Below are 57,671 nucleotides of genomic sequence, written 5' to 3'. Positions count from 1 at the left end.
CACCTCATGATGCACATACTCGAAGCTGGTGCCGAGAGTCACATTAACATTCTGACTTCTGTTATGAGGATAAGACCCGGTGATGTGATTTTTGAGGCTCAGAGCGCCCTGGGTCAAGGACCACGATATGTCCTGTTTTTTTTCAACGGTGAGAGACCATATATCCTCAGACTGCTCTGACATATTTATGTTACCCGCCAGGTACCACTCTTCAAGGTCATGTAAGGGAAGACTGAGCCCCACTAACTTGTCGAGTGCTATGGGGTCGTCCGCAACAAAACAACGTACAGCGATAAGATTATAGAATATTTCCTGCCCGAGATAGCCAGCTCGAGCTTTCAGCTCGGTAAGCAGCACGGTTCTGCCCGTTTGCTTGAGCACACCCCGAATGGTTTTATTCTCAACGGGGGTCCAGCTAAAAATATCAAGAGACATCGCGTCTCCTGGGAGCTTTGCTAGCATTTCAAGCTGAATTTTCCCGTTATCCTCAATTGTCAGATGGCCAGGCACAGGCTTTTCGCTCTCTTCTCCTTCCCACTCGAAGAATCCTATTTCATCAATAATCATTTGATATTCTCCTAAGCCGGTACGGTATAAACTCGTCTGTTGCTTTAACATTTAGCAGCTATCAATACGCAGTTATAACTCAGGCACTTCGGGATCGGCATCTTAGACTTTATTTCATCATCGTTACTCTTCGAGAAAAACAACAGTGCCAGATCAGGTAACGCCGACAGGGATTTATTTCTTTCTCTGCGTTACCTGCTTTTTATATACTCCGAGTGATAATGCCCGCCATTGCCCAATTCGGAGGAAAAAATATGAACTAACATCACACCCAAACCGTCACTGACGTACTGGATACATTGAAGGCGTATCGCGACGATCTACATAATTCCGAGCTACACCAGCCGCACTGGCCACTACTGGAACGGTTGATTACCCATGAAACGCAAATGAGTCCCGTGTGGGAAAATATTGCGCGTCAGGGGCTCATTCGGTGTCAGCCCCAGGGAGTGACGGAAAACATTCCGTAATGCATAACTCATTAAACTGAAGACAGATGCCCCATTACTATGAACGTCCGCAATTGGCTGACTGTCAGATCTGATTGAGCCTAGAGTACAATAGGTGTCAGTTTGAACTAATACAAAAAAACCATAAAAAGCTATTCGTTACGAATTTTACATACTATTGTGATAAGAGTTGGTTGTGCAGTAGCGCTTATACAGTCAAATAAACCTCGCTTCGGCGGGGGTTTTTTGCTCTCTACATTCGTCTGAGCATCACTGAATAACGGGTTCATATCTCAATCTATTCAGGCCATTGTCTCACCAATGGTTGGTGCCCCCTGCATGGTGGTTCCCCGAATATTGTTTTGGTCGATCCTGTTTTTTTCAGTTAAGTTATTAGCCCAATTTTCGCTGGAGAAGAGCAATGATTGTAAGGACATGGCATGGATGTGTACCGCTTGAATATGCTGAGGACTTTGCTGTACATCTTGATTTAACGGGAGTCAGGCATTCTCAGGAAATCGTAGGTAATAAAGGTGCTTTTGTAAGAAGAGTTACCCAAGGGAACTGGGAGCATTTTTTCCTCGCAACATATTGGGAGGATATTAAGGCAGTTAAAGCTTTCGCAGGTAACGACTACCATATCGCTGTCACCTACCCTGACGATGATAAATTTTGCCTGTTGTCGGACCCCTATGTTTTTCAGCATAAAGTAGAAGTTATTCATCCACTTTGAGTAAAATAATAAGCAGCCTGCATTTGGTTGCTTATTCTGTTTTTTCAATACCTCATGTCCAGCTTTCCGTATTGGAGCAGCACACTCAGTTTGAATCTTTCTTAATCTTGAAACCACGTGACTTCATCCTGCGCAGACGTATTTTTATGTTTAGATACTCTGCATTGCCGTTCAGTAGGGTTTTGAAGAAGAACGATTTAACCAAACAGTAGAAGAAATCAGATCATCACTTAATTAGCCTCAATGCATGTAGTTGAGGTTTTCTGTTTTAGCCCATCAGTCACCTAATCACTCCACACACATTACTCCGCATGAGTGGCTGCGCTGGTGGGCTAAATTCCTCAACTACGCGCCCAACCCGCAAAGCGGGAGGGGGAGATATGAAAATGAGCAATATTGCTTCTAATACTTCCTACCTGGTGTCGGGTGGTAGTTTTATTTTTTGGTTAAAAGAGCTGATCGCTGGGTTCACTCCGGATGAATGGACGGTGATTGGCGTTCTTGGTTCGTTATTTTTTATGGCTCTGACATTCCTACTTAATGCCGGTATCAAGATTTGGGACCGTCGTCACGGCTATAAACCGGATGGTGAGTGATGGCCTCGACAAAAAGTAAATTAAGCACGGCTGTCCTGGCTCTGATTATGGTCGCAGCACCAACCACAATAATTCTTGATCAGCTTTTGGATGAGAAAGAGGGTAACCGGCTTTCATCTTATTCAGATGGAAAGGGGATCTGGACTGTTTGCCGTGGTGCTACTCAAGTCGATGGCAAACCGGTAGTGAAAGGGATGAAGCTATCAGCGGAAAAGTGCGCAGCGGTGAACAAGTTGGAGGCTGACAAGGCCATAAGTTGGGTTAAGAAAAATGTACGGGTACCGCTGACTGAACCACAGATTGCCGGTATTGCTTCGTTTTGTCCCTATAACATCGGCCCGGGCAAATGCTTCACTTCCACATTTTACCGAAAACTTAACGCCGGAGACCGTAAAGGCGCGTGCGCTGAGATTAAACGCTGGATACATGACGGCGGTAAAGATTGCCGTATTCGCTCTAACAACTGTTACGGACAGATAGAACGCCGTGCACAGGAAAGCGAGTTAACGTGCTGGGGGCTTGATGAATAAAGCCATCGGAATAGTTATTACCGTGCTGGTGGTTGTTGTGTCAGCCCTGCTATTTAACAGCTACCGCCTCTCAAATAAGGTCGAAAAATCGGAAACGGAGCTGGTGGCTGAACAAGCCACTAACACGGTGCTGGGCAATATCATCGATTCATACCAAGCTAATGAAGCCGCCAACCGTATCGCTACGACCCGCCAACTCGAAAACGAAAGGAAACTACGCAATGAAAGTGACGAGCGGCTCCGGCGGTTCAAGGCTTCGGCGGAGAGTGATAATTGTTCTATCAAGCCTCTGCCTGACGCTAGCATTAGCATCTTGCAAGAATAGCCCCGCGCATAAGTCAGCCGAATTAATCCAGTTGTGGCCCCCTGAATCAGCATTAACTGAATGTGAAGTGCCTGAGTTCGTTGGTACCACTTGGGGCGATAGTGGGTTGTATGCGCTGGTTTTGAAACGTGAGCTACGGATCTGTAAAGGTCGGCTCGATGAAATCATTAGCTGGCGGCAGAATGCCGGGAGGAAAAATTAATGATTATTGGTCTAAGAAGAAATATGTGGTCTGATTAGTGCCTAATAAGCAAAAAAAGGATATGAGGAATGAATGGGCTAATCAGGAAGAATTATCCAGAACTTGGTCAAGTTAAGGGGCCTTACGTTCATGCTGTAAAACATAGCGAAACTCTCTATATTTCTGGTCTGACTGCTTTTGGAACCGCATCTCAAGGGAAGTGTATTGCAGATCAAACGGAGGAAATCTTTACTCAGCTTCATCGTATAGCTTTGGCAGAAAAAACTTCTCTTAGTTCATTAATTAAAGTGACAGTTTTTGTGACTTCACTGGAAGATATAGAACAGTTACGCATTGTGCTATTTCGTAATTTCGGGGAGCATCTTCCAGCAAGTTCTTTAGTTCAGGTTACACAACTATTTTCAACCGATCTAAATGTAGAGATTGAGGCGATTTTAGCTCTGTGAATAGCATTTAACACCTTACGATATATAGATTCCTGCGCCACTGGCCTTATAAGCCGGTGGTTTTTCATTTGAAATATTTATCTAGTGGGTCGAAGTATCTGTACTTTCTGCAGAAAGCTAACCAGTAAACCAGACCCAGCAAGCCACCAGCAGCTGAAAGCTTGAAACAAGTTATTTTTTGGTATGTAAGAAACTCAAAAAATGAGTATTCACCTTTCCATATATCAATCAGAGCACCACCAATAATCAGATCTAGTACCAGATAGATTGCTGGGATAGCAGCAGCATACGCTGCTGTAAGATAGATGAGTGCGAATAGTCGATACTTTGTATCAATGTGCATGCAAAAAATCTCTTTAAAAGAAATTGTAATACCAACCTATCCAAGCATATTAGCAACTTTCACAGAGCTTCGGCATAGTCCGAGGCTTTTCTATTTGGAATGTCTGATAAAAGATCCAAGGGTGCCATCTGTAGTGTGACACCGTATGAGCACGGGCCGATACCAGAGGTTACTATGCCGCCAAGAATAAAGAAGCCTTGTAGACACAGTGGCTGTGCAGCGTTAACTATCGATGCAACGGGCTACTGTGATAAGCACAAGCCAGAACATGCCAGTGATGGATGGAAGCGGCATAAGCCAGGACAGTCACGACATGAGCGTGGGTATGGTAGGCCGTGGGATCTAATACGTCCTCGCATCTTAATGCGAGACGGCTACCTGTGCCAAGAGCACCGGCGCAATGGAATTGGCAAAGCGGCAACACACGTGGATCACATAGTTGCCAAGGCTCACGGCAGAACTGATGACGATGACAACCTTGAATCACTTTGTGCTTCGTGCCACTGGAAGAAAACTGCCACAGAGAGGATCAAATGACCTATCAAGAACAAACATTGCTGATGATTAAAGGGCATATCACAACATTACCCCCGGAACAGCAGAGCGTGGTTAGCGACTGTGCTGCAACCATTCGAGACGTGTTGGCAAAACATCCTGATGGTGAAGGGCTTACAGCTCTTGCTTTGGTTGGTGCCGAAATTGAATTAGATACCCACGGGAAGTAGACCTAAAAATGACAATCAATATCATTAACGTCACTAATGAGAACTATTATCATCTATAAGCAGAGGGAGGGGGGGGGGTAAATCCCTAACCCCTTTCGCCCTAGGGTACTGCCTGTCCCGGTAGATTTTTACGCGCATGTAATAAGATCTTTTTTTTTCGACATTTTTTAACATTTGGAGTGTTGCCTATGAGCGCTGGAATTCGTGCTCCGGGCGGTGGTGCAAAACCCCAAAACGGAGTGCAACAAAAAGGTAGTGTCACTCGTGCCGTTTCACCGCCTGATGAGTTAATGGGTGAGATGGCCATCGATGCATGGAACCGGACAATTCGAATTCTGATAAAACAGGGTTTCGAAATGCAGGACTGCTATTTGCTGATGGAATATTGCAATACGGTTCAGATTCTTTATGACGCCAATCAGGAAATAAAAACTGCCGGACTTTCTGATGAAACTGCGGCCGGTGGCGCTAAATTAGGTTCTGCGGTCAAAACTCGCGATAAGTGCATTTCTCAATTAATCAGGCTCAGTGTCGTTTTAAGACTGGACCCAACAAGCCGTGTTCGAAGCGACCCGCCAAATAAAGATAAGGTTCCGGGTGATAACGCATTTAACCAATTTTAAAATTGGGACCGTGGTCCCAATCGAATAGTTACATCGATAGGGACACAATCACGGAAACATTCAATGGCCAGCTACCCGAACGTAAATGCCGCCCAGCAATACGCTCGGGATATTCTCAGCGGTAAAATACTTGCTGGGAAATATATTAAGCTTGCCTGCCAGCGCCATCTCGATGATTTAAAAAACAGTATTAATGATAAAACTTACCCCTACCGATTTGACAGAGATCTGGCAGAAAGGGCCTGTTGCTTTGTTCAATTGTTACCTCACTCCAGTGGCGATCTAAAAGGGCAAAAGCTAAAAGCTGAACCTTGGCAATTATTTATCTTTTCATCGATATTCGGGTGGGTAACCAAGAAAGGCAAAAAACGTCGTTTTAAAGAAGCTTATATCCGTGTAGGCCGTAAAAATGGAAAGTCATTCTTTGCGGCTGGCATTGGTATGTATATGTTTTGCGCTGATGGTGAGAATGCTGCTGAGGTTTATTGCGGTGCCACCAAAATGGCACAAGCTAAAAAGGTTTTCACGCCAGCCAGCCAGATGGCAAAGCTACTGCCGGATTTTAGAGCCAGATTTAACGTCGCTGTGTGGGCTGAAAAGCTCACCCGCGAGGATGGGTCTGTATCCAGCAAGATTTTGACCGAAGCGGTACAGGCAATATTGGGGGCGGTGGCATTCACTGATTCGCTGGCATTGATTGCAGCGGTTTTTATTCCGGTCACCGCTAAATGACTGGTTTCCGGTTCATACTCAAAACGCGCGCCATCAGGAAAAGTGATCACAATGGCATCCGCCGATTGTGACGGCGCGGGATTGGCATCAGAAAAAATGGCGGGCAGCACAAAACCGGTGGTGAGTTCACCGCCGATACTGAGCACCATGACTTGTTCACCCACGGAGGGCGCAGACCAAAAACGCACCCGACCGGCGCGCAGGGTTAACCAATTGAGCCAATCGGTTTCAAGGTTGCCGATTTTGACCCGGCACAATCCGTTAGCGAGATCGACCTCTGAGACGATGCCAATACGGATAATGTTAGCCAACAGGCGTTTAAGACCAGCAATAAGGATATTCATGCAGTCAGTCTGCCGCCTACGGGCGCGCGCGGCATGTGATGGGTTTTGTGTGAGGGATGGCATAAAAGGTTCCCCCAGAGCTTCAAATTAGATTTTTACATATAGCATTTAATTAAATGAAAGCAATAAGTTAAATAAAAAAGTAAGAGAAATTAGGTTATTAAATAATGCAATGCTAGTTAATATTGTATTTAATTAATTAACATTGCATTTAATATAAATGTAAAATAAATTATTAAATAAAACCTCATTATAATAATTATATTTCTTGGTTGATGGTTAATAATCAATCTGAAATATGTGTAATGTATATTCTAATAACTATTATACTAATCTTGCTTGTTATTTTTAATGCCTAGTATTTTTGTTTTTCGCGTAGAATTATCACAGCAATTTATTTGGAGTTTGTATGAACTTTGATAATAAACTTATAGAACTTTTTAAGTTGCCATTATTCAGTGCTGAGTTGAAGTATCACATGTCCAAGCGTGACTATATAGATTTAACTGTAAAAAGAATGAAATTAATTTTCAAAGAGAAATTAATTCACAATGATATGTGGCTTGGGCAGGGTAAAGAAGTTAAGTTCAATGAGTTGTGTGAAAGTATAGGTTTAATTGGGGCGTTCGACCACTCATTAGCAATATCGATATCTACCCATCTGATTTCTGGGAATGTTATGTTCACGCAGTCTGACCCTATTCAGATGGAGAAATATCATGATGAAGTAAATAACATGCACTGCATATACTCTATGTGTTGTTCAGAAATTGCCAACGGCACTAACGTAAAGAATCTGGAAACTACGGTAACCTATGACCATAAACAAAAAAAAATGCGCCTTCACTCCCCAAGCGCTGGTTCATGTAAGTTTTGGATAGGGAATGCTCTCTACAGTGCATCTGTGGGTATGGTATTAGCGAGACTTATAGTTAATGATATTGATCATGGCCCTCATTGGTTTCGAGTTCCATTAAGGGATAAGGACGATGGGGTATTATTTCCTGGTATAAATATCATCGCCGTAGGCCCTGAAGGAGGGATGCACGGAATACAGATGGCTGCAATTCGATTTAATCAGGTTAGTATTCCTCTTGATGCTATGTTGCAACGCTATTCCAGCATATCTTCTGACGGCGTATATCATAGCGAAATGGATCAACCACAGCGTTATATAAATTTATTTGAAACTTTTTTACAAGAAAGACTAATTCCATTGTATATGCTAATAAAATCCTCAGCGACTGCACTTAATATTACATTTAAATACTCTCAAAATAGAATTATATCATATGAGCCAACATGTAAAACATTAATTATGGAGCCTCTATTTTGCCAACGATTATATCCTGAATTATTAAAGTCGGCTGCGATTATGATTATGGGAAAGATAATTGTCAGGATGTTTATAAACTCGTGGGAAAATAAGCATTCTTATAAAGAGTTGCAAATTCTAGCCTCCGCAGGAAAGTATATTGGAACATCGTTGGGTTTGGATGTTTTGCGTCAGTGTCGTTTGATGTGTGGGGCCTTGGGATTTCATCATTATAATAAAATTATTACATTGCAGAATGACGCAGAGGCAGCATTAACTTATGCTGGTGACAATTCAGTAATGTCATATCAAATTGCAAAGCATATGGTTAGAACACACCGATTTAATAATCCGATGACTGTTCCCGCCAATCTTGCTCAAGAAATAGAGAAGAAAGTCGTCGCTGATTGTCAACATAACCCATTATCGCATGCTGCTGCACAAATATTATCTTACTCTTACGGGTTAGATTTGGTTATTCAGGAGATACAAAATTCAGATATTTTAGATGATGAGCTGTTATTGGATTTAATTAATGTCTTTTCACCTTATCTATCTGAAAGTCCAAGTCCTATAGTTCCTACAATGGAGAAAATAACCTATCTGATTAACCTTATCTCACCTCCACCTGAACTAATAACAGCACCAATAGCTAATGCTGACTATACAAAGGAGTTAACTTCGAAGTTATATACTGAATGATGTGATATTTACTCACCTGTATCATACTAATTAATCACTATAGGAATTACACTATGAATACAACCAATATTAATATAGACAAACAGGATGACAGAATTAAATCTCAGAAAATAAGAAAGGCCATAAGTAATCACTGCAAAGAAATGGAGAGAAAATATGGTATATTAAAGCACCAGGATGCATTGGGTCTTGGTATATTATCTTTCTCTATTGGGATTTTTATCGTTAGTTCATTATGTTATCTCAATGGGTATATCGCATGGTGGGGATGCATCATAATTAATGCCCTTTGCCTTTCTGTGGTACATGAAATTGAACATGATTTAATTCATAGTTTATATTTCAAAAGGAATCGTGTCATGCATAACATAATGATGGCCATAGTATGGAGTGTTCGCCCTAGTACGGCTAACCCTTGGGTTAGGCGAAAAATTCACCTAAGGCATCACCAAATGCCAGGAACATATGAGGATTTAGAAGAAAGGCTGCTTTCTAATGGTCAGCGCTGGGGGCTGCTGAGACTATGGATGATTAGTGATTTTATAGTTGCTACAGCTGTAGTGATATTACAAGCTAAATCGAGGGAAGAAAAAAGAAAGTTATTTAAGAAGGCACTTAAGGCATTTTTCCCACTCTCAGTTTTACACTCATTAATTGCATATTCATTTATTATATTTCACTTGATAAATATTGTTTCACCTTTACTTGGAGTCGCAATAACTTGGTCAGAAATGACGCTAAAAGTATTCAATGTTATTGATGTAGTAATGGTAATAATCACGGCGCCCAATATCCTGTGGTCGTTTTGCTTACATTTCGTAAGCTCAAACATGCATTATTATGGTGATAATGAAAGTGGCAATACTATTCAGGAAACGCAGGTGCTTAATCCTTGGTGGCTTTTACCGTTCAACCTATTTTGTTTTAACTTTGGCAGCACTCATGCAATACATCACTTTGTTGTAAATGAGCCTTTTTATATCAGGCAACTATCAGCACCATTTGCACATAAAGTAATGAAAGATATGGGGGTAAGGTTTAATGATGTTAAAACATTTAATCGAGCAAATAGATGGGGAGAAAATATAATTAAATAATGGACGAGAAAAATTCACTTACCAATAAGATCCAACGCCAGATCCCCAATCCATTCACTATCGCCGTCAGTAAAGCCCAATAACTGACGGCACTCATATTTAACCGTTGGCCCGTTCTTTGTGACTTTATTCCGCAAGCCGTAGTGATGCACCCGCACCAGATTATTAACTTTGCCACTGAAAGTGACAACAGCTTCATCGGCGTTGGATTCATTTTTGATAAAATGGGCGGTGCGCAGTTTGGTAAACATCTTACGCTTGACGCTGCCTTGTTTATCGCGGCGCTTTTTCTTGCGCGGAATAAAGGGGGATCCGTCTGGGTTTTGTTGTGCCTGAATATGTTTTGCTGGCGCTGACGCATAAACGCACCGCGCGGGTATTTGCCATCAACGAATTAGCCCTTTACAGGAACGGCTAATGGAATTAAATGATTGGGTGGGTGAGGAAGTGGTGAGCTTCCGCCCCTATGAATTATTAGTTTCTGCGGGCTAACTAGCACGGGGATGTTTCAGCGCTATCTAGTATTTTCCCTCCGACTGAGTGTACGGAGTCCGTAGTCAGCTTCCAGCCCGCGATTTGCTCGTCATTGAAAATACCGGGATTAAACAGATACCCCTGACCCTCACGCGCGACCGCACGTCATTTCGGCGTACCGGCATCATCGGTGTCTCGTGATATTGCAGCGCTTGAAAAGGAGCTCAACCAGCAGCTCTTTTACCGAAGTACACGTGCAGTAACACTGACAGAAAAAGGTAGCTACTTCCGGACTCAGGTCAGGGAGGCTCTGGACCTGCTGGACAACGCCGCTGAGCAGATCGCACAGGACAGCCATCACATCAGTGGAAAAGTCAGAATCAATGCGCCGGAGGCGCTGGGCAGGCTGCATATCGCAAATCTCATCAGCCGGCTTTGGGTCAAGTATCCAGAAGTGTCAGTCGAATTAACCCTTACTGATAGCTTCAATGACCCCATCCAGGAGGGAAATGACATTACTTTTCGGGTAAGTACGGTCGATGATTCCGGTATGCTCGGAAAGGTTATCTGTGATCAGAGTTATATTGTTGCAGCCAGCCAAAGCTACTTGAAGCAGCACGGAACACCGGCACGGCCGGAAGATCTCCTTAATCACAACTGTCTGCTGTACCGGGGAGTATCTGGCGCGCAGCGCTGGTATTACCGGACATCGGTAAAAGATAAGTATAATAATATTGATGTTAGTGGTGGGATCAGCAGCAATAATGCCGGGGCACTGGTCGCTGCTGCGCAGGATGGAGCAGGCATTGTGCTGTTTCCGACGTGGATTTTCAGCCCGGACCTGTTTGAAAGCAATAGCCTTACAAGACTACTACCTGAATGGGATATCTCTTCGGAGCCCGTCCCGACCTATATTCACGTTCTTTATCCTGAAAATAAGCTTCGTTCTCACCGCACGCGTGAAATCCTAAAATTCCTAGTTGATGAAATTGGTTCTCCACCATACTGGGACCGGTATTTTAAGAACGGTCAGCTGTAATTCTTTGTGAACGTCATGGCAGTGGTATCATTAAATAATATGCATAGAAATCCCTTACCGGCGTGCCCGGTTTATTCCAAGACTCCTTCCTTAAGCGCGTGGAATAGATGCCGAAAATCTTCTCAGTGGTTTTCGCCGTAGGCAATGCGCATGATGTATTCTTCACGGGGAATCAGCGCACCACCTCTGGAGAAATAGATAGCGGTTGAATACCAATCAAATTGCGGATTGAGAGCCATTTTTACAACAGCTCTCTGGGGATCATAGATAATTAATAATCTTTACGGATAGTTAGACGCATTGGAAAGTCAGATGAGCAACACCATTAACCAGCAAATGAGTATCTATATCAGTCTTCACTTCTTTCATGGCTTTATTTTGTACCCGACAAAAGTCTGATGCTTTTTTGCTGGCTGCGCCAATAGCACCTTTAATTCGGCCTGCTGCCGGTGCCGCTTCAACCTCTGTGAAGTAATCTCCGTTATCTAGCTTTTTGATATCTGACTGATATGTCAAACCTACGCCGTGAAACTGTGTTTTGTCATTTTGTACTGCACATCCGCTTAAAATGGCACTGAATATAACGGTTACTGCAATGATTGAAATTTTCAAATGAAAAGGTTCCTTTATATGTTTAATTGGCCATTATTTTACAAGGAGTGATGAAACAATAATTAAACCAATGATAATTTACTTACTGGTATATTTTTATCAGATTGAAATTTAGAGTAATTTTTATATATTAAAGTGTTAGATAATCAGTAATTGAGACTTTATTAACCAGTGGGATGCGCTGAAACTGACCAAAACAAATTTGGAGGCCATTGAATCAAGGTGCTGAACAGGTTTAGTCATCAACTTAGGCCGTGATCTTGATAAGTGCAAAAAGAATGTAAATGTGAAACAAAGCAGTTATGAGGTTATCAATTAAAAGGTTGTGGGAGCTACGCGCACAGGAAAATAGACCTTTGCAATCCGCGCTACAGCTATCACCGCTTATCTTCATCAACCGGGAATCTGGTACAGTCACCAAAATTACAGGTATAATCCCACACATTATTCAACTGGTTTAGAAAATAAGATGACAAAACTCACCTTACAAGAGCAGATGCTAAAAGCTGGATTAGTGACCAGCAAAAAAATGGCTAAGGTTCAACGAACGGCTAAAAAATCACGAGTTCAGGCTCGTGAGGCAAGAGAGGCGGTGGAAGAAAATAAAAAAGCACAACTTGAGCGCGATAAACTGCTAAGCGAACAACAAAAACAAGCGGCTTTATCTAAAGAGTATAAAGCTCAGGTGAAGCAGCTTATTGAAATGAACAGAATCGACATTTCAAAAGGCAATATTGGTTTTAACTTCACAGATAATAATTTAATTAAAAAAATAGTTGTGGATAAACTGACTCAAGCTCAGCTGATTAGTGGGCGTCTCGCCATTGCTCGTTTGGTTGTTGATAACGGTGGTGAGAGTGAATACGCTATTATCCCCGCGGTCGTAGCGGATAAAATTATGCAGCGAGACGCGAACAGTATTGTATTAAATAGTGCGCTTAGTCAGGAAGAGCAAGACGAAGAAGATCCGTATGCCGATTTTAAAGTGCCAGATGATTTGATGTGGTAGTTAATGTTTTGCCGATACTTATATATGAAAAGTCCTTCAGGACTTTTCATTAAGATTTAATAGCCAGCCAGTTTATGAATAGCGCAAAAATATGATATGCATGTTTGTCATTCGGCTAAAACGGGCAGGCGTGATGAGCATTGATCCGCTCTTCACTGATGGGGTGAATAAAATGCAATTCACTGGCGTGTAGCATTAGCCGCGGTGTTTGTTCTGTGCCTGGCAGCAGGCGGCCACCATACAGGTCGCAGCCCAAAATAGGGTGGCCCAACTGCTGGCAGTGAATCCGTAATTGATGGGTGCGCCCGGTCTCCGGGGTTAGTTCAACTCGCGTCAACGGCAGTTGCGTCTTGTCTTCCAACTCGTGATAAAAGCGCTCAACGACCCGATAATGGGAGCGAGCGGGCTTGCCGTGGATTGCGCAAATCGACATCAGCGGAAACAGCGCCGGGTCTTTAGCAATCGCAGCGTCGATCACTCCTTCGTTGTCGTCCAGATGTCCGCAAAGCAGAGCGCTGTAGATCTTGGTTACTGTGCGCTGACTGAATTGTTGGCAGAGGGCGGCATTGATAGTCTTATTGCGGGCAATCACCATCAGCCCGGAAGTTCCGAAGTCAAGGCGGTGGACCAGGGTGCAACCCGGGAATATCTGCACCAGCCGATGATGTACTGAATCGATATTCTGCGGGTTTTCCCCCGAGAGGCTGAGCAGCCCCGAGGGTTTATTAATAAGCACCAGGTGATCGTCCTGATAGAGCGTTTCTATCTTGTCATAGCAGGGCGGGGCAATAAAGGTATCGCGAATCGTAGACATCAGGCTGACCGGATGGAGAGTGGCAGCAGATAATAACGAATTTTCAGTCGACAGGCGAATCTGACTGTTCACCTAATAAAGAACTGATTGCAACTTTTCATGTAGATGACGACACCATGCTATTTCACGATTATATCTGTTGCCAGTGTAAGCACAGCGATTTTAGCTCCTTAAATCTTGAGAGATCGGATATGAAGTGACCAAAATCTCCGGCTCGGTTGGTTATTTGTGCAGGTCAGATATAGTTAAATGTATAAAAAAGCCCCATCAGGAAATGATGAGGCTTATTGGTTATCCTCGCGCAGAGCTATTCAAATGATTATTTTGATTTAGCCAACCAGTTTACCCTTTCAGTCGTTTCTCGCCGGACCTTTAAGTTTAAAGCATTTGAATCTGTTTTAATTTCGATTGCCCTCAGAACCCAAATCTAGCAGCTTATTAAGCTGGTCGATTTGTTGCTGCCACTCACGTTGCAAGATGATTTTTTGGTGTTTAGGTTTACGCGCTAAATCCTCGGCCAGTTTGGCTTCCAGTTCCAGTAAGGTTGTCAGCAAGCACTCTTCCTCACTCTCTCTTGGCGCGGTAATGACTTCAGTGGCAACGGCTGAAATTGAACTCGATGTCATAACGACTTTATCGGCCAGAATGTTGTAGACCGCTGCTAAGTCGTGCCAGTTCTCAAGCCGCTGTTGGTGGATCAACCAAAAGTGATTGCAACTTTGTTCAATCAGTGTGCGGTCATGCGAGACTAATAATACTGCGCCGCTGAACGTTTTTAGCGTTTGTGCCAGTTCCTCCTTACCTTCCATATCGAGGTGGTTGGTCGGCTCATCCAGTAGCAGCAATGAATAGTTCGCTAGCGTAAGCCCGATAAACAACAGCCGCGAGCGCTCGCCGCCGCTGAGGGTGCTGACCTTTTGCTGGTGGCGCAGATAAGGGAAACCCGCGCCGATAAGTGCCATTTTCCGCTGGTCTTCCGTTAATGGTGCAAAAGGCACCAGTGCGTCATTGAGCGAATCGTTATCATGTAATTGCTGCAGGCTTTGATCGTAATAGCCCACACGGACCTTGGGATGGAAAACTATGCCCGTGTCGGTGGTTTCTGGTTGGTGAAACGCTTGCCATAAACGGTGTAATAACGATGACTTACCGCAGCCATTGCGGCCAACTAGCGCGATGCGATCGCCACTTTTTACCCTGACCTCGTCCAGTTCGAACAGAACTGGTGCTCTTGGCGCAGGGCGTATCTGTAAATTAGACAGCGCCAACACGCGGTCAGCGGGTAATGCTTCGCCATGGAGTTGTAATTGCCATTGATGACTGGCCGTCAGTCGCGTTTGCTCTCCTTTCATTCGCTCGACCTGTTTTTCCATCTGTTTAGCCTTACGCGCCAGTTTTTCGTTGTCATACACGCTGCCCCAGATAGCCAACCGTTTGGCACTCTTCGCTACGCGGTCGATCTCTTTTTGCTCGGACTGATGGCGATTGATATCGGTAATGTCTTTCTCCTCCAATGCCTTTCGCGCGGGAGTGCAGGGCAGACGAATGAATTGCAAAGTTTTATCGCGCAGGATCCAGGTACAGTTGGTTACGCGGTCCAGCAGGCTGCGATCGTGTGATACCAGTACAAAGCTGCCACTCCAGTTTTGTAGGAACTGTTCAAGCCATAGTAGCGTCGGTAAATCCAGATGGTTACTGGGTTCATCCAGTAGCAGTAAATCGGGTTGGCGCACCAGTGCTCGTGCCAGTAACAGCCGCGTATGCTGCCCGCCACTCAGGGTTCCAGCAGTTAACGACCAGGAGGTTTCATCAAAACCTAGTGTGGTGAGTAGAACTTCGGCTTGCCAATGTTCAGGTTGATGCAGGCTGTCTGGCAGGTGATTGATAACCGCATCTTTCAATGTGGCATTGTTCAAGGCGGGGGGCAAATGCTGTTCCACGGTCGCCATCACACATTGATTTGCCACAGTGATAGCGCCAGAAGTTTCAGAAAGTGCGCCGCTGAGGATTTTTAAAAGTGTACTTTTGCCACAGCCATTATGGCCAATCAGGCCGATGCGATCGCCTTTTTTCAGACTAAAAGAGATCTCAGTCAGCAATGGGCCGAACGTGTTGTTGTAACAGACAGATTGTGCAGAAAGTAATGTACTCATGATGCTTATCCAGATTTTCAGGCATTAAAATGCCTATCGTCGAAAATTGCTGACGATAACCGGTAAGCCGGAGGGAAGTTCTCAGATTATTAGTTTGCTTCGCTCAAGCAGGTTATCGCAGTACGATACCGGGGGTGCTTGAGCTATGACGATCGCTAAGGACGAGCGAAACTAAAAACATTTCACGGGTCAACATGGCAATCCTCCTTATATATATTGGTGTACGAATAATCTGATTATATTGTGGAGATGGTTATTTAGTCTACCTTTTTGTCTTTTAGTATTTCGTATATCCCGCATTTTCTGCTTACTTAAATTCGTTATCAGGAATGAGTTTTATGGACTGGAAACTTTACTCGCTTTCACGGGAAAAATAATGAGCACCTGCTCGCGCTTTATTGATCAGGTGCTATGAGGATGGCCTGTGGGAGCCATAAATTTTATGCAAACGGAGGTTGTTTGCTTAAAATTTTATCAATGATATTTAACACTCCGGAGTCATTATTTGAGTCTGCCTGATATTTCGCTATTTCTTTAATACGAGCGGGTGCATTTGCCATGGCGAATCCAAAACCGGCATGCTGTAACATTTCTACATCATTGCCGCCATCACCAAAAGTCACGACTTCTTCGTCTTTCACACCCCATATATTTTGGAGCAATTTAATGCCGTTGGCTTTATGTACCCCTGGTATTATAAGGTCAACTGAGCCATGCCCACTGGAAACAGGGGCTACAATGCCGGCTAATTCCGTTTCAATGAACTGCATAAAATCAGCCAATTTTTCATCGGGCAAGCTGATTGCAAATTTGAATGCGGGCTCATCTATCTGATTGAAATTATCAACAATGTTAAGGCGATGATAATATTTGCTCATGGTGGTGAAGAAAGCGTTATCTGATGAACTGAGCATATGAGCTCCGTTTTTTCCGCAAACGATGATATCAAGGTAGGGTATTGGTAGTAATATTTTTAGAACCTTCTCACGGTTTTCATCCGACAGCGCCCCGCAAAATATTTCTGCATTTTCATTACTCACATAGGCCCCATTCTCTGCGACAAATGCGATTTCATGAGCAATGTCCGGGAAGAATGAAATAAGCTGATAATATTGATTGCCACTGGCGACAACAAATTTTATTCCATTATTTTTCAATTGCAAATATTGCGTGCTAAATCGTTTCCTATCAAAACTCATCTGGTCGTTAAGAAAGGTTCCATCCATATCAACAGCAACAATTTTAATGCTCATTTTGCTTCCCTCTATAACATATTGAAGATATTAGCTTGATATAGAATATCTTAGCGTTATTTGTCTAAAAAAAAGCTAGCAAATTTTTGCTAGCGGTAAAATTACCATACTCAGTCACAATTTTTTTCTTTAGCGAAACTTTTAAAAATAATTTTCTGCTGTATCTATTCTTGAAGCGAGGGCAACTCGTTGACATATTTTAGCTTGAATGCACCAACAGCAATAACAAGGAATGTGAGTGCCACAATAGAAAATGCAGTGTAAAGGTCAGTTAAGTGGGCAATAAAGCCAATCAGTGCAGGCCCGCCCAGCACGCCGAAATAACCTAATGTTGCGACCATGGCTACTGACATATTAACTGGCATGACTTTTTCCTGACCTGCCAGTGTTATTAGCACGGGAACAATATTTGCGGCCCCAATTCCGACCAGAGCGAAACCAAGTAGTGTGAATTTCCAGTCAGGTATAATGACCGCAACCGCATAGCCGCTCATGGCGATAATGCTGCTCAGCACCAATACACGTTTGCGCCCCAAGAGGCTAACAACTTTGTCACCAGTGAAACGCATAATTGACATCGTTACACCAAAAATGGCAAATCCCCAGCCAGCATGCGTAATATCAAGGCCACGATCGTTAGTCAGGAAAACACCACCCCAATCTAATATTGCACCTTCCGCCATAAAACAAATCATGCACATTAATGCCATTAACACGAGGCGGAAATTAGGCCTTGGTTTTGTCATTCCCACCGCATTAGGTTCTTTATGATCCCCAAAGGGGATTAATTCACTGAATACCGTGGCAGTAATAATAGCGATGACACCAATAGCAATAAATGTCACTGTTAGCGGCATTAAGCCAAGTGTAAACAGTATTGCTCCACCGCCTGCGCCCGCGATTGAACCAATACTGAAAAGGCAATGAAAACCTGACATGAGTGGTTTATCAGATGACTGCTCAACCAGTGAACCTTGGACATTCACGGCAACATCCGCGAGGCCAATACCCGCACCAAAAAAGAATAGGCATAATGCCATAAAGGGAAATTGGTCAATGATTGCCAAGGTTGGAAGGAAGATACAGGTGAGGGCGATGCCTAATAACATGATTTTTCTGCATCCCAAACGACCAATAAGTTTCCCGGAAAAAAGCATAGCCAATAGTGACCCTGTCCCGAGGCAAAGCAGCAGTAATCCTAATGAGCCAGCATCAAAATGCAGGCGATTTTGTGCATAGGGCACCAGCGAAGCCCAAAGCCCCATAGCAAATCCTGCGACGAAGAAAATGGCTCGCGTAGATGCTCGTTTAGCATAAGTATCCAGAGGGGTATTGAGTGTATAGCTAGACATTCTGTGGTGACCTTTCTCTGGTGAATTGTGGCGAAATTAAGTTCGTAATCAAGGTTAAATTACTTTATAAAAGACTTGTATTAAGTCGTAAAATATAATGATGCTACTCAAGATGTCAAGGACATTCGTGTTGGGCGAAATGCTTGTCACTGGGGATGGGATCGGGGGGAAGAGGCCAATATTGATGTGAGATTTTTATGTCAAGGTGGGATTTCCACCATAGTGGATTAGGTGAGGGTTAGCTGTTAAAGACTCTAAAATTATTGTAGGCGTCGAGAGTATATTCTGATATGCCATTATGATAATCAGATTTTATTGAGTCGCGATATACAAAGTGAGGGAGGTGTTTGCTGTCAAACTTTTTTAATAACTCAATGGATAACTCATCAATACATGTCTGAGTGATTTCATTTCCTGATATTGCTATGGTAATGGGGTTAATAATCGCGATTAAAGATGAAGTAATATGAATCAGTTTTTCAATCTCGGGGTTAAAATAAGAATTTGTTTCGGCGGTTAAATTATCGTAGAAAGGTAGCTTTGAAACTTCACCCGCAAATTGGCTCGCACCACGTAGCATCTCCCCAGAAATAACGATACCACAGCCAGCACACTGTCTTGGGGGCATGAAAATATAAGCAATGGGATCCTTTATATCACGGCAATTATTCCGATAAAAGCCAAATGCAGTGTAATTCATATCATTACCGACTTGGACAAAGATACCAAACTGTCTATTTAGCTGTTCAGTGATGTCCAGCCCTTCAAGGTTGGTAATATCGCAGGTTAAGACTTTCCCATCAACGACAACACCCGGTAAGCCAAGACCTAGTGCTTTGATATTATGATGTTCTTCTACTATCTCTTGTATGTGGCTAATTAACATATCCGCAGTAAAATTATTATAATTTTCGTTATATTCCTCAATGATTTTACCGTCAGCAGAGGCCAGTGAAGATGAGATAATACCTGTGTCATTAGTGCCTTCGGCATAAACACTTAATATACTAAAGTAATTGGAATTATATATATAACGTTTTGCTGGCCGACCACCGCGGGATTCATCGAGAGATTCTTCAATAACCTCTCCTTGAGCACACAATTCATTCAGGATTGTACCACAGGTAGCCAAACTTAACCCAGTTTGGTCGGATATATCGCCTTTGGTTGCAGATACTAATGATTTTAATGTGCGAGTTACCAGCATGATGTTTTTTTTCTTCATCTGTCTGGTTGTATTAATCGTCACTGTGGTCATTTTTATTCACCAATAATTTAACTGGAAGAAATATAACATGTTCGTATTTATGAATAAATAATTATCATGGACAGTGCAGTGTGAGGCAGTGATTAAACCTCCAATAAGTCATTACTGGTGTAGAGATATTGCATAAGGTGTTATTTACCATTTGTTGTTGCGGCGCTAATCTTGTAGGGCGCAGAACAGATACGACCAGGCGAGTTATATTAGGGTGTCTGACATATGTTAACGGGTGATGGATAGGAATAAGGTATGACAAGTAAAAAAAGAGGGATGGGGTATATTGCTATTGTGGTTGATGAATACGATAGAGCGATTGAATATTATACAGAAAAACTGGGTTTCGTTCTGAGAGAAGATGAGCCGCAACCCGGCAAGCGTTGGGTGTCGGTTTCGCCGCGTGAAGATAGTGAATGCCGTTTATTGTTAGCCCGTTCATCCAATGAACACCAAGCTACATTTATCGGCAATCAGTGCGGTGGTCGGGTATTCCTTTTCCTGGAGACGGATAACTTCTGGCGTGACTATGAATTAATGAAGTCGAAAGGAGTGACTTTCTGCGAGGAGCCCCGCAAAGAAGATTATGGAATGGTCGTTGTGTTCGAGGATATCTATGGCAATCGCTGGGATCTCTATCAAAAATAGGAATAATGCCGCATATTGAGGGTCACGCCCACAATATGCGGGTTATAAAATCTATGGTCGGCTAAAACCCTGATGTTGGCAAAATCGAACGCTAACGCGACTCATGGTAAATGATAGGCAAGTGACTGCTATAAGTGAAAGAGTCAATATTTCGCAAAGAGAACTGCACTTATTCCGGTGTTTAGCCGCGAGCCTTCATTATCATCTACTCAAAAGAATTACCGCCTTGATCAGTGTGCCGGGAACAAAGTCATGATAAAGATTATCTCGGTGAGAGAACACCCCGATTATAAAGACAAAGCCACCCATTATTTTCAAAGTAATTGGACTGTTGGAAAGGGCGAAAGGAGATTGCTGTGAGTATAAAGAAGATTGCATTGCAACGGGTCTATGATGTCCAGCCGCCCTATGAGGCCAACACTTTTCTGGTGGACCGCTTGTGGCCCCGCGGCATCAGTAAGGCGCGGCTGGAGGGGGTTGTATGGTTAAAGGAGGTTGCGCCGGATAATGCTTTACGGCAATGGTTTCATCAGCATTTGGATTGGGCAGAATTTGTCAAACGGTATCAGGCCCAACTCAATAACTCAACGGCTTGGGAGCCTTTGCTGGAGGTGTTGACACAGCATCCAATTACTTTGTTATATGGCAGTCGCGATGCACAACACAATCAGGCGGTTGTTTTGCGCGATTTTCTTCTGAGCAAACTCTAGTGGTTTGATTGTGTTCAATAGCGCGAAATCAAACGACAGTTTACATTTTACTTTTCAATAGATGCTCGATATGAACTCTAGTATTGCTTGTATTAAATACAGTCCGGAGGCCGAGTTATCAACCTGCGGACTGCATACTGCATACTTATATTTAGCCTACGGATTTTTGTTCATGTAATTCAGTGGATTGCACTTTTTTCTCATCACTTTCCTTAATCAAAGTCTCTACGGGCGCGGCGGCAACCTCAAGGGCGCGTTTTCGTAAGCTAAACCAGCCAATAACCAGTAATATGGCGATGATAGGTAAAGTTGCAATAGTCCAGGTGCCATTTGGGTAATCGAACGCCATCATCACTAATACACCGGCCAGGAAAAGCAGCGTTAACCAGGATGTGACAGGAGCTCCGGGCATTTTGAAGGACACGGGTTTAGCCGTTCCATTTTTTATTGCCTGACGTAGCTTCATCTGACACACAATGATGAATGCCCACGAGCTAATAATCCCTAATGACGCAATATTCAACACAATTTCAAATACCTGCGATGGAACCAGATAATTGAGCACGACACCGAAAACATAGATACCCACAGTCACTAGTATTCCGGCATAAGGAACTGATTGAGGACTCATTTTCGACATGAATTTCGGCGCAGACCCCCCCATTGATAGCGAACGCAGGATACGGCCGGTTGAATATAGGCCAGAGTTAAGGCTGGAAAGCGCGGCAGATAACACCACAATATTCATGATCGTTCCAATATAAGGAACACCTAAGTTACTGAAGAATGTGACGAAAGGGCTTTGACCCGCTTGATAGGCACTCCACGGTAGCAAGCACACCAACAAAACGACTGAGCCGACATAAAACAAGCCAATACGTAAGATCACACTGTTGATGGCTTTAGGGAGCATTTTTTCTGGGTCTTTACATTCACCGGCCGCAGTACCAATCAATTCGATACCTGCAAAAGCGAATATTACCCCTTGGATTAATATTAATGCAGGGAGCAGCCCGTGTGGGAAGAATCCGCCATTATCAGTAATGAGATGCATGCCAGACGGGTGCCCGCCCACACTTTGACCGGTGCCAAGAAAGACCACACCCACCACCAGGAATATAGATATGGCGGCGACTTTTATCAAGGCGAACCAGAACTCCATTTCTGCAAACCACTTCACGCCAATCATATTCATGGTAGCGACAATTGAAAGTGCGCCTAACGCGAATAACCATTGGGGGACATCAGAGAAAGTACCCCAGTAGTGCATATAGAGAGCAACCGCCGTGATGTCGACGATCCCAGTCATTGCCCAGTTCAGAAAATACATCCATCCGGCAACGTAGGATGCTTTTTCGCCAAGAAATTCACGAGCATACGAAACAAAGCTGCCGCTGGAGGGGCGGTGTAAGATCAGTTCACCGAGGGCTCTGAGAATGAAAAAGGAGAAAATCCCGCAAGCCAAATAAGCCAAAGCTAATGCTGGGCCTGCCATTTGCAAACGAGCACCAGTGCCCAAAAATAAACCAGTACCGATAGACCCGCCAATTGCTATCATCTGTATATGACGCCGGCCCATACTTTTTTCATAGCCAGTATCATGAGAGTCTAACCAGCGTTTTCTCGCGGCCTGATGGGTTTCTACAGAGTGCTTTCCTGACATGATAGATATTCCCTATATTCCTGTCTGTTATGCAATCATTGTGAATATATTACTGCAACCGATTGCTAAAGGTTAATGCATAAATAGCGTCTTAGCGCCTTCGCTTGTTATGTGTTTATCACTGCTCTTGAATTATGGGAGGGCATGCTATCGTTTCTGTCGTGATGAGGCAAAAAAATATTCACTTATAAATTATTTTTTTTTGCGGTATTAGCAATATCAGTAATTGAATGCCTTAGGTTAATATATAACCACACCATATGTTCCTATATTTATACATTTGTCATGGCTATTGGTTGTTTTTAGAGCAACTCGTAACTAACTGTTCCATAGGAGAATATGGCGAGTTTGTTTTTTAGCCATCAAATTGTTTTGTATATTATTTATAATCACATTTTTTCGATTTGTTTTATTTTGTATTGCTGTCATTTTTGTATGAAACTGCAGTTCGTCTTAATGGAAGGGGGGTGATTTATTTTAGATGGATTTTTTAGCAGAGTTATTATTTATTTTTACGCATAAAATGCATTGTTTATAATGATATTTACATGGCTATAAATTAGGCACTAATACATCACTCCCAGATTTATAGAGCATGGTGAGTCGTCGTGGGTTTGGTGGTCAGTGATGATAGCGGCTAAGCACCTGCTGGCGGGCTATCCTAAGGTGACTGTATCATCTGTGTGAGACACGGAGGTTGGAGGTGAATGTTTGCACCAGAATAATATTTTTCTCTTTATCAACTAAAAAGCATAACAGAGAAAGTTGAGTCTCTTTAGATTATTTAATTACAAAACTCCGAGTTAAGTTAATTAAAATAAACCTGTCGATATGCTCGCAAATGCAATAAGTATATCCATGCGGGTTATTCTCTTATTTAAAAGGCAGTGCTACATTGATACTGTATATTTACAGGGTTACTCCCTATTTCTTATTATTGATATTAATTGGTAATTATTAAGTGACAGGTTAGTCGATGGTTTTCTGAAGAATATCGGCAAAGATATTAAATTATTTTAACAGCCATAACATTCAATACGTTACTTCTCGTTCCTTAGGTACTACCCAACAGTAGGTCTAAAATGAAAAAAACAAATCAAGAAATCACTCTTACTCCCGCTGAAGATATCGACATGACGGATAAGTTTTCCATCAGAAAGTTAATTACGCACATAAATCAAATGAATATAAACACGATGCCGATGGCTTTATTTATGACCATTTCGGCCATTGTGTTTATTTCGTCTTATGCCAGTTATTTACCGAAAAATATGATTGGTGGTTTGGCGGTAATTATGACGATGGGTTTTGTGTTATCCCATATTGGCCGCCATATACCGGTACTGAAAGATATTGGTGGCCCGGCTATTTTGTGTCTTATGGTGCCATCGGTGTTGGTGTACTTCGGTATTTTCCAAACGAATACCCTGGATACAGTTCATTTGCTGATGAAGGAGGCGAACTTACTCTATTTTGTCATCGCCAGTCTGGTCGTCGGCAGCATTCTTGGTATGAATCGTGTGGTGCTCATTCAGGGTATGACGCGTATGTTTGTCCCGCTAGTCGTCGGAACGATAACTGCGGTTGCTACCGGCTTGCTGGTGGGTAAGTTATTCGGTTTTACCCTTTATCACACTTTCTTCTTTATTATTGTGCCAATTATCGGTGGGGGTATTGGTGAAGGTATCTTGCCGTTATCATTGGCATACTCGGCAATTCTGGGGCAGGCTCCCGATGTTTATGTGGCCCAACTGGCTCCCGCAGCGGTTGTGGGCAACATTTTTGCCATTATTTGTGCCGGAGTATTAGCCCGAATTGGTATGCGCCGCAAGGATCTGAATGGTGAGGGGATGCTAATTCGCTCGGCTCAAGACAATGCGATATTTACTTCGCAAGAAGGGCCAAAACAAGCTGATTTTCAGTTGATGGGCGGTGGGTTATTGATGACCTGCGCTTTCTTTATTGTGGGGGGCTTGTTTGAGAAAATTGTGCATATTCCCGGCCCGGTACTGATGATTTTGATCGCCGTGATGTGTAAATACGCGCAAGTTATTCCGTCAAAAATGGAACAGGGCGCTCACAGTTGGTATAAATTTGTCTCTACAACATTGGTGTGGCCCCTGATGATTGGTCTGGGAATGCTGTATGTTCCGTTAGAAAGTGTTGTTGCGGTGTTCTCTGTAGGATACGTCGTGGTGTGCGGAGCAGTTGTGTTGTCAATGGCCGCGGTCAGTTTCATTATCGCCCCTTATCTCAATATGTACCCTGTGGAAGCTTCCATCGTGACCAGTTGTCATAGTGGGTTAGGTGGGACGGGCGATGTCGCTATTTTATCTGCGTCTAACCGGATGTCACTAATGCCTTTTGCCCAGATAGCCACCCGAATTGGCGGGGCATCCACTGTTATCGGTGCCACATTACTATTGGGTTGGATTATGTAAATAAAGGTTTTGTCGTCATGATATAACAAACGGCATCCGATAAGAGATGCCGTTTGTTATTGGGAATTGAGTTGTGTTCGGCGCGAGTGCTATTGGCAATATTGTTTTAAGACCTCCTGCTGGCTGGGTAACAGTTTATAAAGGTAAACCGGACGCCCCGTCGCACCATACAGAACCTTAGTACTCAGAACTTCAGTGTCAGATAGATAAATTAAATACTTGCGGCAAGAAACTCGTGAAATTCCAATAGCATTTGCCATCTGCTCCGTCGAGAACTCCCCATCTTGCACTTCTTGAATCCATTCACATACAGTACGCAGGGTTTGTGCGGTTAATCCTTTAGGGAGTTTTTTCCGCTCAACCGGTGTGGCATTACTGCGGCGTAATAAGGAATCAACATCTTCTTGAGCGCAATATTCACGTTGTCCCAGCAAACTTTGTTTTTCGCGATAAGTCGAAAGTGCTTCTTCAAAACGTGAAAATTGGAATGGCTTAATTAAGTAATCAACAACGCCGTATTGCAGCGCTTTTTTGATGGTATTCACATCTGTGGCGGAAGAAATAACAATGACATCAGTGTGTTCACTGAATTCGCGTAAGACTGGCAATAAGTCTAATCCATTATCTTGGCGCATGAAAACATCCAATAAAACTAAGTCTATAGGGTGCTCCGCTGCCATTAAATGCTCTCGGGCCTGCTGCAAACTGGATACTGAACCGCAGCAGTTGAAACCGGCTACCTGGCTCAGATAACACTTGTTCAGCTCAGCTACCATTGCATCATCATCCACTATTAATACATTAATCATGATTTACCGCGCTGATGTTGTTTGAAAAATTGTCACTGGAGGTCATGTCGTAGGGAAGGCTAATAAAGAATTGTGTAAAAATACCGGCTTCAGAATCGAACTCAATATGACCGCCGATATTTTCTAAACTTTGTCGAACCAGGCTTAAGCCGATGCCGTGTTCATTTCCTTTGGTGGAAAAACCATTATCAAAAATACGATCTTGTAGTTCCGCGGCAATACCCGGGCCATCATCACTGACAACACAATGTACTCGGCCATTTTGGTAATGGAAGCTGACATTGATCTCCCGTTGAGACTGGCTACCAATAGCTTCCATCGCATTTTCAATCAGATTACCCAAAACAGTAATGAGAGTTGTCGTGACTTGCTCATTATCGGTATCCGGTAACAGGCTGTCGTCACTGATGGATAATGTGATTCCCAAATCGCGCGCGCGGTTGATTTTTCCCAGTAGAAAACCGGCAATGACCGGCGATTTTACTTTGCGCAGCAGGGAGCCAATTTCCGCCTGATAATTATTCGATGTCTTAACAATATAGTCTTCGAGTTGCTGGTAATACTTCATATGCAATAAACCCAGAATTACATGGAGTTTATTCATAAATTCGTGCGATTGTGCTCGCAATGCATCAGCATAATGCACCATACCCGTCAGGCGTTGCATTAATTGGCTGACTTCAGTTTTATCGCGAAACGTCGCAATTGCACCGATAATATCGCCTTTCACCACGACAGGAACCGTGTTGGTGAGCAATATACTGCCGTTAAAGTTTATCTCTTCATCACGACGGGCAATTCCGGTTTCCAATACCTGTTGTAAATACAAACGCACAGGCCAATATTTGCTGGCGTTGCTGAGTAATAAATTCTCCATTGGGCCACTTTGCTTAAATAAACGCTTCGCTTCATGATTGACCACGGTAATACGGGAGTCCGCATCAACGGCGATGACGCCTTCTTTAATCGATTGCAGCATGGCGTTTCGCTGTTCAAACAGGTTAGATATCTCGTAGGGTTCGAAACCTAACATAATTCTTTTCAGTGCTTTGACTAAAAACCAAGTGCCGAGTGAGCCAATGAGGGCACCAAATAATATGGTCCAGGGGATAGTCCAACGAGTCTCACTTACAACAGAATCAATACTGGTTAGCGAAATCCCAATGGCAACAACGCCGATTTGTTTGCCATGAGTCTCATAAACCGGAATAAAAATACGTACTGCTCTTTCCAGCACGCCTCGGTTTATCGCGCTATTTTCTTTACCTTCTAGCGCCGGTTGTAAATCATTGCCGATAAAATGTTGACCGATCATCTCAGCATTTGGATGCGAATAACGGATGCCTTTCATATCAGTCACAACTATGAATAGCAGGTCATTGGCCTTCTGAACTTCGCGGGTATAAGCCTGAATTTGTCGTCCGGCGTTAGGATCAGTAAGTCCGTTGATTATGGTCGGCGAAAAAGATAAGGCCCGAGCGACGGCAACCGCTTTATTTTGCAGACCCTCTTGAGCCATCTGACTGAGCTGAACGAAGAACAGTGTGTGAACCACCAATAGTACAGAAACAATCACCGCAGAGACCATCAGGGTAATAGATGTACTGAGTCGTAACGGCACTTTTTGCTTTCCAGCCGTTGTTGCATTATTCATGTCATGCTCCAGAAACACCGGCCTGGGGATCCTCAGACGTCTAGATTGATGAAATGGGTGTTGTAGCAATAGTTACCAACAAAAATGTAGGTAAGCGAAATTACCCTGTAGTTTACGCTGTTTATTTATTAGGGTGCTAAGACTTAGGATTACTTTAGCTACATAACGATTTATATAGTTATCAAATTTCCCCTTTCTATGATTTCTTTTTTCATTAAAAGGGGGGGATATAGGTCGTTTGGTGATTAATCGGGTTGATGCGGGGGAGGGGCGATGATTAACTCAATCTCTTTAGTGGTCAGCTCTTCATAGGCCGTAGCCGACAAATTGGTGTCCGTGATAACGACATCAAAGTCAGTGAGAGGCAAGGCCAAATAGGTGGCTATTTTGCCATATTTTGATGCATCAGCCAGCAGCACTCGTTTACTGCTAACCTCTCTGACTGCGCGTTTTACTACGACTTTATCTTCGTCCGGGGTCGAGATACCACGTGGCCCCCAACACGATGCTGAGATAAAGGCGATATCGATAGATAAGTTTCGCAGTGAGCGGGCCGCTGCATCGCCGACACAAGAACGGTTTTCACGACACAATGTGCCGCCGGAGTGGATCATTTTACATTGGCAGGATTCAATCAAAAAATTAGCAATGACGAAGTCATTTGTGACCACGAGTAAATCATCCCTGGCCTCCAACTGTCGTGCCAACGCCAGTGTCGTTGTGCCCGCATCAAGATAAATACAGCTATTGCGCGGAATATGCAGCGCCGCCGCCATACCAATGGCATTTTTCTGGCTGCTGTACATTTGGGTTTTATCTTGGTGCGAAGGCTCTGCTGCCAGCCGCTCAGTTGAACGTACCCCGCCGGAAACGGATAACACTGCCCCTTGTTCTTCCAGTTTTTGCACGTCGCGACGAATAGTCATGTGCGATACGCCTAAACGTTCAGTCAATTCAGTAATGCTGACGACGCCGCGTTCGGCAACCAGTGCCAGTATTTGTTGGTGGCGTTCAACCGGTATCACGTTCACTCCTTTTCAGTTTGTTGGTTCACGGGCAATGGTAATTAATGTGATTATACGTCAGCAGTGAGAAAATATTTCTCATTTTTTAACGCAAACAATCACTAATTTATTCATTTTGTTCATTATGATGTGAAAGTCTGAGTCATTATTGATGTTAATTCATGTGATTTATGATTTTATGATGTTAATTATTGTGATTTAATTCACGATAATGCGGCGGGCGTCGGGCTACTATTAACATAATAAATCAAAATATCACCAAAATTAACACGGAGGCTGTATGGCTCATGCAAAAAAACCATCAGTATGTGTCATTGGGGCCGGCTTGATAGAAAAACAGGAGTGTGTCGGATGCGATTAGGGGTCATTGCGGATGATTTCACCGGCGCCACGGATATTGCCAGCTTTTTGGTAGAAAATGGCATGTCGACCGTGCAAATTAACGGCGTACCTGAAGCTGATTATCAGGTATCAGCAGATGCGGTCGTGATCAGCTTAAAATCGCGCTCTTGCCCCGCAAAGGCAGCAGTGGCCGATTCTCTGTCGGCGTTGGCGTGGTTGCAAGCTCAGGGTTGCCAACAATTCTATTTTAAGTATTGTTCGACGTTTGATAGCACTGCGCAAGGCAATATTGGCCCGGTAACTGATGCATTAATGGATGCCCTCAATCAGCAACAAACCATTATTTGCCCCGCGCTGCCCGTGAATGGCCGTACGGTATATCAGGGATACTTATTTGTTATGGGGCAATTATTATCCGAGTCAGGGATGCGCCATCATCCGGTGACGCCGATGACCGACAGTAATCTATTGCGTCTGATGAATGCTCAGGCCCGTGGTCATAGCGGATTGATCAACAATACAGTGATGGATCAAGGTGTTGACGCCGTGAAATCGCAGTTGCGCATGTTGAAAGAGGAAGGCGTACGTTATGTGGTTCTGGATACCTTAAGTGAGGCCCACTTATTGACACAAGCAGAGGCCGTTCGCGATATGGTGTTGGTGACGGGGGGCTCTGGCTTGGCAATAGGATTGGCTCGCCAATGGATGAAAGGCGTTAAACATCAATCATTAGCGACATTAGCCGGAACCCCGCAGGGCAAGTTATGTGTCGTGTTGTCGGGTTCTTGTTCGACGATGACTAATCAGCAGGTTGCTCGATATATTCAGCAAGCACCTAGTCAGTCAATTGATGTTGCCCACTGTCTGAAGGAACCTGAATCCTATGCTAAAGCATTGTGCATCTGGGTTATGGAGAATATTTCAGGGCCATTGGCTCCGTTGCTGTATGCCACTTCTGAACCTGAGGTGCTGCAAAAAATCCAGCAGCAGTGGGGGGCGACAGTCGCGAGTGAGGCGGTTGAACACCTGTTCGGGGCGTTGGCACGCCGCTTACAACAGCAGGGTGTCCAACGATTCATTGTCGCGGGGGGGGAAACGTCCGGTATCGTCGCGCAATCATTGGGTATCCAGGCTTTTCATATTGGGCCGGCCATCTCACCCGGGGTGCCTTGGGTAAAATCTACCGATCACCCAATTTCATTGGCGTTGAAGTCGGGTAATTTTGGTGATGAAAACTTTTTTGCCAGAGCACAAACGGAGTTCGCAGTATGAATGAGCAGCAGGCGCGGGAAGATATGGTCAAGTTGGGGGCTTCCTTTTTTCAACGAGGCTACGCCACCGGTTCCGCCGGAAATCTGTCAATGAAACTGGCCGACGGTACATTATTAGCAACACCGACTGGCTCTTGTTTAGGTGAGCTGAATGCACAGCGGTTATCAAAAGTCAGTTTGGATGGTGAATGGATCTCTGGCGATAAACCCTCAAAAGAGATCAGTTTCCACCGCGCCATTTATCTTAATAACCCTGCATGTGAAGCTATCGTGCACTTGCATTGCCTTTATTTAACCGCACTTTCGTGTCTGCAAGGTCTGGATTGCCACAATGCCATTAAGCCTTTTACGCCCTACGTGGTGATGAGGGTCGGTGATGTTCCTGTCGTGCCGTATTACCGCCCCGGAGACAGTCGGCTCGGCGAGGCTTTGGCAAAGTTGGCTCCGCAGTATCGTGCTTTTTTGTTGGCAAATCATGGCCCTGTAGTGGTCGGGAAAAGCTTGCGGGAAGCGGCTGACAATATGGAAGAGCTAGAGGAAACTGCGCGCTTGATATTTACACTGGGCGACCGACCAATTCGTTATCTGACCAGTGACGAAATCGCTGAATTGAGGAGCTAATGATGCCTAAATTTGCGGCTAATTTATCCATGATGTTTACAGAAGTCCCTTTTCTTGACCGTTTTAAAGCCGCGAAAGATGCAGGGTTCCGCGCGGTGGAATTTTTATTTCCCTATGATTATCCTGCCGCGCAGTTGGCGGAAAAATTAAAAGAACAAAGTTTACAACAGGTGCTGTTTAATACGTCTCCTGGCAATATCCATGGTGGCGAGTGGGGGCTGGCCGCTTTGCCGGGGCGCGAAAAAGATGCTCGCAGTGATATTGATTTGGCTTTGGAATATGCGCTGGCGCTGGCGTGCCCCTCTATTCATGTCATGGCGGGGGTGATTCCCGAAGGGGCTGACAGGAAAAAGTATCAGCAGGTATTTGTCGACAATATTCGTTATGCTGCCGGCCGTTTTGCTGAACATAATATTAATGTCATGATTGAAGCATTAAATCCGAAGATAAAATCTAATTACCTGTTCTCGAGTCAGTATGAAGCTTTAGATCTGGTTAACCTCATTGAACGCCCCAACGTATTTCTGCAATTGGATCTATTCCATGCGCAAATAGTGGATGGCAATCTTAGCCATTTAATTACCGAGTTCGCAGGGCGTTATGGGCATATTCAGATAGCATCTGTACCGAATCGTCATGAGCCTGATGAAGGTGAAATTAATTATTCGTACTTATTTGGCTTGCTTGATGAGGTTAACTACAACGGCTGGATTGGTTGTGAATATCACCCCCGTGCGGGCACTCTGGCGGGGTTGGATTGGATAAGGCCCTATCAACCATAAGTATTAATATGTTGGCCAGTTTTTAGTGTCGCAATACATTGCATGACATTTATTAACGGACTTTTTATCGATAATTAACGCCTATTATTTCGAATTAATGCCAGTGGACATGCTTATCTGCTGTTTGTCATTCGGTGCCATCCATATAAACTCTCCCTTCTTGTCTTTATTATCATGATATCGCAACAGTCTTGATGTTTTTCCTTTGGGAAAACATCATCAAGTTATTTAAAACAACTGATATACAGCTTTCTTAACCTAGGATATCTTACTCTAAGAATTTCATGATTAATTGATAAAGCCAAGTATCAAAGACGCGATTCATCATTATTAATATTTCATATAAATTAAAACGTATAAAAATTTCTGCACTTAAAATAAGCCCCAGAGGCAGAAGAAAGACAGAAATATAAACAGAGGCAAACGGGAGATAACTATATGCCTACAGATGATAGCAAAAATGGAATTATCGACTACGTATCCACCGGCCATCTGCCGGACCCTGATACTGTTGTTAAATTGGTGCAAGAAGCCCACAAACGGTTTGGTACGGATAACGAAGGTGTGGTTTCTACCGTTTATCCTGCATTAGAACGCATTCCTCCCAATCTCTTTGGTGTTTGCATGGTCGGCACTAACGGCAAAGTGCATTCAGCCGGCGATGTGGATTATGAATTTACCATCATGAGTGTCTCCAAACCTTTTGTTTTTGCTCTGGTCTGTCAGGCCATCGGCGCGAAAGTTGCCCGTGAAAAACTGGGTGTGAACAGCACAGGAATGGCATTTAACTCGGTGACTGCTATTGAGCGAGCTGCGGATGGGCGAACTAACCCGATGGTGAACTCTGGCGCTATTGCCACAACTAGCTTGGTACCGGGGGCGAGCAGTGATGAGCAGTGGAAATTAATTTATGACGGTTTGTGTCGTTTTGCCGGGCGCGAACTGACTTTGAATGAAGAAGTGTATCAATCTGCATGTGAAACAAATTTCCGCAACCGTGGCATTGCCAATGTGTTGGAAGGCTATGGCCGCCTGGGATGTGACCCTCTCATTGCTACCGATTTATATACGCGCCAATGTTCGTTGAATGTCAGTGCCCGAGATTTAGCCGTGATGGGCGCGACATTAGCTGACGGTGGCGTTAATCCACTGACGCGCGAGCGGGTTGTCGACAATGATGTTTGTCATTACGCGTTAGCGGTAATGGTAACCGCAGGATTGTACGAAACCTCTGGGGACTGGCTTTATGACATTGGTCTTCCTGGGAAAAGCGGTATTGGTGGCGGTATTGTGACAGTGTCACCAGGAAAAGGGGGGTTGGGGACTTTCGCACCATTGTTGGATAGCGCAGGTAACAGTGTCAAAGGGCAACTGGCTGCCCGGTTCTTATCACGTAGTCTTGGGATGGACATGTTTGTTTCTGAGCCTTACACCGAAAAGAGTTGAGCCATGAGAGTCAGGTAAAGCTCAAAAACCGGTTATTGAGCAACAAAGTGTGTTGTGACACCGGATTGAGTTTAAAACAATATTGTTTTTCAAAAGGATAGAAAAATTTATGGCGAATCAATCAGCTCACCGCGCGGGCGCGGAAATTAAAGAGTCATGGGTGCCGATGATAACTATCGCGCTGGCCCAGATTCTGATGTCATTTAACGTTGCCTCCCTGCCAGTTGCATTGGGTGGGATGGTGAAAAGTTTTAATGTGCCACCGACCACGATTGCAACTGCGATCGTCATGTATTCACTGTCAGTTGCCGGTTTCGTTATGTTGGGTGCCAAACTCAACCAGCGCTTCGGGCCATTGGTGGTATTTCGCAGTACTGTTCTGTTGTTCGGTATCGCGCAGGTAATGATGACATTCAGCCCGAATGTTACAGTCATGATCAGCGCGCAGGCATTAAGTGGCCTGGCCGGTGCCGCCTTGGTGCCCGCATTAGTCGCATTGATTGCTGAAAACTATCGGGGTACACAACAGGCCACGGCGCTGGGGGCGTTAGGTTCTGCTCGTGCTGGTGCCGGTGTGGCGGCATTCATGATTGGTGGTGTACTGGGAACTTACATTGGCTGGCGTCCGGCGTTCGGGATATTGATTGTGTTATCCGCAATCATCTTTGTATTGAGTTTCCGTCTGAAATCCGACCAGGGCCGCCCGGAAGTGGGCATTGATGTATTTGGTGTGGTTCTGGCTGCATCGGCGATTATTTTGTTGTCGTTTGGCTTTAATAACCTCAACCGCTGGGGCTTCGGTCTGGTTCGTGAAGGTGCGCCATTTAGTCTACTGGGCTTTTCTCCTGCGCCCTTTATGATTGTCTTGGGTATTGTGCTCGGGCAAGCATTTGTGGTTTGGACTCGCCGTCGTCAAGAACAAGGTAAAACCCCGTTGTTGGCATTAGAAGTCCTTAGCTCACCCACTGAGAAAGCCGCGGTATTTGCCATGTTTGCGGTGGTCGCGCTGGAAGCTATGTTGAACTTCTCGGTTCCGTTGTATATCCAGATAGTGCAGGGCAGTACGCCGATGGCGACGGCAATTGCCATGATGCCATTTAACTTGTCGGTATTCTTCTCAGCAATGCTGATTGTCCGTTTCTACAAAAAACTGACACCGCGTAAGATTGGTCGTTATGGTTTCATCACTTGCACTATTGCATTGTTGTGGCTGGCTTTTGTCGTGCGCAATAACTGGAGTGAGTTCGCGGTACTGTTTGGTCTGGTGGTATTTGGCCTTGCTCAGGGGGCTTTGGTGACTTTACTGTTCAACGTATTGGTCAGCGCCTCACCGAAAGAGTTGGCCGGGGATGTCGGCTCATTGCGTGGCACGACTAACAACCTGGCGAACGCCATTGGTACTGCCGTTGCGGGTGCTTTGCTGGTTGGTTTACTCAGCGCCAACGTCATGCGCGGTGTGGCTGAAACCCCGATCTTGACGCCCGAAATTCAGGCGCAAGTGAATATGGACAGTATCAACTTCGTGAGCAATGACCGCCTGCAAGGAGTGTTGGCGCAAACCACGGCGACACCTGAACAGGTTGCTGAAGCTGTGCGAGTCAATGAGGAAGCTCGTCTTCGCTCACTGAAATTCGGCTTATTGATTATGGCGTTATTATCACTGCTAGCTATCTTCCCTGCGGGTCGTTTACCTAATTATCTTCCAGGGGAATTGCCTGCGGATAATCTGGTAAAAAAAACCAGTAAATAACTCGCTGATTAGATGGAATAACCGGCAGTAAAAATAGACTGACAGTGTGTTGCTAATACAGCCACTGTCAGTTTTTTATTTACCTATTCAACATATTAATTAACTGCCTTATTATTCTGCGGCTACATCGTCAGTGTTTTTGTGCAAGCCCGAGATCCAAGGTCATTTATCCGTTAAGGCGCTTGGGCAACGTATTGAGTCTATACTCGCACGATGATCGAAGAAAACTGCAAATGGTGCATAAATTCGCGTAAAATCAGCAAACGTGCAGCAAAATCATTGTTTTCGGGAATCCCTTCAGATGCTGCTGGCCTTCCCATTATGACTGCCGCCAACCTGTCAAACATCCGCTCAACAGATTCGAGTGACATCCGTATTTCTGCTTGCATGGGCAAACCCGCAAGTTGTGCCAGCTCAGCAATATCGCCATCGGTAGTAATCAATTGTGAGGTTTTATTCACGGCCGGGCTGATTCGGATGACTTCATCTTCAACCGCCATGATGGTATTTTCCATCTCATCAGCTGTGGGAGGGGTATGTTTAAAATAGCGCAAAGCAATATTATTCGAGCCAACGGTAAGTTGCTGTTCAGTAAACTTTTTATCAGCGTTGTCAGCAACGACTGTTGTCGATTCATGGCCAATCGATATCAGTGTTATTAAACCATTATCACCGACCGTGGCACGAAGATTTTCATATTCCGCTTGAGTGTTTTTCATTATTAAATCGCCTTATCTGTGGCCGTCATTCGTACTGATATTGCGGGATGCTCCGCATTTTTAAACAATAATTCAAAAGACTAAATATTTTTTGATGAGGATCAAGACACATTTCTCTTGTTTAGTGTTAATGTCAATGAATCTCATTATCAACTTCATGTGCGTTACTTATTATGCGAATTTGGCACAAATTTATCTTGCTTGGCTGCTGTTGGTTGCTATCCAGTGCGTTGGCCTGGGCAAGCCCAGATTACCAGCAGTGGGTCAATGATATCCAATCCCGTCTCGACAAAACCTCTCAGTTGTACCAACAGCATAATAATGACGAAGCCCGTACCACGGTACAAATGGCATATTTTGAAGTTTTTGAAAATCTCGAAGGGCCGATTCGTATCAATATTTCGGCTCAGAAAAGTTATCAAATGGAAGCGGCCTTTGGCGAAATCCGGCGCATGATAGGTGAGGGGAAGCCACAAGCTGAAGTTGATAACAAAATTAACTGGCTTAAAGGCGAGCTGACCGCGGTGCTGCCGGTATTGACGGGTGGCCATAAACTCACCGCCGAACAGCAACATGCAGCCTATGAAAATAATGACATTGCGGTCTATTGGCAGCAGAGTTTCAAAATCATTGATGACCTATTGGCGCAGGCTATCAGTGAATATCAGAATGGCAAATTTGAGGCCGCCAGCCAAAGTGTGCAACAGGCGCATTATCAGGGGTTTAAAAACTCTGAGATGGAGATGTCGGTGCGTGGGAATCGTTCCGCACAACAAGCCGCTGCGATTAATCAGCAATTTACTGCCCTCATCGATTTAACCCGCAAACCTGATCAAATAACTGAAGTTGCCTATCGTGTCACCGGGCTACTTCAAACCATTGAAGATACACTACCGGGTTTGCCGACGACTCGCGAACAGCAACAAGTTACCGCCGGCCAATCTGCCGCAGGGCAAACTTCTGTATCAACCACCGATCCCGATGGTCAAGCAAATGCTGATTGGGCTGCTGTTAGCGGCAAGATAAATCAGGCAATGACCGATGCCATCGGTCAGTACCAGAAAGGGCAAACGACACCAGCAATGATGGCTGTGCAGGATACCTATTTTGATTTATTCGAAGCCAGCGGTATGGAGAACAAAGTTGGCTCGCGGGATGCAGCGTTTAAATCAACATTAGAAGGTCATTTCACGCGATTGGTCAGTTTGATGAAAGCGGGCCAGCCGATTGAACAGTTACAAGCAGAAGCCGCGGCGTTGCAAAAAGATCTGTCCAGTGCGGTTGAGATGCTCGGGGGTGGGGATGAAACGGATTGGAGTTTGTTCATCTACAGCTTGCTTATTATTGTCCGTGAAGGCCTGGAAGCATTGCTAATTGTGGCTGCGATTGTTGCATATCTGGTCAAGAATAATCATCAAGACAAATTGCCATTGATTCGTCAATCTGTCGTCGTCGCCTTAATCGCCAGTGTGTTAACTGCCTTTGTCTTCCAGTGGCTATTTGCAAATTCAGGGCAAAGCCGTGAATTACTGGAAGGTTTCACCATGATGATCGCGGTGGTGATGTTGTTCTCCATGAGCTATTGGTTGCTATCCAAAACGGAAGCACGCCAATGGAAAGCTTATCTGGAAGGGAAGTTCTCTAAGTCACTTAGTAGCGGTTCAATGATAGGGCTATGGCTGACCAGTTTCCTTGCGGTTTACCGCGAAGGGGCTGAGACCGTCCTGTTCTATTTGGCCCTGATGGGCGATGCCAGCACTACCAGTGGTCACTTGTCGATTTTGGCCGGGTTTGGCGTGGGTTGTGTCATCTTGCTGGTGGCTTATTTGGTCATGCGCTTTACCGTCGTCAAGTTACCGCTCAAACCGTTCTTTATGTTTACCGGTGGCTTTATGTATCTGATGGCATTTGTATTTGCCGGGAAGAGTGTTCTTGAGTTAATCGAAGGCAAATTGTTTGAGCCAACACTGTTGCCGGGTGTGCCCGAAATCAGTTGGTTGGGAATTTACCCATATCTGGAAACATTGATTCCTCAAGGGATATTGCTGATTGCTGCACTGGTTGCTTTGTGGGTAATGCAACGGCGCGGTCGTACTATTTCAGAGTAATAATATTCAGAGTAACAATATTTCGGCTTCGTAATATCTCAGTTTAGTGGCCCGGCATAATGCCGGTGTGAATAACGAAATGTACTTATCATTTGATACCTGAGGGTGTGCTACATGACTATGAAGAAAACGATTATTGCCAGCAGCATCATTGCCAGCATTTTTGCAGCACCTGCTGCCTTTGCCTTTAAAGAGTACCCAGCGGGCGAACCTATCAAAATTAATGATATGGAAATAGCCGCAGTTTACTTACAACCGATTGATATGGAACCTCGTGGCATGGGGCTGCCAGCAGCGAAAGCGGATATCCATCTGGAAGCTGATATTCATGCGACCGAAGGCAATAAAAATGGTTTTGGTGCTGGCGAATGGATGCCATACCTGACTATTGCATATACCTTGGTGAATACAGACACTGGCGCTAAGCAAGAAGGCACATTCATGCCAATGGTTGCCAGTGATGGCCCACATTATGGCGCTAACATCAAAATGATGGGCGTAGGCAACTACAAAGTTACTTATCATATCAGTGAGCCATCCAAAGCGGGTTTGCATCGCCATACCGACAGCGAAACTGGTGTTGGTCGCTGGTGGAAACCCTTTGATGTGAGCTACGACTTTAAATATACCGGCCTGAATTGATAACAACAGCCGCGATGGCAGCAGCAGTTATCGCGGTTTTTCTTCATGCTAAATAGTCAGTGAGTCGGTGTTATCAGTTTCCTACGCCCTAAATTATTGGCGTACAGGAAGGCGGCAACTTAAGTGACAAATCGGCCGAAGACCGGTTTGTACAGCATTCATGCTCGCCCGCAGGATGAGTTTCTTTGAGGCTCATTAATCCGCAGAAGCTTACACAAGTAAGTTTCAGGGATGAACGAAGGCAGCCAATGTACATGCAGCTTGAAGTATGACGGGTATAAAGTTGAGCAGTGATAACTGGCAGGTGTTGTGATTCCTCCAAGGTGTGCTAATGAGTTACTTTTTTGTCTCCGTATTACAAGCTTTTTTACCTGTGGCGTTGTTACTGGGGTTAAGTTGGGCAGCCAGGCCCGCGCCTGCACTAAATAGGCTCGTATGGATAACAATACTCATGGTTGTTATGGGGATGTGGGCCGGAGCCTATTACCCCAAATCGCAGCAATTGCAGTTAGTTCTGGTAGGCATTCAACTCCTCGGGTTGTTAGTATTTTTATTAAGTCAATTATCCCCTCGCCGTTCATTAGGTTATTGCTGGCAGGTCTTGTTGGTATTGGGGGCCGCATTTAATTGGGGGAATAACCCAAATCTGGGCGCTTTTACTAATACCCATGTTATCAACACGGATTTGCTACTCAATCTGGCGGCCGTTGTGGTGGCATTCACTTGGGTCGTTTTCTGTGCGGTATTGCTGTTGATGATGGTTAAGCAGTTATCGCATGGCCGCTGGCCACTGTTAGTGCTGTTAACATTATTATTAATTTTGCCGCTTAGCGGCGATGCCATTCTATTATTAATGAAGTTGCAGGTCTTACCGTTAACTAAATCCTTACTTAGTTATGTTGCATTAGTCACCAATGGGCATGCCTGGTTGAATTACCTCTGCGCACTGCTATTGGCGGTAACGACACTGTGTTATTTAATTCCGCTGCGCCATGCCGGTAAAGTGGTGCGTGAAAATTCGGAACCTATAGCTCACCGCAAAGCATTAGCGGATTACCGTAACGTGCGCAGAATCTTCATTTTCTCCTTGCTGGCATGGGTAGTGGTCGCCGGTGCCCAACTTTACTGGGATAAAGTTGCCTCTCAACCCCCTCAATTATCTCAAGCTTTACCCGTCACGCTAGCTGCAGATGGTTTAGTTCATATTCCTGTCGAACAAGTTCGGGATGGTAAATTGCACCGATTCGTCTGGGTTGCTGATGATGGTAAAGCCGTTCGTTTCTTTATCATCAATCGCTATCCAGACCGTTTGCGCCTTAGCGTGGTCTTTGACGCCTGTTTATTATGTGGCGATCAGGGCTATGTGATGGAAGGTAATCAAGTTATTTGTGTTGCCTGCGCAGTGCATATTTTCATTCCCTCAATCGGCAAAGCGGGGGGATGTAATCCGATCCCGCTGGAAGATTGGAAAAGTGATGATAAAGAGTTGGTTATCCCGAAAGCTTCGCTTGAGGCGGGTGTGAACTATTTCACGACAATGGTGACCTTGGATGTAATTGATCCCGTTGATAAAACTCACCTGACTAACCAAAAGGCCGAGTACAAATATAGCTATGGAGATAAAACCTATTTCTTCTCATCCGAGGTGAATTACAACCGCTTCCGCGAACATCCAGAGCAATTTGTCACCCCGGTTATCAGTGCTGAAGACAGTGATTCGCAGGAGAACCCGTAATTATGCTGTGGCGTATGCTCAAGCAGTCTTGGTTTAGAAATGTCCGGCGTAAGTCGCTGGCCGTATTTACGGTGTTTTTGGCCGCAGGGCTCATTTCTTCACTGTTAGCGGTCTCTATAGATATTGGCGATAAAATGTCACGTGAGTTGAAGTCCTATGGCGCAAATATCCTGATTGAGCCAGCAGGTCAGGTGGTATTGCCATCACTGTTTGGTGAGAAGAGTAATCCGCTAACGGGGCAGGATTTTCTGGATCAAGCTGAGTTACCCAATATTAAAGACATTTTCTGGCGTAATAATATTGTGGGTTTTGCCCCGTTACTGAGTGGTGAAACTGAGGTCAATGGCCAGAATATCCCACTATTAGGGACTTATTTTAATCAGCCCGTCGATGTGCCGGATGAAGAGGATTATCACACGGGGCAGCAAATCATTAGCCCTTATTGGCAGGTCAATGGTAGTTGGCCACAAGAGCCTGTCAAACCAGGCGCCACTGAGGTAGAGGCCTTATTAGGCAAGCAATTAGCCCAACAAACAGGCTGGAAAGTTGGTGATGAACTGAGCCTTAGCGGTGCTTCTGGCCCGTTGAAAGTGAAGATAAGTGGCGTGCTAAGCAGTGGTGGTGAAGAGGAAGGTCGGCTGGTGTTACCGCTGGCGGCGGTGCAGTCACTACTTGGGCTACCGGGGAAAATTCAGGCGATAAGAGTCTCGGCCCTGACGGTGCCGGAAAACGAATTATCACGCAAAGCGCGTGAAAATCTTGAAGCTCTCAATGCGGAAGAATATGACCTGTGGTATTGCACGGCCTATGTTTCTTCCATTGCCCATCAATTAGAAGAGGCAATATCGGGTTCAGTGGTCCGTCCTATTTGGCAAGTTGCTGCATCAGAAGGGCTGGTGATTGAAAAAATACAGCTATTGCTAGCGGTGGTGACATTGGCCGCCTTGATTGCAGCGGCGATGGGGATTGCGTCACTAATGACCAGTACCATTATGGAGCGGGCGAAAGAGATTGGTTTAATGAAAGCCTTGGGAGCCCGGCAGTGGCAGATCTTGATGTTGTTTTATCTTGAAGCGGCAATCAGCGGTCTAATTGGTGGGTTAGCCGGGTGTTTGGCCGGGTGGGGATTGGCAAAAACGATTGGCTTGATGTTGTTTGGCGCACCGCTAAGTTTCGCCTGGATGGTTGTGCCTTGCGTGCTGGTTATTTCTGTTTTGATTGCGGTGATTGGGACGTGGTTCCCTGCCCGTCGAATTGCTCGTCTTTACCCGGTGGAGGTGCTCTATGGCCGTTAATCATCCGGTAACTCAGCATAAAGGTCTTGATGGCATGTTCTGGCGCTTAGTCTTGCGTGCATTGCGTTTACGCATGCAGCGAGTCAGTGTTGTGTTTGCAGCATTGACTGTCGGCGCAGCAATTGTCACCGCAATGTCAGCGGTTTATTTCGATATTAACGCCAAAATGAGTCAGGAATTGCGCACATTCGGTGCGAATTTTTATATTGGCCCAGGGCACGGCAATGCGTTTAAACAAGAGCGATTTCAACCCATTATTGATGCTGCGCCGAAAGGGCTTATCAATGCCTCAAGCCCCTATATTTATGGGATGGCGAGGACTGAGCTGGAAAAAGTCGTGCTGATGGGGGTGTGGTTTGAATCTTTGCAGCAGTTGGTACCTTATTGGCAAGTGACGGGGAACTGGATTGGCGTCAGTTTTGATGATCGCAATGCCATGATTGGCGTCAAACTTGCTGAACGCTTGCACGTCAAGGTCGGGGATACTCTCACACTGGTGAATGGTGGTGAGCGCCAGCGTTTGCAAGTTAAAGGCATCGTAGAAGCGGGGGATGCCACGGATAATATGTTGATCGTCAATTTGGAATTGGCGCAAAAATGGCTCAATCAACCGGGCCACATCAGTAATGCATTATTGAGTGTCAGCAATGATGTAGGGCAGGTTGAAACCTTTGCCAGCCATCTTCGTGAGCAATATCCAGATCTTGAAATTAGGCCAATTCGCAAGGTTTCAGCCTCCGAAGGGCAGGTTCTCGATAAGATAAAAGGGCTAATGGGATTGGTCTGTGTGGTTATCCTTATACTGTCATCTCTGTGCGTCAACACCACGTTAATGGCGATAGTGGGAGAACGTTCGAAAGAGTTTGCTTTGCAAAAAGCGTTGGGAGCCAGTGGTGGCGATATTATTCGTCAGATGCTGACCGAAACGTTGATTATTTCGCTGGCGGCCGCCGTTTGTGGCGCTTTGCTAGGCTATCTACTGGCACAAATATTGGGGCAGACCGTATTTAGCGCGGCAATTGCTTTGCGCGCGCCGGTATTGCCGCTGACATTGATATTGTCACTGTTAGTGGCCGCAGTGGCGGCAATTGTTCCCACCCGCCGGGCTATTCATATTGAACCCGCTAAAGTCCTGAAAGGAGAGTAGCAAATGACATCGCCACTAACACGGGTGAAACCTGAGCACGCCACGGATGCGGTTATTGAAACACGACATTTATATAAGCGCTTCGGGCAGGTGACGGCGCTCGAAGACATCAATATCCGCATTAATCGCGGTGAATTTGTGGCGATTATGGGGGCATCAGGCTCAGGTAAAACCACATTGATGAATATTCTAACGTGCCTGGACACCGTGACTGAGGGTCAGGTATTGCTTGATGGTATTGATGCTGCGGGTCTTGATGAAGAAGGGCGCAGGAGATTTCGGGCTGACAAAATAGGGTTGGTTTTCCAGCAATTCCACCTTATTCCTTACCTGACGGCGCTGGAGAATATAATGCTGGCGCAGCACTACCACAGTGTGGTGGACGAAGCTGCTGCCCGGCAGGTTTTAGAGCAAGTAGGGATGACGCCACGCATGGGCCATTTGCCTAGCCAGCTTTCTGGTGGTGAGCAGCAGCGGGTCTGTATTGCACGCGCATTGGTCAATCAGCCACCCATTATTTTTGCTGATGAGCCAACGGGTAACCTTGATGAAGAGAATGAACAGCGGGTATTGGACCTGCTAAATCATATCCATCGTCAAGGGAGAACCATTGTGATGGTCACCCATAATCCTGACTTAGGTTGTGTCGCTGACCGGATAATCCGGCTTCAGCATGGTAAATATCTTAATGAAGAGAGTCGTCATCATGTGGCGTAATCGAGTCAGAACGGTGGGTTTATGCGCGCTGCTATTGTTGCTCAGTGCCTGTAAGCAAGAAGAGGTGGCGGTAGGCGAAATTGCGCCCCAATTGGCTGCCTATGATCTACAAGGTAAACCGGTCGCACTTGACCAATGGAAAGGTAAACAGGTCTATCTCAATTTCTGGTCCGCGAGTTGTGGCGGTTGCCTCGCTGAAATGGCCGCTTTGGATAAACTAAGCCAAAAGTATCAGCAGGATATCGTGGTGGTGGCTATCAATACCGATCCCGAACAGGTCGATATCAGCCCGGTGCTAGCACAACGTAACATCAGTTATCCCGTGATTCGCGACCAACTGGGCATCACCCAGGAGCGCTATCAGGTTATCGGCACCCCAACATCTTTTATGATTGACCGCAACGGTAAGGTCACTGAGTTGCATCAGGGCGCGCGTAATGAAAAGGATCTGGCCATATTGTTCCAACAATGGTCGACGGGAGCATGATGAAAGTTTTGTTGTTGGCTATGTGTGTCGTGGTGTCCAGCGCCCCAGCACTGGCTGCCACTGATGGTGAACATATCTATAAACAAACCTGTTCCAGTTGTCATGGGCGTTTAGCTGATCGCAAAGGTTTGGATAAAGCCCCGCCATTAATATCGTTATCCCGCACTGAGATTGTCGATGGCCTGACCGCCCGGCGTGATGGCAAGATTATTGGTCGGGGTAATAAAGCCAAAGCACATCTTACAGATGATGATATTCAAAAATTAGCGGACCATATTGAGAGTTTGAAAGCGGCTAAGTCTAAAACCCCATAATCTGTTCTCACGCTATAATCTGCTGATTTAAGGTGTTAAATCAGCTTAAACTCTACTGCCCGTAGGTCCGCTTGGACGGCTTCATTTAATAATATTTATGCTGTATTATATGTTGCATATTAAATGCATCTTTAAATTATCTGAGGAATATCAGCATGGAAAATACATCAGCCTTGTTTTGCTACAAGCAGTTACCCGTATGGGATAGCGCTGGCGTGCCCGCGATGTTTCGCGAAAAGCACAATACCAAAGCAGGAACGTGGGCCAAACTGACTATTCTACGCGGGGAAATGGACTTTTTGATCCTTGATGAAGCCGGCAACACACTGGAAAGACATTCATTCTCTTGTGAGCATCAACCTCCTTTTATTGAGCCTCAAGTTTGGCATCGTATTGCCGCGTGTTCAGATGATCTGCAATGCCAACTCAGTTTTTATTGTACGCCAGAAGATTTTTATCATAAAAAATATAATTTAACACCGACACATTCAGAAGTGATTGAGGCCGTGAAAACAGTCAGGCCCGGTAAAGCACTTGATTTAGGGTGTGGTTCCGGACGTAATTCGTTGTATCTGAATTTATTAGGTTTTGATGTGACCGCCGTGGATAAAAATGGCGACAGCATTAGTCGCTTACAACAGATTATTGCGCAGGAAGAACTGCAAAACATTACCGCCAGCAGCTATAACATCAATGAAGCCAGTCTGAATAATCGCTATAACTTTATTCTCTCAACCGTGGTGTTGATGTTCCTGCAACCGGAAAGAATTCCATATGTTATCAATAATATGCAAGAGTGTACCTTACCCGGTGGCTATAATTTGATTATCTCTGCGATGTCGACTGATGACTTCCCTTGCACTGTGCCTTTTTCCTTTACATTAAAATCTGGTGAATTAAGCGAGTACTATAAAGATTGGGACATTATTAAATACAATGAAGATGTTGGGCAATTACATAAGACAGACGCTGAAGGTAATCGGATAAAACTGCGCTTTGCGACTATTCTGGCGAAAAAACCGTCGTGACAGTGACCTAAAAATACTGACTGCCGCGTAATATTTAACGCCCCGCTGGGCCATCAGTCAGTTAGCGGGGTGGTAAGTTGGGCTCATCACGTAACTGGCCGACGATATAGTCAATAAAAACGCGAATTTTGGGCGGCATATAGCGTGTTGGCGGAAAGAGCAGCCATAAGCCGCCGCTGTATGAACTGATAAAACGCCACTCTGGCAATACTTGGACAACGCGTCCCTGCTGTAAGGCTGTTCGAGCTGTAAAATACGGTAAACTGCCAATACCAATATGCTGTAAGACCGCATCCAGTCTTACGCCCGTGTGATTAGCCGCATAGCGGCCTTTCACGGCGACAGTGACCGCTTTAGTTCCTTGGCGGAATTTCCAACGCGCGTCTCCCGGTGTTTCTCCCAAATAAATACAACTGTGCTGAGTTAAATCGTGAGGATGCAGTGGCGTCCCGTGGTCAGCAAGATATTCAGGGGTTGCGCACAGTAGGTGTTCGATATTCATCAATTGTCGCCCAACCATCCCTGGTGCCGGTTGGTTAGTAATTTGAATAGCCAGATCTATATTTTCATCAATTAAATCAACATAGCGGTCATCCAATATCAGCTGCACATCGACTTTGCTGTAGCGGTGTAAAAATTCAGGGATATGCGGATGAATCACAAAACGGCCCACGGCTTTGGGCACACTGATGCGGATTAGGCCTTCCGGTTGCTGATTATATTGACCACTGATCTCCATCACCGAGTTAGCTGCACTGAGCATCGCATTGCAGCGTTTAAAAACCTCCTCACCACTTTCACTTAAACGCAATTTACGCGTTGTTCTCTGTAATAAACGTGTTGCCAATGCTTTCTCAAGACGACTAATACTGCGGCTAATTGCTGATGGGGAAACCCCCAATTGGCGGGCAACAGCTGAGAAACTACCGGTTTCGACCACTTTAACGAAAATAGCCATTTCACTGAGTAATGCTAGTGGGAGATTTGTGCTCACAGCGCAACAGTCCTTTGAGTATGTGACGGATTATCACGTCAGACTGACATCAATATAATTATAATGGAAATGATAAAAGGATAATGATCATGACAACTTGTCTATTTTTTGAGAATGATACGCTGGCTATGGATGTTGATGTGTTGAGCTGCACACCTGATGGCGACCAATTTGCAGTGATATTGCAGGCGACAATTTTCCACCCGCAAGGTGGTGGGCAGCCCTCTGATACGGGTTTTATCGATGATAATCAGGTATTGCGAGTTGTTCAGCAGCAAGGGCAATTAATTCATTACGTTGCAAAACCCATTGCTGCTGGGAAGTATGGCGCTCGTGTCGACAGTGAGCGCCGGCTTTTAAACGCGCGCATGCATTCAGCCGGGCATCTTATTGGCAATATTGGCGAAAGTTATGGCTGGCTTCCGGTAAAAGCGCACCACTGGCCGGGGGAAGGGCGAGTATCGTTTAAACGGTCAGAAAACCCGCAACAGATTGATATTGAGACTGTTATGACAACTCTGGAACAATTTATTCGCCAAGATTTACCAAGACAGATTTCTATACAGGGAGATTTCCGTGAAGTTGGGTTTGGTGAATTACCTGCATATGCTTGTGGTGGTACACATGTCCGTTCATTGCATGTGCTGGGTCAGATTATTGTGCAATCAATTTCGGAGAAGAAAGGGATAATGTCGATCAATTATAAAGTTGATTGATTCGCTGATATAAATGACATGACAAATTTCGCCTATAAGCGGAACAGAATATTGTTTTAGTATTTAATGCTGTTGAGAATTATTAATTAACTTCATTGATAATCATTATCACCAAGTGTAATAATGTGTCCATATGAGTTCCGTGGAGTATGGATTGTGTCGAATGCAGCTGAAGTGATTTACCCTTCAACAACTGCGATTTCTGATGAGATCGCCAGTTTGTTTGCCCGTACATTCGTGCACTTCTCCGAATCATTTTATGTCGATCTTCATGAAATACCGAAAGAAAGTGTATTACTAGAGCAATGGGCTGCTGAGAAAAGTTTGCCAGTGTTAATGCAAAACTATGAAAATCACTACTACAGTACAACTGAACTTAAGCCGAATCATAAAGCGCTGTATTCGTTGTGGGGGCAGTGGTATTTCGGTTTGGTTATTCCACCGATGATTTTGATGTTGCTGGCATTGCCCACAATGATTGACCCCCGTCCGGAAAGAGTTCGAATCAAATTTCACGCCACTGGGCGGCCGGAAGCTATCTACTATCAACATCGTTGGTTAGAAAAATCGCCGTCATCTTTACTGGAACGGCTCTATTTATTACTCGATCATCATATTATTCCGGTTATGGCGAAAATAGAGTGCCAACCAAAAGCGAATGTCCGATTGATATGGAATAACATTGGCTATTTGATGTTTTGGTACTTGCGCGAATTTGTTAATAAATTGGGTCCTATTGAGGACTATGACACTATTATTGAAAATCTATTTCTCACTTCAAGCTTGCCTGATGGCCGAGAAAATCCCCTCTATCGTACTGTTATTCCACGTAATGATGCTATGGAGCGCCGGACTTGTTGCCAACGCAATAAGCTGCCTGGTGTCGGCAGTTGCCTTGATTGCCCGTTAGAATCTCGCCCATAACCGGTATATGATTCAGCTTACAGATAAAGTAAGTCTTGAAGGATGTTTTGGTGAATAAAGAAAAAATTGCCCATTTAGATGCTGTAGGGCGCAAAGCACGTGGGGTCATGGAACGAGAAGGGATTGATGCTCTGGTCGTCACCGTGTGCGATAACTTTTATTACCTAACCGGCTTTGCCAGCTTCTTTATGTATACCTTCCGGCACACAGGCGCTGCAATTGCAATTATGTTTCGTGATGAGACCATACCGTCTCAAATCATCATGAATGAATTCGAAGCCGCTAGCACACATTTTGATATGCCTAACATGGCGCTGAATACTTTTCCGGTATGGGTTGATGTTGATGACCCACGTAACCCACTTAATCATCAGAAGAGGCGCGAACGCCCCATAGGCCCTCCAGTTGAGACTGTTTTTGGTTTAGTGAGGGAGGCTCTTGAACGCGCGGGTGTGCTGGATAAAACCATTGCTATTGAATTACACGCGATGTCTAACGGTGGTAAGAATATGTTAGATAAAGTGGCTCCTGGGTTAACGTTGGTCGATTCAACGCCGCTGTTTAATGAAATTCGAATGGTCAAAAGCCCTTGGGAAATTGAACATTTACGAAAAAGCGCTGAAATTACTGAATACGGTATCGCCAGCGCGGCTAAACATATTCGAGTGGGTTGCACGGCCGCAGAATTAACCGCTGCATTTAAAGCTGCAGTAATGAGCTTTGCGGATACCCATTTTTCTCGCTTTAATCTTATTTCTGTCGGCGATAACTTCTCGCCCAAAATGTTCCCTGATAAGACCCCGGCAAAGCTTGGCGATTTAATTAAGTTTGACTGCGGGGTAGATGTTGCGGGCTATGGCGCTGATCTTGCCAGAACCTTTGTTTTGGGGGAACCGGACGAACTCACGCAAAATATCTATGACACTATCAGAGCTGGGCATGAACATATGCTTTCAATGGTGGCTCCGGGTGTTAAGTTAAAAGATGTGTTTGATTCAACCATGGATTTCATTAAAAAGTCTGGTTTACCCCATTATAATCGTGGCCACCTTGGTCATGGGGATGGCGTATTCCTGGGTCTGGAAGAAGCGCCTTTTGTCAGCACATTGGCAACGGAAACATTTCTTCCTGGGATGGTACTAAGCCTCGAAACACCGTATTACGGAATCGGAATTGGCTCTATCATGCTAGAGGATATGATTCTCATTACCGATAACGGGTATGAGTTTTTAAGTCAATTGAATCGCGATTTACGCCGGTATAATTAATCTGTGTATGACCTCTCATTTTATTTGAATTAAATTTTTTCTAAATAGACTCAGGTACTTTCTACCGGGTCTATTTTTAATTCTTATCATGGTATGAGTGATGTTATCGGGGAGGAATAAAATCCTTATACAAAATATAGAGTTAAAGTATAATCATGTGATGCCGTGTCAGCAGAGACTATTCTGTTAGCACCATTAAAGAATGAAACTATTCTGCTTTTTATTATAACGGGAGTGATAATCGTTTACTTAGGCAGAATATAATTTCACCGGTATATAAATATAAAAAATCTTTTAGAGAATCAAAATTTGATGTAGCAGATTTCTCCATAAATAGCCTAAAAATCAAATTGTGCTCTCTTTTCACAGAACACTGTATCGCGGCATTCCCTTAGTAAAAATATTTAGTCTTTAAATTTTGCCTTCTGGTAGCATATTTATCTAAGAATAATCTTAAATCAATCTTAATTAACGCCCATTCTACATTTTCGCCTCTATTAATCGCTGGAATAACAATATTCTATAATAATTCGGCAATAGTATTTTCTTTCAACTATCCTATGTAACATGCTGTAATACATTCTAAGGACTTCATTTCATCATAATTCCACAATGAAAAATGGATGTGCGTGAAGTAGCTTTTCTTAAAAACCAAACAAGTTGCTGGCTTAAGGGTTATATAATGTATAACGCATTTACGACACTGCTGCGCCCGTTGCACCGGCACAGAGTTACTTTGTTAGCGCTATTAATTTCCGGTCTTTCAGTTAATCCAGTTTTGGCAGAAACACAGTATGATTCATTAATCATCAAAGCCAGAGCAGGGGATACCGCACCGGTCCTTGATTATTTACAACAAGAATCTAAAGCCGGGCCACTTAACAGTGGTCAGGTTGATGACTGGCTGCAAATTGCCGGTTGGGCTGGGCGCGATCAAGAAGTTATCGATGTTTATGAGCGCTACCATTCTTCAACAAATCTCTCATCGCGAGGTTTAGCTGCGGCGGCACGTGCCTATCGTAATGAAAAACGTTGGGATCAAGCCCTGGCATTGTGGCAGAGCAGTTTGAAGAAAGACCCCACTAATCCTGACCTGATTACAGGCATGATCATGACTCAGGCAGATTCAGGGCGTGGTGGCGAAGCTTTACAGCAAGCAAAAGAATTGGCTGAGCGTAATCCTTCCGCAAAAAACTACATGACACTTTCCTATCTGAGCCGTGCAACCAATCGCAATTATGACGCGTTACAAGCTTCCAGTGAGGCGGTGCGACTGGCACCAGAATCGGAAGAAGTATTAAAAAATCATCTTGAAATATTGCAGAGAAACCGTATTGCCGATCCGGCGTTACAGTTGGCGAAAGAGAACCCAAAACTGGTGACCGCAGAGCATTATCGGCAACTTGAGCGAGATGCGGCAGCGGAACAGGTTCGTATGGCTGTGCTGCCAACGCGCAGTGAAACAGAGCGTTTTTACATTGCCGATCAAGCTCTGGCCGACTATCAGGATTTGTTAACTCGCTGGAGTAAAGACCCCGAAGCTCAGGATGATTATCAGCGGGCGCGTATTGATAGACTCGGTGCATTATTGGTGCGCCGTAATACTGCTGAGTTGATTAAAGAATTTGAAGCAATGGAAGCACAAGGCTACAAAATGCCTGACTATGCTCGTCGCTGGGCCGCCTCTGCTTATATCGATCAACGTATGCCAGAGAAAGCTGCCCCGATTCTGACCAGCTTATATTACGCCGATGGGAAAACTTTCCGTAACAGTGACGATTTGCTTGATGCCGATGATCTCTATTACTCACTGAATGAAAGTGAGCAATTAGATAAGGCACATCAATTTGCTAAAAACTATAGTGAACAAACCCCGTATCAAGTCGGGGTTTATGGTCTACCGGGTAAAGAACCTAACGACGATTGGATGGAAGGTCAGACGCTGCTGGTTCAATCTCTGGTCGCGCTTAATGACTTGCCCGCGGCGCAGAAAAAACTGGAAACATTGTCCAGCACCGCACCGGCTAACCAGAACTTACGTATTGCGCTAGCCGGTGTTTATCTGGCTAAAGATTTACCGCGCAAAGCGGAACAAGAGTTGAAAGCAGTCGAATCATTAGCGCCACGCAGCCTTATTTTGGAACGTGCGCAAGCTGAAACCGCAATGGATCTGCAAGAGTGGCATCAGATGGAGTTATTGACTGATGATGTAATTGCCCGCTCGCCGGAAGATGTTCCTTCGCAGGAATTAGACCGCCAACGTAAAATTCATAATATGTACGAACTGCGTGTGAGTGGTAACCGCGCACTTTCCTCTAATAGCCCGGTCAGCGGCAACAAAGATTATGGTTTTGAAACCCTCTTATATAGCCCGCCGATAGCCGAAAACTGGCGTGTATTCGGGGGCGGCAGTTATAACAACTCTCAGTTTGAAGAGGGCACCGGCATTAACCGCGTGTTGCGTTTGGGGGGTGAGTGGACATCCCGAGACCATTGGGTTGAAGCTGAAGTGAATAATCAGAACTACGGTTTTGGCAATAAAACCGGCGCTCGGATAGCCACTTGGTATGACTTTAACGACCACTGGCGTGTGGGCGGGCAGGTTGAACGGCTGGCTAAGGACACTCCATTGCGTGCGATGAAGAATAATATCACCGCTAACAGTGCTTCAGCCTTTGTGTTATGGAAAGCTGATGATCGGCGTGATATTGAATTTAATGTCACACCGTCGGATTTCTCTGATGGAAACAACCGTTGGGAATATGAACTTAACGGACGTCAACGTATTTGGACGGGGCCATATCTGACGGCTGACTTCAGTCTGGGTCTGGCGGCGAGCCACAATACCAAAGAAGACGTGATTTACTATAACCCGAAAAGTGATTTCACTTACTTACCTGCAATAACGCTGAATCACATAATGTATCGCCATTATAAAACGGTCTGGAGCCAGCAAATACAGTTAGGTGTCGGCGGCTATTGGGAGAAAAACTACGGCAATGGTCTGGTGACCACAGCAGGTTATGGACAACGTATTCAATGGAATGATGTCGTCGATACTGGAGTGGCAGTGACCTATGATAAACGCCCTTATGATGGTGTCCGTGAGCACGACCTCTCGCTCGCTTTCGATTTGAATTACCGTTTCTAAGGGAAGTCGCTATGGCAAAGATATTATTTATAATCCGGATTTTTGTAGTCGGAATGTTAACGCTATGGGCTTCAGCGTGTTATGCCGAGAAACCCGTATTCGTTCCACCGGCTGAACGCGCCTTGCCGCAAAGCGAAAGGCCGTGGCAAAAGAATACCTTTGTGGTCATTGCGTATCATGATGTTGAGGATGATTCTGCTGACCAGCGGTATTTGTCTGTTAGAAGTAGCGCATTAAGTGAGCAATTGGCCTGGTTGAAAGATAATCGCTACAACGTGATTTCTGTCGATCAGATTTTGGCCGCTCGCAACGGTGGCACGCCATTGCCGAACAAAGCCGTATTGCTGACGTTTGATGATGGTTACAGTAGTTTTTATACCCGTGTTTTCCCACTGTTAGAAGCCAATAATATGAGCGCAGTATTGGCACCGGTAGGTACATGGATTGATACACCGCCGAATAAAAAGGTGGATTTCGGTGGATTAAGTACTGATCGCAATCGTTTCCTGACATGGAAAGAGATCGGTGAAATGTCTAAATCGAAGCTGATTGAAATCGGTGCTCATACCTATGCGTCTCATTATGGTGTGATTGCTAACCCGCAGGGGAATACCGAGCCAGCTGCAGCTAATCTGATTTACGACCCAAAAACGAAGAAGTATGAAACTGAAGCGGCATTCAAACAGCGGATGGAAAAAGACGTTTCATTGATTACTGAACGCATTATTAAAGCGACCGGTAAGCAACCTCGAGTTTGGGTTTGGCCTTATGGTGCGGCGAATGGCACCGTACTTAATATCTTGCGCCAACACGGTTATCAGATGGCGATGACATTGGAACCCGGTATTGCTAACGTCAATGATTTGATGAATATCCCCCGTATTCTGATCAGCAATAACCCTTCGTTAAAAGATTTTGCGCAGTTGGTCACGTTGGTACAAGAAAGAGAGATAATGCGCGTCGCGCATGTCGATTTAGACTATCTGTACGATCCTGATCCCGTACAGGAGAAGGAAAATCTCGACAAACTGGTACAGCGGATTTCTGATTTACGTGTGACAACGGTGTTCTTACAAGCGTTTTCTGACCCGAAAGGGGATGGCAATATCCGCGAGGTGTATTTCCCTAACCGCTGGATACCGATGCGCCAAGACTTATTTAACCGCGTTGCATGGCAATTAGCATCACGTCCAGATGTTGATGTCTATGCTTGGATGCCAGTGTTGGCATTCGAAATGGACCCTTCATTGCCACGGATTACGCGTATTGATCCGAAAACCGGCAAAACAAGCATCGATCCTGACCAATATCGCCGTCTGTCGCCATTTAACCCCGAAGCCAGACAGCGCATTATCGATATATACCGCGATATGGCCTATAGCGCACCGATTGATGGCGTGCTCTATCACGACGATGCCGTGATGTCTGATTTTGAAGATGCTTCACCGGATGCTATTCGTGCATACGAAAAAGCCGGTTTCCCAGGTTCGATTACTACCATACGCAATGATCCTGAAACCATGGCGCGCTGGACTCGCTATAAGAGTAAATATCTGGTTGATTTCACAAACGAACTCACACGCCAGGTGCGTGATATCCGCGGCCCGCAAGTCAAATCCGCTCGTAATATATTCGCTATGCCGATTTTAGAACCGGAAAGTGAAGCATGGTTTGCGCAGAACCTTGATGATTTCCTGGCAAACTATGATTGGGTTGCCCCGATGGCAATGCCGTTAATGGAAAAAGTACCGTTATCTGAGTCTAACGAGTGGCTATCACAACTGGTCAATAAAGTTGCGCAACGCCCGGGAGCATTGAACAAAACTGTATTTGAACTGCAATCGAAGGACTGGACTAAGCCTGAGGGCAGCAATGCCATTAGTGGGGCGATACTGGCGGGATGGATGCGCCAGTTGCAGTTAAATGGCGCGCAAAATTTTGGTTACTATCCGGATAACTTTATCACTGGCGAACCACCGCTAAAAGATGTCCGCCCTGTGCTATCTTCTGCCTGGTATCCTTTATATGATCGATAGAATTATTGCATTACTCATCCTATGCCTGGTACTGAGCATTCCTGCGGGTATGATCCTGCTCTTTACTGGCGACGTGTTGCTGAATTTTGTCTTCTTCTATCCGCTCTTTATGTCCGGGATCTGGATAACAGGCGGTGTTTATTTCTGGCTACGCCGTGAAAGACATTGGCCTTGGGGGGATGATGTTCCCCCGCCAGAATTGAAAGGTAATCCGCTCGTTTCAATCCTAATTCCTTGTTTTAACGAAGGATTAAATGCACGGGAAACCATTCATGCCGCTTTGGCGCAGACTTACACTAACATTGAGGTCATCGCAATCAACGATGGCTCCAGTGATGACACCGCACAAGTGTTGGATGCCATGTTGGTCGAAGATCCGCGCCTGCGAGTTATTCATCTGGCCCATAATCAGGGGAAAGCGATAGCCCTACGTATGGGGGCGGCGGCGGCGCGCAGTGAATATCTGGTTTGTATCGATGGTGATGCCTTACTCGATAAAAAAGCGGTGCCTTATCTGGTGGCACCGCTGATTGCTAACCCACGTACGGGGGCTGTGACCGGCAACCCACGTATACGCACACGTTCAACCTTGGTCGGCCGTGTTCAGGTGGGGGAGTTTTCTTCCATCATTGGGCTGATTAAGCGGACGCAACGCGTTTATGGGCAAGTCTTTACTGTTTCCGGAGTAGTGGCCGCCTTTCGCCGCAGAGCATTAGCGGATGTGGGCTACTGGAGCCCAGATATGATCACGGAAGATATTGATATCAGCTGGAAGCTACAAGTTCGGCACTGGTCTGTATTCTTTGAGCCGCGCGGATTGTGCTGGATTTTGATGCCAGAAACCCTGCGAGGTTTATGGAAACAACGTCTGCGCTGGGCGCAGGGTGGGGCAGAAGTGTTCCTGAAGAATATGTTCAAGTTGTGGCGCTGGCGCAATCGCCGGATGTGGCTCTTATTCCTTGAATATTCACTGTCTATTACTTGGGCATTTACTTACCTGTTCAGTATCATCCTGTTCCTGCTGGGTTTGGTGATTACCTTACCACCGGGAATTCATGTGCAAACAGTGTTCCCGCCAGCCTTTACCGGGATGGTATTGGCGCTGACCTGTTTGATGCAGTTTGCTATCAGTTTGGTGATTGAACGGCGCTATGAACCAAAACTGGGGAGTTCGCTATTCTGGATTATCTGGTACCCAATGGTTTACTGGATGCTAAGTTTGTTTACGACCGTGGTGGCGTTCCCCAAAGTCATGCTCAATACCAAGCGTAAACGTGCGCGTTGGGTGAGCCCAGATCGCGGAATAGGGAGGGTTAAGCCATGAGTGAACCTCTGATTCATACTGAGCAGCGGGCTATCCCCCGCTGGATAGATATCATTATCACCGCTTTAGCTTGGGTTGGTTTTATCTTCCTATTTGCTAAGGGTTTTTTTGACATGATCGACAGAGCGCCAAATATGGGGCCGATACCCTTTAGGCTCTACATACTCAGCGGTCTAACCACCCTTGCTTTGTATGTGGCCATCGCGTTGTTTAATGCTGTGGTTATCATTATTTGGGCCAAATATAACCAAGTGCGTTTTCAGGTTGAGCGTCGTGGTCATCGTCCGCATTTAGATGATGATGAACTTGCGAATAGTATGGAAATGACGGCTGAGATGATTGCCCAATTAAAAGCAGGCTCTTGTCTTACACTGTATAATGATGAACACGGCCAATTACTGGACGTCAAAGAAGGATTACAACTTCCCTCTGTGGCGCCGGTGGTCAATTTACGCCGAGGGTGAGACTTTCTCATCTCTGAATACCTGATAGTAAGTTATGGTCTACTTACATCGGGTATTCAGGGGGCAATTCTGTGTTATTCCCGCCAAAGATTCTGCAAAACTCCGCTTTCATTTACCGCGTCAGCTTTATATATTGCTATGATATTCCTAATATATATTGCGGTAATAGCTTTTAATATTCCTCTGAGCGTCAGTTAAAACCGGAGCACATAATGAATCAAAATCATTTTGAACAAATTATTGGGGCGGAATTACCGCACTGGCAATCCGCACTGCGGCCCCAGAAAGACATGCTATCTGGGCATTTTTGTAATCTGGCCCCTGTTGACTCAGATAAACATGAAGCATCTTTATATCAGGCCTACCATTTAATTTCCGATGCCAGTGACTGGACGTATTTTTATTGTGATCGGCCAGAAAATAAAGCTGAATTCAAGCAGTACCTACAGACATTAATGAGTGCTAAAGATGCTTTCCACTATACGGTGGTGGATACACAATCAGATTTGGCTTTAGGGACGGTGGGCTTACAACGGATTGATGAAAAGAATGGCGTGATTGAGATTGGTTCGGTTAATTGGTCACCGCGCTTAAAACGCCATTCAGCGGGTACTGAGGCTATCTATTTGCTATTACATTATGTATTCGACAAATTAGGCTATCGCCGTTGTGAGTGGAAATGTGATTCATTGAACGAGCCGTCAAATGCGGCGGCAATGCGATTTGGTTTTCAGTATGAAGGGCAATTTCGTCAGGCGATTGTGACCAAAGGCCGTAATAGAGATACCAATTGGTATTCCATCACTGACCGCGAATGGCCGCTTATTAAGCAGGCGTTTAACAATTGGCTGGACAGGGAAAACTTTGATAGTAACGGTAAGCAAAAGACGCGTTTACAGGATTTAAGAATCAGCCGTTAATGGTTGCCAAGTTAATTAAATTCAACATTATCTTGTTGTTTATAATGGTATTTTTAACTTTCGCCTTTGCTCAAAAAATAAGCGAAAAAGGTAAGGGCGAAATATAAAATCGAGTTTAATGTGGGGGATTAAGCGGAGGGCTAATAGTATAGCGCGATATAAAAAATAATTAGAGTAAAAAATGACCAAATGGAAATGTTATATTTTTTTACATTTTGATATCGCGAATCCTTAGAGTGTCATTATACTGTAATCATCTGGCGGTATTTTTCACACGGTGCACAGCTTAGGCTGTTGTTTATCACTGCGGGGATCGCTAATGGTAAAGTCCATGATTGGGCTGTTAAGAGAAAACCAAAGTTTCATCCAAGTGACTCGTTATTACGAGGGCTGTCCCTCCGACTCTCAAATTACAGCAGTAACATCATTATTTACCTTTAATATATTAGTGTCATCCTTACTTTTGTTCCCTGTATCAACATCACGTAATCACCCCCCCTGCGATATTGTTTTCATCCTGCCATTAAGCAGGTGTGCTGACTTTATTCGCATTTTCATTGGCTATTATTGGCTGCAAAGGAAGCCAAAACCTCATCTGTATGTGAAACATAATCGCACAGACAAATCTGCTGCGGTAGGTGAATCAAACTGAAAGGTGCCACTATGGGAAGACAGAAAGCAGTGATCAAAGCTCGTCGTGAAGCGAAACGCGTAATTAGACGTGATTCACGTAGTCATCGTCAGCGTGAGGAAGAAAACGTGACATCGTTAGTGCAAATGGGCGGTGTTGAATCAATAGGTATGGCACGGGATAGCCGTGATACCTC

Annotated in this window: 54 protein-coding genes and 2 pseudogenes (2 of these 56 only partly in view); 40 read left to right on the top strand and 16 right to left on the bottom strand. The window is 44.8% G+C overall.

Going from position 1 to position 57,671, the window contains the following annotated elements:
- A protein-coding gene (locus tag F0T03_RS12495; protein WP_159678682.1) for a HEPN domain-containing protein crosses the window boundary here: on the bottom strand, positions 1-567 show its beginning. It extends 882 nt beyond the left edge of the window; the window shows 567 of its 1,449 coding nt (coding positions 1-567); it begins with the start codon at positions 565-567; its stop codon lies off the left edge, out of view.
- A gap of 870 nt (positions 568-1,437) precedes the next feature.
- Here F0T03_RS12495 and F0T03_RS12490 point away from each other — a divergent pair.
- From F0T03_RS12490 to F0T03_RS12470, 6 genes are all read left to right on the top strand, one after another.
- A complete protein-coding gene (locus tag F0T03_RS12490) occupies positions 1,438-1,749 on the top strand; it encodes a hypothetical protein (RefSeq protein ID WP_159678680.1) in 312 nt (103 codons plus the stop codon).
- A gap of 380 nt (positions 1,750-2,129) precedes the next feature.
- Positions 2,130-2,345: a phage holin gene (locus tag F0T03_RS12485; protein ID WP_159678678.1), complete on the top strand. Its 216-nt coding sequence runs from the start codon at positions 2,130-2,132 to the stop codon at positions 2,343-2,345.
- Positions 2,345-2,875 carry a lysozyme gene (locus F0T03_RS12480; RefSeq protein ID WP_159678676.1) on the top strand — a complete coding sequence of 177 codons (531 nt, stop codon included), beginning with the start codon at positions 2,345-2,347 and terminating at the stop codon, positions 2,873-2,875. Before F0T03_RS12485 ends, F0T03_RS12480 begins: the two co-directional genes overlap by 1 nt.
- The gene (locus tag F0T03_RS12475; RefSeq protein WP_159678674.1) at positions 2,868-3,200 is read left to right on the top strand and encodes a DUF2570 domain-containing protein; all 333 of its coding nucleotides are present in this window, start codon (positions 2,868-2,870) and stop codon (positions 3,198-3,200) included. The genes F0T03_RS12480 and F0T03_RS12475 overlap by 8 nt, the downstream gene beginning before the upstream one ends.
- Entirely contained in the window at positions 3,097-3,402 is a 306-nt protein-coding gene (gene lysC, locus F0T03_RS21915) for an Rz1-like lysis system protein LysC (RefSeq protein ID WP_425511037.1), read from the top strand. Before F0T03_RS12475 ends, lysC begins: the two co-directional genes overlap by 104 nt.
- A 68-nt stretch (positions 3,403-3,470) precedes the next feature.
- On the top strand, positions 3,471-3,848 hold the full coding sequence (locus F0T03_RS12470; protein WP_159678671.1) for a RidA family protein: 378 nt from the start codon (positions 3,471-3,473) through the stop codon (positions 3,846-3,848).
- A 64-nt stretch (positions 3,849-3,912) separates the two neighbouring features.
- Here F0T03_RS12470 and F0T03_RS12465 read toward each other — a convergent pair whose 3' ends face one another.
- Entirely contained in the window at positions 3,913-4,191 is a 279-nt protein-coding gene (locus F0T03_RS12465) for a hypothetical protein (RefSeq protein ID WP_159678669.1), read from the bottom strand.
- 174 nt (positions 4,192-4,365) lie between these two features.
- On the opposite strand from F0T03_RS12465, the gene F0T03_RS12460 reads away from it, so the two are divergent.
- From F0T03_RS12460 to F0T03_RS12445, 4 genes and pseudogenes are all read left to right on the top strand, one after another.
- Positions 4,366-4,728 carry an HNH endonuclease gene (locus F0T03_RS12460; protein ID WP_159680855.1) on the top strand — a complete coding sequence of 121 codons (363 nt, stop codon included), beginning with the start codon at positions 4,366-4,368 and terminating at the stop codon, positions 4,726-4,728.
- Complete coding sequence (locus F0T03_RS12455) at positions 4,725-4,916, top strand: hypothetical protein (RefSeq protein WP_159678667.1); 192 nt, start codon at positions 4,725-4,727, stop codon at positions 4,914-4,916. The genes F0T03_RS12460 and F0T03_RS12455 overlap by 4 nt, the downstream gene beginning before the upstream one ends.
- 188 nt (positions 4,917-5,104) lie before the next feature.
- Positions 5,105-5,539 (top strand): P27 family phage terminase small subunit, encoded by a 435-nt coding sequence (locus tag F0T03_RS12450; RefSeq protein ID WP_167515576.1) that lies wholly within the window; start codon positions 5,105-5,107, stop codon positions 5,537-5,539.
- 63 nt (positions 5,540-5,602) lie between these two features.
- Positions 5,603-6,037 (top strand): annotated as a pseudogene (locus tag F0T03_RS12445) (terminase large subunit domain-containing protein); the annotation flags it as partial.
- Here the strand turns inward: F0T03_RS12445 and F0T03_RS12440 are convergent.
- Positions 6,022-6,615, bottom strand: a complete 594-nt coding sequence (locus F0T03_RS12440) for a phage baseplate assembly protein V (protein WP_246169959.1) — start codon at positions 6,613-6,615, stop codon at positions 6,022-6,024. The pseudogene F0T03_RS12445 and the gene F0T03_RS12440 overlap by 16 nt on opposite strands.
- A gap of 409 nt (positions 6,616-7,024) precedes the next feature.
- On the opposite strand from F0T03_RS12440, the gene F0T03_RS12435 reads away from it, so the two are divergent.
- The gene (locus tag F0T03_RS12435) at positions 7,025-8,632 is read left to right on the top strand and encodes an acyl-CoA dehydrogenase family protein (RefSeq protein WP_159678662.1); all 1,608 of its coding nucleotides are present in this window, start codon (positions 7,025-7,027) and stop codon (positions 8,630-8,632) included.
- 53 nt (positions 8,633-8,685) lie between these two features.
- Positions 8,686-9,729, top strand: a complete 1,044-nt coding sequence (locus F0T03_RS12430; protein ID WP_159678660.1) for a fatty acid desaturase — start codon at positions 8,686-8,688, stop codon at positions 9,727-9,729.
- 14 nt (positions 9,730-9,743) lie between these two features.
- Here the strand turns inward: F0T03_RS12430 and F0T03_RS12425 are convergent.
- Positions 9,744-10,102, bottom strand: a pseudogene (locus F0T03_RS12425) (phage virion morphogenesis protein); the annotation flags it as partial.
- 291 nt (positions 10,103-10,393) lie between these two features.
- Here F0T03_RS12425 and F0T03_RS12415 point away from each other — a divergent pair.
- Complete coding sequence (locus F0T03_RS12415) at positions 10,394-11,242, top strand: LysR family transcriptional regulator (RefSeq protein ID WP_159678658.1); 849 nt, start codon at positions 10,394-10,396, stop codon at positions 11,240-11,242.
- A 291-nt stretch (positions 11,243-11,533) separates the two neighbouring features.
- Here F0T03_RS12415 and F0T03_RS12410 read toward each other — a convergent pair whose 3' ends face one another.
- Entirely contained in the window at positions 11,534-11,854 is a 321-nt protein-coding gene (locus tag F0T03_RS12410; protein WP_159678656.1) for a hypothetical protein, read from the bottom strand.
- Positions 11,855-12,323: 469 nt separating this feature from the next.
- Here F0T03_RS12410 and F0T03_RS12405 point away from each other — a divergent pair, with 469 nt between their 5' ends.
- On the top strand, positions 12,324-12,863 hold the full coding sequence (locus F0T03_RS12405; RefSeq protein ID WP_145554635.1) for a DUF2058 domain-containing protein: 540 nt from the start codon (positions 12,324-12,326) through the stop codon (positions 12,861-12,863).
- A gap of 115 nt (positions 12,864-12,978) precedes the next feature.
- Here F0T03_RS12405 and F0T03_RS12400 read toward each other — a convergent pair whose 3' ends face one another.
- The 5 genes from F0T03_RS12400 to F0T03_RS12380 form a co-directional block, all read right to left on the bottom strand.
- Positions 12,979-13,677: an RluA family pseudouridine synthase gene (locus tag F0T03_RS12400; RefSeq protein WP_159678654.1), complete on the bottom strand. Its 699-nt coding sequence runs from the start codon at positions 13,675-13,677 to the stop codon at positions 12,979-12,981.
- Between the two features lie 398 nt (positions 13,678-14,075).
- The gene (locus F0T03_RS12395) at positions 14,076-15,830 is read right to left on the bottom strand and encodes an ABC-F family ATP-binding cassette domain-containing protein (protein ID WP_159678652.1); all 1,755 of its coding nucleotides are present in this window, start codon (positions 15,828-15,830) and stop codon (positions 14,076-14,078) included.
- A gap of 440 nt (positions 15,831-16,270) precedes the next feature.
- Positions 16,271-17,083, bottom strand: a complete 813-nt coding sequence (locus tag F0T03_RS12390) for a Cof-type HAD-IIB family hydrolase (RefSeq protein ID WP_159678650.1) — start codon at positions 17,081-17,083, stop codon at positions 16,271-16,273.
- A 164-nt stretch (positions 17,084-17,247) separates the two neighbouring features.
- Complete coding sequence (locus F0T03_RS12385; RefSeq protein WP_159678648.1) at positions 17,248-18,435, bottom strand: MFS transporter; 1,188 nt, start codon at positions 18,433-18,435, stop codon at positions 17,248-17,250.
- A 238-nt stretch (positions 18,436-18,673) separates the two neighbouring features.
- Complete coding sequence (locus F0T03_RS12380) at positions 18,674-19,693, bottom strand: ROK family protein (RefSeq protein WP_162526942.1); 1,020 nt, start codon at positions 19,691-19,693, stop codon at positions 18,674-18,676.
- A gap of 255 nt (positions 19,694-19,948) precedes the next feature.
- Here F0T03_RS12380 and F0T03_RS12375 point away from each other — a divergent pair, with 255 nt between their 5' ends.
- A complete protein-coding gene (locus F0T03_RS12375; protein WP_208787075.1) occupies positions 19,949-20,341 on the top strand; it encodes a VOC family protein in 393 nt (130 codons plus the stop codon).
- Between the two features lie 356 nt (positions 20,342-20,697).
- Positions 20,698-21,051, top strand: coding sequence for a DUF488 domain-containing protein (locus F0T03_RS12370; protein ID WP_159678646.1), 354 nt, complete (start codon positions 20,698-20,700; stop codon positions 21,049-21,051).
- A gap of 151 nt (positions 21,052-21,202) precedes the next feature.
- Here F0T03_RS12370 and ansP read toward each other — a convergent pair whose 3' ends face one another.
- Positions 21,203-22,717 carry an L-asparagine permease gene (gene ansP, locus F0T03_RS12365; protein WP_208787121.1) on the bottom strand — a complete coding sequence of 505 codons (1,515 nt, stop codon included), beginning with the start codon at positions 22,715-22,717 and terminating at the stop codon, positions 21,203-21,205.
- A gap of 1,079 nt (positions 22,718-23,796) precedes the next feature.
- Between ansP and F0T03_RS12360 the strand changes: the two genes are divergently transcribed.
- Entirely contained in the window at positions 23,797-25,155 is a 1,359-nt protein-coding gene (locus F0T03_RS12360; RefSeq protein ID WP_145555140.1) for a 2-hydroxycarboxylate transporter family protein, read from the top strand.
- An 89-nt stretch (positions 25,156-25,244) separates the two neighbouring features.
- Here F0T03_RS12360 and dcuR read toward each other — a convergent pair whose 3' ends face one another.
- The 3 genes from dcuR to ygbI form a co-directional block, all read right to left on the bottom strand.
- On the bottom strand, positions 25,245-25,964 hold the full coding sequence (gene dcuR / locus F0T03_RS12355) for a two-component system response regulator DcuR (protein ID WP_145555139.1): 720 nt from the start codon (positions 25,962-25,964) through the stop codon (positions 25,245-25,247).
- On the bottom strand, positions 25,957-27,618 hold the full coding sequence (locus tag F0T03_RS12350) for a sensor histidine kinase (protein ID WP_159678642.1): 1,662 nt from the start codon (positions 27,616-27,618) through the stop codon (positions 25,957-25,959). Before F0T03_RS12350 ends, dcuR begins: the two co-directional genes overlap by 8 nt.
- A gap of 245 nt (positions 27,619-27,863) precedes the next feature.
- A complete protein-coding gene (gene ygbI / locus F0T03_RS12345) occupies positions 27,864-28,643 on the bottom strand; it encodes a DNA-binding transcriptional repressor YgbI (protein ID WP_159678640.1) in 780 nt (259 codons plus the stop codon).
- Between the two features lie 351 nt (positions 28,644-28,994).
- Here ygbI and otnK point away from each other — a divergent pair, with 351 nt between their 5' ends.
- From otnK to F0T03_RS12320, 5 genes are all read left to right on the top strand, one after another.
- Positions 28,995-30,257, top strand: a complete 1,263-nt coding sequence (otnK, locus tag F0T03_RS12340) for a 3-oxo-tetronate kinase (protein WP_162526941.1) — start codon at positions 28,995-28,997, stop codon at positions 30,255-30,257.
- A complete protein-coding gene (gene otnC, locus F0T03_RS12335) occupies positions 30,254-30,877 on the top strand; it encodes a 3-oxo-tetronate 4-phosphate decarboxylase (protein WP_145555135.1) in 624 nt (207 codons plus the stop codon). The genes otnK and otnC overlap by 4 nt, the downstream gene beginning before the upstream one ends.
- A 2-nt stretch (positions 30,878-30,879) precedes the next feature.
- Complete coding sequence (locus F0T03_RS12330; RefSeq protein ID WP_159680847.1) at positions 30,880-31,659, top strand: HPr family phosphocarrier protein; 780 nt, start codon at positions 30,880-30,882, stop codon at positions 31,657-31,659.
- 438 nt (positions 31,660-32,097) lie between these two features.
- A complete protein-coding gene (glsA, locus tag F0T03_RS12325) occupies positions 32,098-33,105 on the top strand; it encodes a glutaminase A (RefSeq protein WP_159678636.1) in 1,008 nt (335 codons plus the stop codon).
- A gap of 109 nt (positions 33,106-33,214) precedes the next feature.
- Positions 33,215-34,855 (top strand): MFS transporter, encoded by a 1,641-nt coding sequence (locus F0T03_RS12320; protein ID WP_145555133.1) that lies wholly within the window; start codon positions 33,215-33,217, stop codon positions 34,853-34,855.
- A 200-nt stretch (positions 34,856-35,055) separates the two neighbouring features.
- Here the strand turns inward: F0T03_RS12320 and F0T03_RS12315 are convergent, their stop codons facing one another.
- Entirely contained in the window at positions 35,056-35,574 is a 519-nt protein-coding gene (locus tag F0T03_RS12315; RefSeq protein WP_159678634.1) for a hypothetical protein, read from the bottom strand.
- A gap of 173 nt (positions 35,575-35,747) precedes the next feature.
- Here F0T03_RS12315 and F0T03_RS12310 point away from each other — a divergent pair, with 173 nt between their 5' ends.
- The 9 genes from F0T03_RS12310 to tehB all read left to right on the top strand — a co-directional run bounded on the left by F0T03_RS12310 (position 35,748) and on the right by tehB (position 45,047).
- A complete protein-coding gene (locus F0T03_RS12310) occupies positions 35,748-37,682 on the top strand; it encodes an FTR1 family iron permease (RefSeq protein WP_159678632.1) in 1,935 nt (644 codons plus the stop codon).
- 114 nt (positions 37,683-37,796) lie between these two features.
- Positions 37,797-38,324, top strand: coding sequence for an iron transporter (locus tag F0T03_RS12305; protein WP_004390794.1), 528 nt, complete (start codon positions 37,797-37,799; stop codon positions 38,322-38,324).
- 331 nt (positions 38,325-38,655) lie between these two features.
- A complete protein-coding gene (locus F0T03_RS12300) occupies positions 38,656-40,059 on the top strand; it encodes a Fe-S-containing protein (protein ID WP_145555130.1) in 1,404 nt (467 codons plus the stop codon).
- 2 nt (positions 40,060-40,061) lie between these two features.
- The gene (locus F0T03_RS12295) at positions 40,062-41,354 is read left to right on the top strand and encodes an ABC transporter permease (RefSeq protein WP_145555129.1); all 1,293 of its coding nucleotides are present in this window, start codon (positions 40,062-40,064) and stop codon (positions 41,352-41,354) included.
- Positions 41,355-41,388: 34 nt separating this feature from the next.
- Entirely contained in the window at positions 41,389-42,501 is a 1,113-nt protein-coding gene (locus F0T03_RS12290; protein WP_181952402.1) for an ABC transporter permease, read from the top strand.
- Positions 42,502-42,504: 3 nt separating this feature from the next.
- On the top strand, positions 42,505-43,218 hold the full coding sequence (locus tag F0T03_RS12285) for an ABC transporter ATP-binding protein (RefSeq protein ID WP_145555127.1): 714 nt from the start codon (positions 42,505-42,507) through the stop codon (positions 43,216-43,218).
- The gene (locus F0T03_RS12280; protein WP_145555142.1) at positions 43,208-43,705 is read left to right on the top strand and encodes a TlpA family protein disulfide reductase; all 498 of its coding nucleotides are present in this window, start codon (positions 43,208-43,210) and stop codon (positions 43,703-43,705) included. The genes F0T03_RS12285 and F0T03_RS12280 overlap by 11 nt, the downstream gene beginning before the upstream one ends.
- Positions 43,705-44,019, top strand: a complete 315-nt coding sequence (locus F0T03_RS12275) for a c-type cytochrome (RefSeq protein WP_159680843.1) — start codon at positions 43,705-43,707, stop codon at positions 44,017-44,019. Before F0T03_RS12280 ends, F0T03_RS12275 begins: the two co-directional genes overlap by 1 nt.
- Positions 44,020-44,174: 155 nt before the next feature.
- Positions 44,175-45,047, top strand: a complete 873-nt coding sequence (tehB, locus tag F0T03_RS12270; RefSeq protein ID WP_159678630.1) for an SAM-dependent methyltransferase TehB — start codon at positions 44,175-44,177, stop codon at positions 45,045-45,047.
- 61 nt (positions 45,048-45,108) lie between these two features.
- Here the strand turns inward: tehB and F0T03_RS12265 are convergent, their stop codons facing one another.
- Positions 45,109-46,041 (bottom strand): LysR family transcriptional regulator, encoded by a 933-nt coding sequence (locus tag F0T03_RS12265; protein ID WP_159678628.1) that lies wholly within the window; start codon positions 46,039-46,041, stop codon positions 45,109-45,111.
- A gap of 89 nt (positions 46,042-46,130) precedes the next feature.
- Here F0T03_RS12265 and F0T03_RS12260 point away from each other — a divergent pair, with 89 nt between their 5' ends.
- The 9 genes from F0T03_RS12260 to phoH form a co-directional block, all read left to right on the top strand.
- The gene (locus F0T03_RS12260) at positions 46,131-46,757 is read left to right on the top strand and encodes an alanyl-tRNA editing protein (RefSeq protein ID WP_159678626.1); all 627 of its coding nucleotides are present in this window, start codon (positions 46,131-46,133) and stop codon (positions 46,755-46,757) included.
- A gap of 156 nt (positions 46,758-46,913) precedes the next feature.
- On the top strand, positions 46,914-47,681 hold the full coding sequence (gene fhuF / locus F0T03_RS12255) for a siderophore-iron reductase FhuF (RefSeq protein ID WP_145555123.1): 768 nt from the start codon (positions 46,914-46,916) through the stop codon (positions 47,679-47,681).
- A gap of 50 nt (positions 47,682-47,731) precedes the next feature.
- On the top strand, positions 47,732-48,949 hold the full coding sequence (locus F0T03_RS12250) for a M24 family metallopeptidase (protein ID WP_159678624.1): 1,218 nt from the start codon (positions 47,732-47,734) through the stop codon (positions 48,947-48,949).
- 682 nt (positions 48,950-49,631) lie between these two features.
- The gene (pgaA, locus tag F0T03_RS12245; RefSeq protein ID WP_145555604.1) at positions 49,632-52,100 is read left to right on the top strand and encodes a poly-beta-1,6 N-acetyl-D-glucosamine export porin PgaA; all 2,469 of its coding nucleotides are present in this window, start codon (positions 49,632-49,634) and stop codon (positions 52,098-52,100) included.
- A gap of 11 nt (positions 52,101-52,111) precedes the next feature.
- A complete protein-coding gene (gene pgaB, locus F0T03_RS12240) occupies positions 52,112-54,136 on the top strand; it encodes a poly-beta-1,6-N-acetyl-D-glucosamine N-deacetylase PgaB (RefSeq protein WP_159678622.1) in 2,025 nt (674 codons plus the stop codon).
- Positions 54,126-55,460 (top strand): poly-beta-1,6-N-acetyl-D-glucosamine synthase, encoded by a 1,335-nt coding sequence (pgaC, locus tag F0T03_RS12235; RefSeq protein ID WP_145555608.1) that lies wholly within the window; start codon positions 54,126-54,128, stop codon positions 55,458-55,460. The genes pgaB and pgaC overlap by 11 nt, the downstream gene beginning before the upstream one ends.
- Complete coding sequence (gene pgaD, locus F0T03_RS12230) at positions 55,457-55,924, top strand: poly-beta-1,6-N-acetyl-D-glucosamine biosynthesis protein PgaD (RefSeq protein ID WP_145555610.1); 468 nt, start codon at positions 55,457-55,459, stop codon at positions 55,922-55,924. The genes pgaC and pgaD overlap by 4 nt, the downstream gene beginning before the upstream one ends.
- Before the next feature lie 212 nt (positions 55,925-56,136).
- Complete coding sequence (locus F0T03_RS12225; RefSeq protein ID WP_159678620.1) at positions 56,137-56,844, top strand: GNAT family N-acetyltransferase; 708 nt, start codon at positions 56,137-56,139, stop codon at positions 56,842-56,844.
- A 663-nt stretch (positions 56,845-57,507) separates the two neighbouring features.
- A protein-coding gene (gene phoH / locus F0T03_RS12220) for a phosphate starvation-inducible protein PhoH (protein ID WP_145555614.1) crosses the window boundary here: on the top strand, positions 57,508-57,671 show its start. It continues 625 nt past the right edge of the window; 164 of the gene's 789 nt are visible here — the first part of the coding sequence; its start codon is at positions 57,508-57,510; the stop codon falls past the right edge of the window.

Source organism: Yersinia canariae, from assembly GCF_009831415.1.
Lineage (GTDB): Bacteria > Pseudomonadota > Gammaproteobacteria > Enterobacterales > Enterobacteriaceae > Yersinia > Yersinia canariae.
Note: the sequence above shows the minus strand (reverse complement) of the source record. Positions and strands in the feature narration are given on the sequence as shown.

What these genes read in the sequence shown, in the direction of transcription:
- F0T03_RS12260 (WP_159678626.1), top strand. Translation starts at nt 46,131, where the DNA reads ATGACAACTTGTCTATTTTTTGAGAATGATACGCTGGCTATGGATGTT.
- F0T03_RS12225 (WP_159678620.1), top strand. Translation starts at nt 56,137, where the DNA reads ATGAATCAAAATCATTTTGAACAAATTATTGGGGCGGAATTACCGCAC.
- F0T03_RS12375 (WP_208787075.1), top strand. Translation starts at nt 19,949, where the DNA reads ATGACAAGTAAAAAAAGAGGGATGGGGTATATTGCTATTGTGGTTGAT.
- F0T03_RS12460 (WP_159680855.1), top strand. Translation starts at nt 4,366, where the DNA reads ATGCCGCCAAGAATAAAGAAGCCTTGTAGACACAGTGGCTGTGCAGCG.
- pgaD (WP_145555610.1), top strand. Translation starts at nt 55,457, where the DNA reads ATGAGTGAACCTCTGATTCATACTGAGCAGCGGGCTATCCCCCGCTGG.
- otnK (WP_162526941.1), top strand. Translation starts at nt 28,995, where the DNA reads ATGCGATTAGGGGTCATTGCGGATGATTTCACCGGCGCCACGGATATT.
- otnC (WP_145555135.1), top strand. Translation starts at nt 30,254, where the DNA reads ATGAATGAGCAGCAGGCGCGGGAAGATATGGTCAAGTTGGGGGCTTCC.
- lysC (WP_425511037.1), top strand. Translation starts at nt 3,097, where the DNA reads ATGAAAGTGACGAGCGGCTCCGGCGGTTCAAGGCTTCGGCGGAGAGTG.
- F0T03_RS12385 (WP_159678648.1), bottom strand. Translation starts at nt 18,435, where the DNA reads ATGTCTAGCTATACACTCAATACCCCTCTGGATACTTATGCTAAACGA.
- F0T03_RS12310 (WP_159678632.1), top strand. Translation starts at nt 35,748, where the DNA reads ATGCGAATTTGGCACAAATTTATCTTGCTTGGCTGCTGTTGGTTGCTA.
- F0T03_RS12470 (WP_159678671.1), top strand. Translation starts at nt 3,471, where the DNA reads ATGAATGGGCTAATCAGGAAGAATTATCCAGAACTTGGTCAAGTTAAG.
- F0T03_RS12405 (WP_145554635.1), top strand. Translation starts at nt 12,324, where the DNA reads ATGACAAAACTCACCTTACAAGAGCAGATGCTAAAAGCTGGATTAGTG.
- F0T03_RS12360 (WP_145555140.1), top strand. Translation starts at nt 23,797, where the DNA reads ATGAAAAAAACAAATCAAGAAATCACTCTTACTCCCGCTGAAGATATC.
- F0T03_RS12290 (WP_181952402.1), top strand. Translation starts at nt 41,389, where the DNA reads ATGTTCTGGCGCTTAGTCTTGCGTGCATTGCGTTTACGCATGCAGCGA.
- F0T03_RS12305 (WP_004390794.1), top strand. Translation starts at nt 37,797, where the DNA reads ATGACTATGAAGAAAACGATTATTGCCAGCAGCATCATTGCCAGCATT.
- tehB (WP_159678630.1), top strand. Translation starts at nt 44,175, where the DNA reads ATGGAAAATACATCAGCCTTGTTTTGCTACAAGCAGTTACCCGTATGG.
- pgaA (WP_145555604.1), top strand. Translation starts at nt 49,632, where the DNA reads ATGTATAACGCATTTACGACACTGCTGCGCCCGTTGCACCGGCACAGA.
- F0T03_RS12455 (WP_159678667.1), top strand. Translation starts at nt 4,725, where the DNA reads ATGACCTATCAAGAACAAACATTGCTGATGATTAAAGGGCATATCACA.
- pgaC (WP_145555608.1), top strand. Translation starts at nt 54,126, where the DNA reads ATGATCGATAGAATTATTGCATTACTCATCCTATGCCTGGTACTGAGC.
- F0T03_RS12475 (WP_159678674.1), top strand. Translation starts at nt 2,868, where the DNA reads ATGAATAAAGCCATCGGAATAGTTATTACCGTGCTGGTGGTTGTTGTG.
- F0T03_RS12450 (WP_167515576.1), top strand. Translation starts at nt 5,105, where the DNA reads ATGAGCGCTGGAATTCGTGCTCCGGGCGGTGGTGCAAAACCCCAAAAC.
- F0T03_RS12295 (WP_145555129.1), top strand. Translation starts at nt 40,062, where the DNA reads ATGCTGTGGCGTATGCTCAAGCAGTCTTGGTTTAGAAATGTCCGGCGT.
- F0T03_RS12350 (WP_159678642.1), bottom strand. Translation starts at nt 27,618, where the DNA reads ATGAATAATGCAACAACGGCTGGAAAGCAAAAAGTGCCGTTACGACTC.
- F0T03_RS12320 (WP_145555133.1), top strand. Translation starts at nt 33,215, where the DNA reads ATGGCGAATCAATCAGCTCACCGCGCGGGCGCGGAAATTAAAGAGTCA.
- F0T03_RS12395 (WP_159678652.1), bottom strand. Translation starts at nt 15,830, where the DNA reads ATGAGTACATTACTTTCTGCACAATCTGTCTGTTACAACAACACGTTC.
- F0T03_RS12285 (WP_145555127.1), top strand. Translation starts at nt 42,505, where the DNA reads ATGACATCGCCACTAACACGGGTGAAACCTGAGCACGCCACGGATGCG.
- F0T03_RS12435 (WP_159678662.1), top strand. Translation starts at nt 7,025, where the DNA reads ATGAACTTTGATAATAAACTTATAGAACTTTTTAAGTTGCCATTATTC.
- F0T03_RS12400 (WP_159678654.1), bottom strand. Translation starts at nt 13,677, where the DNA reads ATGTCTACGATTCGCGATACCTTTATTGCCCCGCCCTGCTATGACAAG.
- F0T03_RS12440 (WP_246169959.1), bottom strand. Translation starts at nt 6,615, where the DNA reads ATGAATATCCTTATTGCTGGTCTTAAACGCCTGTTGGCTAACATTATC.
- pgaB (WP_159678622.1), top strand. Translation starts at nt 52,112, where the DNA reads ATGGCAAAGATATTATTTATAATCCGGATTTTTGTAGTCGGAATGTTA.
- dcuR (WP_145555139.1), bottom strand. Translation starts at nt 25,964, where the DNA reads ATGATTAATGTATTAATAGTGGATGATGATGCAATGGTAGCTGAGCTG.
- glsA (WP_159678636.1), top strand. Translation starts at nt 32,098, where the DNA reads ATGCCTACAGATGATAGCAAAAATGGAATTATCGACTACGTATCCACC.
- F0T03_RS12465 (WP_159678669.1), bottom strand. Translation starts at nt 4,191, where the DNA reads ATGCACATTGATACAAAGTATCGACTATTCGCACTCATCTATCTTACA.
- F0T03_RS12315 (WP_159678634.1), bottom strand. Translation starts at nt 35,574, where the DNA reads ATGAAAAACACTCAAGCGGAATATGAAAATCTTCGTGCCACGGTCGGT.
- F0T03_RS12300 (WP_145555130.1), top strand. Translation starts at nt 38,656, where the DNA reads ATGAGTTACTTTTTTGTCTCCGTATTACAAGCTTTTTTACCTGTGGCG.
- F0T03_RS12330 (WP_159680847.1), top strand. Translation starts at nt 30,880, where the DNA reads ATGCCTAAATTTGCGGCTAATTTATCCATGATGTTTACAGAAGTCCCT.
- F0T03_RS12380 (WP_162526942.1), bottom strand. Translation starts at nt 19,693, where the DNA reads ATGACCACAGTGACGATTAATACAACCAGACAGATGAAGAAAAAAAAC.
- F0T03_RS12480 (WP_159678676.1), top strand. Translation starts at nt 2,345, where the DNA reads ATGGCCTCGACAAAAAGTAAATTAAGCACGGCTGTCCTGGCTCTGATT.
- F0T03_RS12390 (WP_159678650.1), bottom strand. Translation starts at nt 17,083, where the DNA reads ATGAGCATTAAAATTGTTGCTGTTGATATGGATGGAACCTTTCTTAAC.
- F0T03_RS12275 (WP_159680843.1), top strand. Translation starts at nt 43,705, where the DNA reads ATGAAAGTTTTGTTGTTGGCTATGTGTGTCGTGGTGTCCAGCGCCCCA.
- F0T03_RS12430 (WP_159678660.1), top strand. Translation starts at nt 8,686, where the DNA reads ATGAATACAACCAATATTAATATAGACAAACAGGATGACAGAATTAAA.
- F0T03_RS12490 (WP_159678680.1), top strand. Translation starts at nt 1,438, where the DNA reads ATGATTGTAAGGACATGGCATGGATGTGTACCGCTTGAATATGCTGAG.
- F0T03_RS12280 (WP_145555142.1), top strand. Translation starts at nt 43,208, where the DNA reads ATGTGGCGTAATCGAGTCAGAACGGTGGGTTTATGCGCGCTGCTATTG.
- F0T03_RS12485 (WP_159678678.1), top strand. Translation starts at nt 2,130, where the DNA reads ATGAAAATGAGCAATATTGCTTCTAATACTTCCTACCTGGTGTCGGGT.